Source organism: Pseudomonas hormoni (assembly GCF_018502625.1).
GTDB classification, from domain to species: Bacteria; Pseudomonadota; Gammaproteobacteria; order Pseudomonadales; family Pseudomonadaceae; genus Aquipseudomonas; species Aquipseudomonas hormoni.
The window spans coordinates 6,371,454-6,429,124 of the sequence record NZ_CP075566.1 but is presented as its reverse complement, the minus strand read 5'-3'; the positions used below and the strand labels follow the sequence as shown (position 1 = coordinate 6,429,124).

General features: G+C 60.3%; 50 protein-coding genes (2 of these 50 cut by a window edge). 40 read left to right on the top strand and 10 right to left on the bottom strand.

Annotated features, from left to right (window positions below; genetic code table 11):
- The 13 genes from KJF94_RS29760 to KJF94_RS29700 form a co-directional block, all read left to right on the top strand.
- Positions 1 to 1,020: the 3' portion of a methyl-accepting chemotaxis protein gene (locus KJF94_RS29760; protein ID WP_214380478.1), read on the top strand. Its footprint begins 927 nt before the window's first position; only the last 1,020 of its 1,947 coding nucleotides appear in the window; its start codon lies off the left edge, out of view; its stop codon occupies positions 1,018 to 1,020.
- 169 nt (positions 1,021 to 1,189) lie between these two features.
- Positions 1,190 to 2,929, top strand: a complete 1,740-nt coding sequence (locus tag KJF94_RS29755) for a protein-disulfide reductase DsbD (RefSeq protein WP_214380477.1) — start codon at positions 1,190 to 1,192, stop codon at positions 2,927 to 2,929.
- A 131-nt stretch (positions 2,930 to 3,060) separates the two neighbouring features.
- Positions 3,061 to 3,513, top strand: coding sequence for a type II 3-dehydroquinate dehydratase (aroQ, locus tag KJF94_RS29750; protein ID WP_033059577.1), 453 nt, complete (start codon positions 3,061 to 3,063; stop codon positions 3,511 to 3,513).
- Between the two features lie 46 nt (positions 3,514 to 3,559).
- Positions 3,560 to 4,024, top strand: coding sequence for an acetyl-CoA carboxylase biotin carboxyl carrier protein (accB, locus tag KJF94_RS29745; protein ID WP_214380476.1), 465 nt, complete (start codon positions 3,560 to 3,562; stop codon positions 4,022 to 4,024).
- Between the two features lie 17 nt (positions 4,025 to 4,041).
- Complete coding sequence (gene accC, locus KJF94_RS29740; protein ID WP_017336341.1) at positions 4,042 to 5,400, top strand: acetyl-CoA carboxylase biotin carboxylase subunit; 1,359 nt, start codon at positions 4,042 to 4,044, stop codon at positions 5,398 to 5,400.
- Between the two features lie 323 nt (positions 5,401 to 5,723).
- Entirely contained in the window at positions 5,724 to 6,602 is an 879-nt protein-coding gene (prmA, locus tag KJF94_RS29735; RefSeq protein WP_214380475.1) for a 50S ribosomal protein L11 methyltransferase, read from the top strand.
- Positions 6,603 to 6,632: 30 nt separating this feature from the next.
- Entirely contained in the window at positions 6,633 to 7,865 is a 1,233-nt protein-coding gene (locus KJF94_RS29730) for a DUF3426 domain-containing protein (protein WP_214380474.1), read from the top strand.
- A 185-nt stretch (positions 7,866 to 8,050) separates the two neighbouring features.
- Entirely contained in the window at positions 8,051 to 9,061 is a 1,011-nt protein-coding gene (gene dusB / locus KJF94_RS29725) for a tRNA dihydrouridine synthase DusB (RefSeq protein WP_017336338.1), read from the top strand.
- Positions 9,058 to 9,378, top strand: coding sequence for a DNA-binding transcriptional regulator Fis (gene fis / locus KJF94_RS29720; protein WP_007907419.1), 321 nt, complete (start codon positions 9,058 to 9,060; stop codon positions 9,376 to 9,378). The genes dusB and fis overlap by 4 nt, the downstream gene beginning before the upstream one ends.
- Positions 9,379 to 9,459: 81 nt before the next feature.
- A complete protein-coding gene (gene purH, locus KJF94_RS29715) occupies positions 9,460 to 11,067 on the top strand; it encodes a bifunctional phosphoribosylaminoimidazolecarboxamide formyltransferase/IMP cyclohydrolase (protein WP_214380473.1) in 1,608 nt (535 codons plus the stop codon).
- A gap of 189 nt (positions 11,068 to 11,256) precedes the next feature.
- Positions 11,257 to 12,552: a phosphoribosylamine--glycine ligase gene (gene purD / locus KJF94_RS29710; RefSeq protein WP_214380472.1), complete on the top strand. Its 1,296-nt coding sequence runs from the start codon at positions 11,257 to 11,259 to the stop codon at positions 12,550 to 12,552.
- Between the two features lie 99 nt (positions 12,553 to 12,651).
- Complete coding sequence (locus KJF94_RS29705) at positions 12,652 to 15,429, top strand: hybrid sensor histidine kinase/response regulator (protein ID WP_214380471.1); 2,778 nt, start codon at positions 12,652 to 12,654, stop codon at positions 15,427 to 15,429.
- Positions 15,430 to 15,493: 64 nt separating this feature from the next.
- The gene (locus KJF94_RS29700) at positions 15,494 to 16,090 is read left to right on the top strand and encodes a MarC family protein (protein ID WP_017336334.1); all 597 of its coding nucleotides are present in this window, start codon (positions 15,494 to 15,496) and stop codon (positions 16,088 to 16,090) included.
- A 53-nt stretch (positions 16,091 to 16,143) separates the two neighbouring features.
- On the opposite strand, the gene KJF94_RS29695 is transcribed toward KJF94_RS29700, so the two are convergent.
- The 6 genes from KJF94_RS29695 to KJF94_RS29670 form a co-directional block, all read right to left on the bottom strand.
- The gene (locus KJF94_RS29695; protein ID WP_214380470.1) at positions 16,144 to 16,941 is read right to left on the bottom strand and encodes a hypothetical protein; all 798 of its coding nucleotides are present in this window, start codon (positions 16,939 to 16,941) and stop codon (positions 16,144 to 16,146) included.
- Between the two features lie 337 nt (positions 16,942 to 17,278).
- Positions 17,279 to 18,982, bottom strand: coding sequence for a precorrin-3B C(17)-methyltransferase (cobJ, locus tag KJF94_RS29690; protein ID WP_214380469.1), 1,704 nt, complete (start codon positions 18,980 to 18,982; stop codon positions 17,279 to 17,281).
- Complete coding sequence (locus KJF94_RS29685; RefSeq protein ID WP_017336332.1) at positions 18,982 to 19,713, bottom strand: precorrin-2 C(20)-methyltransferase; 732 nt, start codon at positions 19,711 to 19,713, stop codon at positions 18,982 to 18,984. Before KJF94_RS29685 ends, cobJ begins: the two co-directional genes overlap by 1 nt.
- Positions 19,713 to 20,339 carry a precorrin-8X methylmutase gene (locus tag KJF94_RS29680; protein WP_008038718.1) on the bottom strand — a complete coding sequence of 209 codons (627 nt, stop codon included), beginning with the start codon at positions 20,337 to 20,339 and terminating at the stop codon, positions 19,713 to 19,715. The genes KJF94_RS29685 and KJF94_RS29680 overlap by 1 nt, the downstream gene beginning before the upstream one ends.
- Entirely contained in the window at positions 20,332 to 21,639 is a 1,308-nt protein-coding gene (cobG, locus tag KJF94_RS29675) for a precorrin-3B synthase (protein ID WP_214384983.1), read from the bottom strand. Before cobG ends, KJF94_RS29680 begins: the two co-directional genes overlap by 8 nt.
- 145 nt (positions 21,640 to 21,784) lie before the next feature.
- Positions 21,785 to 22,537 carry a hypothetical protein gene (locus tag KJF94_RS29670; RefSeq protein ID WP_214380468.1) on the bottom strand — a complete coding sequence of 251 codons (753 nt, stop codon included), beginning with the start codon at positions 22,535 to 22,537 and terminating at the stop codon, positions 21,785 to 21,787.
- Between the two features lie 167 nt (positions 22,538 to 22,704).
- On the opposite strand from KJF94_RS29670, the gene cbiE reads away from it, so the two are divergent.
- The 25 genes from cbiE to ureC all read left to right on the top strand — a co-directional run bounded on the left by cbiE (position 22,705) and on the right by ureC (position 47,757).
- Positions 22,705 to 23,916 carry a precorrin-6y C5,15-methyltransferase (decarboxylating) subunit CbiE gene (gene cbiE, locus KJF94_RS29665; protein WP_214380467.1) on the top strand — a complete coding sequence of 404 codons (1,212 nt, stop codon included), beginning with the start codon at positions 22,705 to 22,707 and terminating at the stop codon, positions 23,914 to 23,916.
- Positions 23,909 to 25,006, top strand: coding sequence for a cobalt-precorrin-5B (C(1))-methyltransferase (locus KJF94_RS29660; RefSeq protein ID WP_214380466.1), 1,098 nt, complete (start codon positions 23,909 to 23,911; stop codon positions 25,004 to 25,006). The genes cbiE and KJF94_RS29660 overlap by 8 nt, the downstream gene beginning before the upstream one ends.
- A complete protein-coding gene (locus KJF94_RS29655) occupies positions 25,003 to 25,731 on the top strand; it encodes a cobalt-precorrin-6A reductase (RefSeq protein ID WP_214380465.1) in 729 nt (242 codons plus the stop codon). Before KJF94_RS29660 ends, KJF94_RS29655 begins: the two co-directional genes overlap by 4 nt.
- Before the next feature lie 190 nt (positions 25,732 to 25,921).
- Positions 25,922 to 26,224, top strand: a complete 303-nt coding sequence (locus tag KJF94_RS29650) for a type II toxin-antitoxin system RelE/ParE family toxin (protein ID WP_214380464.1) — start codon at positions 25,922 to 25,924, stop codon at positions 26,222 to 26,224.
- A 3-nt stretch (positions 26,225 to 26,227) separates the two neighbouring features.
- The gene (locus KJF94_RS29645) at positions 26,228 to 26,518 is read left to right on the top strand and encodes an addiction module antidote protein (RefSeq protein WP_214380463.1); all 291 of its coding nucleotides are present in this window, start codon (positions 26,228 to 26,230) and stop codon (positions 26,516 to 26,518) included.
- A 99-nt stretch (positions 26,519 to 26,617) separates the two neighbouring features.
- Positions 26,618 to 27,016, top strand: coding sequence for a DUF2946 domain-containing protein (locus KJF94_RS29640; protein WP_214380462.1), 399 nt, complete (start codon positions 26,618 to 26,620; stop codon positions 27,014 to 27,016).
- 48 nt (positions 27,017 to 27,064) lie between these two features.
- Positions 27,065 to 27,544, top strand: coding sequence for a copper chaperone PCu(A)C (locus tag KJF94_RS29635; protein WP_214380461.1), 480 nt, complete (start codon positions 27,065 to 27,067; stop codon positions 27,542 to 27,544).
- 21 nt (positions 27,545 to 27,565) lie between these two features.
- Positions 27,566 to 28,024: a DUF2946 domain-containing protein gene (locus tag KJF94_RS29630; RefSeq protein WP_214380460.1), complete on the top strand. Its 459-nt coding sequence runs from the start codon at positions 27,566 to 27,568 to the stop codon at positions 28,022 to 28,024.
- 222 nt (positions 28,025 to 28,246) lie between these two features.
- On the top strand, positions 28,247 to 30,364 hold the full coding sequence (locus tag KJF94_RS29625; RefSeq protein WP_214380459.1) for a TonB-dependent copper receptor: 2,118 nt from the start codon (positions 28,247 to 28,249) through the stop codon (positions 30,362 to 30,364).
- Positions 30,365 to 30,492: 128 nt separating this feature from the next.
- Positions 30,493 to 31,872 (top strand): PepSY-associated TM helix domain-containing protein, encoded by a 1,380-nt coding sequence (locus KJF94_RS29620; protein ID WP_214380458.1) that lies wholly within the window; start codon positions 30,493 to 30,495, stop codon positions 31,870 to 31,872.
- Positions 31,873 to 32,021: 149 nt separating this feature from the next.
- Entirely contained in the window at positions 32,022 to 34,142 is a 2,121-nt protein-coding gene (locus KJF94_RS29615) for a TonB-dependent receptor (protein ID WP_214380457.1), read from the top strand.
- A gap of 186 nt (positions 34,143 to 34,328) precedes the next feature.
- Positions 34,329 to 35,117, top strand: coding sequence for an ABC transporter ATP-binding protein (locus KJF94_RS29610; RefSeq protein WP_214380456.1), 789 nt, complete (start codon positions 34,329 to 34,331; stop codon positions 35,115 to 35,117).
- Positions 35,114 to 36,064, top strand: a complete 951-nt coding sequence (locus KJF94_RS29605; protein ID WP_214380455.1) for an ABC transporter substrate-binding protein — start codon at positions 35,114 to 35,116, stop codon at positions 36,062 to 36,064. Before KJF94_RS29610 ends, KJF94_RS29605 begins: the two co-directional genes overlap by 4 nt.
- Positions 36,061 to 37,071 carry a FecCD family ABC transporter permease gene (locus KJF94_RS29600; RefSeq protein ID WP_214380454.1) on the top strand — a complete coding sequence of 337 codons (1,011 nt, stop codon included), beginning with the start codon at positions 36,061 to 36,063 and terminating at the stop codon, positions 37,069 to 37,071. Before KJF94_RS29605 ends, KJF94_RS29600 begins: the two co-directional genes overlap by 4 nt.
- A 341-nt stretch (positions 37,072 to 37,412) precedes the next feature.
- A complete protein-coding gene (gene urtA, locus KJF94_RS29595) occupies positions 37,413 to 38,678 on the top strand; it encodes an urea ABC transporter substrate-binding protein (protein WP_214380453.1) in 1,266 nt (421 codons plus the stop codon).
- Between the two features lie 210 nt (positions 38,679 to 38,888).
- Entirely contained in the window at positions 38,889 to 40,391 is a 1,503-nt protein-coding gene (gene urtB / locus KJF94_RS29590) for an urea ABC transporter permease subunit UrtB (RefSeq protein ID WP_214380452.1), read from the top strand.
- Positions 40,391 to 41,470 carry an urea ABC transporter permease subunit UrtC gene (urtC, locus tag KJF94_RS29585; protein ID WP_214380451.1) on the top strand — a complete coding sequence of 360 codons (1,080 nt, stop codon included), beginning with the start codon at positions 40,391 to 40,393 and terminating at the stop codon, positions 41,468 to 41,470. Before urtB ends, urtC begins: the two co-directional genes overlap by 1 nt.
- The gene (gene urtD, locus KJF94_RS29580) at positions 41,467 to 42,336 is read left to right on the top strand and encodes an urea ABC transporter ATP-binding protein UrtD (protein ID WP_214380450.1); all 870 of its coding nucleotides are present in this window, start codon (positions 41,467 to 41,469) and stop codon (positions 42,334 to 42,336) included. Before urtC ends, urtD begins: the two co-directional genes overlap by 4 nt.
- A gap of 139 nt (positions 42,337 to 42,475) precedes the next feature.
- A complete protein-coding gene (urtE, locus tag KJF94_RS29575; protein ID WP_007950600.1) occupies positions 42,476 to 43,174 on the top strand; it encodes an urea ABC transporter ATP-binding subunit UrtE in 699 nt (232 codons plus the stop codon).
- A 30-nt stretch (positions 43,175 to 43,204) separates the two neighbouring features.
- Positions 43,205 to 44,044: an urease accessory protein UreD gene (locus KJF94_RS29570; protein WP_214380449.1), complete on the top strand. Its 840-nt coding sequence runs from the start codon at positions 43,205 to 43,207 to the stop codon at positions 44,042 to 44,044.
- Between the two features lie 138 nt (positions 44,045 to 44,182).
- Positions 44,183 to 44,485 carry an urease subunit gamma gene (ureA, locus tag KJF94_RS29565; RefSeq protein ID WP_007907366.1) on the top strand — a complete coding sequence of 101 codons (303 nt, stop codon included), beginning with the start codon at positions 44,183 to 44,185 and terminating at the stop codon, positions 44,483 to 44,485.
- A gap of 9 nt (positions 44,486 to 44,494) precedes the next feature.
- Positions 44,495 to 45,028, top strand: coding sequence for a GNAT family N-acetyltransferase (locus tag KJF94_RS29560; RefSeq protein ID WP_214380448.1), 534 nt, complete (start codon positions 44,495 to 44,497; stop codon positions 45,026 to 45,028).
- A 6-nt stretch (positions 45,029 to 45,034) separates the two neighbouring features.
- Complete coding sequence (locus KJF94_RS29555) at positions 45,035 to 45,568, top strand: GNAT family N-acetyltransferase (protein WP_214380447.1); 534 nt, start codon at positions 45,035 to 45,037, stop codon at positions 45,566 to 45,568.
- Positions 45,568 to 45,876, top strand: a complete 309-nt coding sequence (locus KJF94_RS29550; protein WP_214380446.1) for an urease subunit beta — start codon at positions 45,568 to 45,570, stop codon at positions 45,874 to 45,876. Before KJF94_RS29555 ends, KJF94_RS29550 begins: the two co-directional genes overlap by 1 nt.
- 180 nt (positions 45,877 to 46,056) lie before the next feature.
- Positions 46,057 to 47,757: an urease subunit alpha gene (ureC, locus tag KJF94_RS29545; protein ID WP_214380445.1), complete on the top strand. Its 1,701-nt coding sequence runs from the start codon at positions 46,057 to 46,059 to the stop codon at positions 47,755 to 47,757.
- A gap of 54 nt (positions 47,758 to 47,811) precedes the next feature.
- Here ureC and KJF94_RS29540 read toward each other — a convergent pair whose 3' ends face one another.
- Positions 47,812 to 52,905 carry an NEL-type E3 ubiquitin ligase domain-containing protein gene (locus KJF94_RS29540; protein WP_250548203.1) on the bottom strand — a complete coding sequence of 1,698 codons (5,094 nt, stop codon included), beginning with the start codon at positions 52,903 to 52,905 and terminating at the stop codon, positions 47,812 to 47,814.
- Between the two features lie 252 nt (positions 52,906 to 53,157).
- Between KJF94_RS29540 and KJF94_RS29535 the strand changes: the two genes are divergently transcribed.
- Entirely contained in the window at positions 53,158 to 54,291 is a 1,134-nt protein-coding gene (locus KJF94_RS29535; protein ID WP_214380444.1) for a sensor histidine kinase, read from the top strand.
- A 135-nt stretch (positions 54,292 to 54,426) separates the two neighbouring features.
- Here the strand turns inward: KJF94_RS29535 and KJF94_RS29530 are convergent, their stop codons facing one another.
- The gene (locus KJF94_RS29530; protein ID WP_109627747.1) at positions 54,427 to 54,732 is read right to left on the bottom strand and encodes a chaperone modulator CbpM; all 306 of its coding nucleotides are present in this window, start codon (positions 54,730 to 54,732) and stop codon (positions 54,427 to 54,429) included.
- A gap of 23 nt (positions 54,733 to 54,755) precedes the next feature.
- The gene (locus KJF94_RS29525; RefSeq protein WP_214380443.1) at positions 54,756 to 55,703 is read right to left on the bottom strand and encodes a DnaJ C-terminal domain-containing protein; all 948 of its coding nucleotides are present in this window, start codon (positions 55,701 to 55,703) and stop codon (positions 54,756 to 54,758) included.
- 297 nt (positions 55,704 to 56,000) lie between these two features.
- Between KJF94_RS29525 and KJF94_RS29520 the strand changes: the two genes are divergently transcribed.
- Entirely contained in the window at positions 56,001 to 57,275 is a 1,275-nt protein-coding gene (locus tag KJF94_RS29520) for an Hsp70 family protein (protein WP_214380442.1), read from the top strand.
- Positions 57,276 to 57,419: 144 nt separating this feature from the next.
- Here the strand turns inward: KJF94_RS29520 and KJF94_RS29515 are convergent, their stop codons facing one another.
- Positions 57,420 to 57,671, bottom strand: the final stretch of a protein-coding gene (locus KJF94_RS29515; protein WP_017336301.1) for an AI-2E family transporter. Its footprint extends 762 nt past the window's final position; 252 of the gene's 1,014 nt are visible here — the last part of the coding sequence; its start codon lies off the right edge, out of view — the gene reads right to left on this strand; it ends in the stop codon at positions 57,420 to 57,422.

Sequence of the window (57,671 nt, the reverse complement as noted above, 5' to 3'; positions counted from 1 at the left end):
GCGTTACTCATCGACACCCTGCAACGACGCCTCGCCCGGACGCTGACCAACCTCGCGCCGGCGCTTTCGACCTGGGCCGAGGGCGACTTCAGCCGGGACATTGAATTGGGTAAGACCAATCGCGAGCTGCATGACATTCAAGCCTCGCTCAACCGCTTGCGCGCCTACCTCGTCGACCTGGTGGGGACCATTCGCCTTAACGCCGAACAGGTCGCCGGCAGCAGTCGCACCCTGGCCGAATTGAGCAACGACCTGCACAGCGGCGCCGAGCATCAGGCGGGTGACACGGCGCTCATCCGTGATTCTCTCGGCGAACTGGAAGCGACCATTCAACAAGTGGCCGGTGATGCCAGCCAGGCCGCCGAAGCCAGCCGCCACGCCGGGCTCGCGGTGGAACATGGGCAAAAAGTCATCGGCTTGAGCCTCACCGGGCTGCACGCACTGGTCGATGAAGTGCAAGGCAATGCACAGATGATCGAACACCTGGCCTCGGAATCGGCCACCATCGGCGGCGTGCTGACGGTGATTCGCTCGATTGCCGACCAGACCAACCTGCTAGCGCTGAACGCCGCCATTGAAGCGGCCCGCGCCGGGGAAATGGGTCGCGGTTTTGCCGTCGTAGCTGAAGAGGTTCGCTCACTGGCGCAACGCACCGCGGGCGCCACGGCCGAAATTCAGACCTTGATCGCCGGGTTGCAAACGGCGGCGCAGCAATCGGTGGAAGGTATGCGCGCGCAGGTCGAGCATGCTGAAGCAACAGCCAATCAGGCCCAGGCCGCTGACGGCGCGCTGGATAAAATCGTCGGGGCGATCCAGACCATTTCCGACACCGCCGTGCGCATCGCCGATGTCACGGCTCAGCAGAGCGGCGCTGTCAGCGAGATCCGTGATCACAGCGAGAGGATTCACCAGTTGGGTGGGGATAACCTGCTGCGCATCGGCGAGGGGCGTGAGCAAGGGGAGCATTTGTTGGTACTGGGTGGGCGGTTACACACAGCCGTTCAAGCCTTCCGCGTCTGACAGACCCCCACGCCCCTGTAGGAGCGAGGCTTGCCCGCGAACCATACGACGCGGTCTTTCAGGCAAACCGCGTAATCGTTCTTCGCGGGCAAGCCTCGCTCCAACAGGGGCGGGGCAATCCGTGCGACTGTCCGCTATCATGCCCTCACCTCCGATACGCGAGATTGTCATGCGCCGTTTGCTTTGCCTGCTGCTTTTTGCCCTCGCCCTGCCGGCCAACGCCGCCGGGTTGCTGGAGGGTCGGCCAAGCGCCACGCTGGGCTCGATCAACAACAGCGCCGACTTCCTGCCGGTGCGCGAGGCCTTTCAGCTCAGTCTGGTAGAAAGCACGCCGCAATCGATCAAACTGCGCTTTGTCGCCACCGAGGGTTACTACCTCTACCGCCATCGCTTTCAGTTTCGCGCCGATCCCGCCGATGTCGCGCTCGGCACGGCGCAATTGCCCAAGGGCGAACAAAAGCACGATGAATACTTTGGCAATGTCGAGGTTTACCACGCCATTCTCGATGTAGAACTGCCACGCACCGATCAACGCGCCTTTACGCTGGCCGTGACGTATCAGGGCTGTGCCGACAAAGGCCTGTGCTATCCGCCTGAAACCGAACGCCTGAGTATCGATGGCAGCAGCGGTGCAGCCATGAGTTGGAGCTGGCGGGAGCTGGCGCTGTTCTTCCTCGCCGGCCTGGGCCTGACGTTCACCCCTTGCGTGCTGCCCATGTTGCCTATCCTGTCCGGCGTGGTGTTGCGCGGCCAGGTCGGTGGCTTGCGCGGCTTCAATCTGTCTCTCGCTTATGTGCTGCCGATGGCCGCCTGCTTTGCGCTGCTCGGCGCGCTGATGGGGCTGTTCGGCGCACAGCTCAATCTTCAGGCGCGGCTGCAATCGGCGTGGGTGCTGGTGCCGTTTGCGATGTTTTTTGCCGTGTTTGCCCTGGCGATGTTTGGCGTCTTCGAACTCAAGTTGCCGCAGGCGATCAGCAGCCGACTGGACCGCATCGCGGGTCGCACCGAAGGCGGCTCGTTATGGGGTGCGGCGGTGCTGGGCGTGGTTTCCAGCCTGTTGGTTTCGCCCTGCGTCTCGGCACCGCTGGCCGGTGCGCTGCTGTACATCAGCGCCAGCGGCGATGCGCTGGGCGGCGGGCTGAAGCTGTTCATGCTCGGCCTCGGCATGGGCGCCCCGCTCTTATTGGTGGCCACGGGCGGTGCAGCCTGGCTGCCGAAAAGCGGGCCGTGGCTGGTCTACGTGAAAAACGCGATTGGCGTTTTGTTGCTGGGACTGGCGATCGGTCTGCTCAGTCGGGTTTTGCCGGGTCAGATCACCTTGCTGCTGATCGGCTTGCTCGCCGGTGGCGTTGGTTTGTTCATGGGTGCGCTGGAGTTCGTCTACAAACCTCCGCGAAAACGCGTCGGTCAGTTGCTCGGCATGTTCCTGCTGTTTTATGCGCTGGCGTGTTGGTACGGCGCCTTCAGTGGCCAGACCGATCCGCTCAATCCAATCGGCCAGCCGCGCATCGTCAGCGGCAACGAGCAGCCGCAACACACCAGCGACTGGCAAACCGTCACCACCCCGGCCGAACTGGATCGCGTCCTCGCCGAGGCCAGATCATCCAGCACCCCACTGCTGCTCGACTGGTACGCCGACTGGTGCATCAGCTGCAAAGTCATCGAGCATGAAGTGCTCAACAACACCCGCGTCGTCGAACACCTCAAGGGCTATCGGCTGATCCGCTTCGACATCACTGCCAGCAACGCAGAACAACGTGCGCTGCTCGACCGCTACAAACTGTTCGGCCCTCCGGCGCTGATGTTTTTTGGCAAGGACGGCGTCGAACGCGCCGATGTGCGAGTGATCGGCGAGATCAACGCCAGGGACTTCGCCGAACGTGTCGCCAAAGCAAATGACCGGATTTAATCAGCCGGTCACATATTTCGCGCAAACATCGGCCATCGTGCTGGCTATTGCATAGAACTGGACAGTCACAAAGGCTTTGCGGCATAGTCGCCGGGTTCTGACAAATGCACACGGATAACAAGGAACAGCAGATGGCGACCCTATTGGTTCTGCACGGCCCCAACCTGAACATGCTCGGCACCCGTGAACCGGGCACCTATGGCGCTACGACACTGGCGCAGATCAACCAGGACCTGGAACGCCGTGCTCGTGAAGCCGGCCATCATTTGCTGCACCTGCAAAGCAACGCCGAGTACGAATTGATCGACCGCATCCACGCTGCCCGCAGCGAAGGTGTGGACTTCATTCTGATCAACCCAGCAGCTTTTACGCACACAAGTGTCGCATTACGTGACGCGCTGCTGGCGGTGAGCATCCCATTCATCGAAGTGCATTTGTCTAACGTGCACAAACGCGAACCTTTCCGCCATCACTCTTACTTCTCCGACGTAGCGGTGGGAGTGATCTGCGGCCTTGGCGCCAGCGGTTATCGACTGGCCCTGGAGGCCGCCCTAGAGCAGCTTGAAAGACCGGCAACAGCTTGAACAACAAGCGTAACGCCCCTGACCGACCCTTGGGAGTTGATGATTCATGGATATCCGTAAAGTTAAGAAACTGATCGAATTGCTGGAAGAGTCCGGCATCGACGAGCTCGAGATCAAGGAAGGCGAAGAGTCCGTACGCATCAGCCGCCATAGCAAGACCCCGGCTCAGCAGTACTACGCACCGGCTCCAATGCACGCTCCGGCTCCAGCGCCTGCCGCTGCTGCTCCGGTTGCCGCCGCTGCCGCTCCAACTGCTCCGGCCGCACCTGTCCTGAACGGCACCGTTGCCCGTTCGCCGATGGTCGGCACCTTCTATCGTAAATCTTCGCCAAGCTCGCCGTCCTTCGTTGAAGTCGGCCAGACCGTGAAGAAAGGCGACACCCTGTGCATCGTCGAAGCCATGAAGATGATGAACCACATCGAAGCTGAAACCAGCGGTGTGATCGAATCCATCCTCGTCGAAGACGGCCAGCCGGTTGAGTACGACCAACCGCTGTTCACCATCGTTTGAACCGCGGAGAAACTTTGATGACTGCGAAGTTGGAAAAAGTTCTGATCGCCAACCGCGGTGAGATCGCACTGCGGATCCTGCGTGCCTGCAAAGAGATGGGCATCAAGACCGTCGCCGTTTATTCCAAGGCCGACAAAGAGCTGATGCACCTGGGCCTGGCAGACGAATCCGTCTGCATCGGTCCGGCCTCGGCCGCCCACTCTTACCTGCACATCCCGGCAATCATCGCCGCGGCTGAAGTGACCGGCGCTACCGCCATTCACCCAGGCTACGGTTTCCTTGCGGAAAACGCTGATTTCGCTGAGCAGGTCGAGAACTCCGGCTTCGCCTTCATTGGCCCGAAAGCCGACACCATTCGCCTGATGGGCGACAAGGTATCGGCCAAGCACGCCATGATCGCTGCCGGCGTTCCAACCGTTCCGGGTTCCGACGGCCCACTGCCGGAAGACGAAGAAACCGCTCTGCGCATTGGTCGCGAAGTCGGTTACCCAGTGATCATCAAAGCCGCTGGCGGCGGTGGTGGTCGCGGCATGCGCGTTGTGCATAAAGAAGAAGACCTGATCTCCTCGGCGAAACTGACCCGCTCCGAAGCCGGCGCGGCGTTCGGCAACCCGATGGTCTATCTGGAAAAATTCCTGACCAACCCACGTCACGTGGAAGTTCAGGTACTTTCCGACGGCCAGGGCCACGCCATCCATCTGGGCGATCGCGATTGCTCACTGCAACGTCGTCACCAGAAGGTTCTCGAAGAAGCGCCGGCACCGGGCATCGACGAGAAAGCACGGGCTGAAGTCCTCGCACGCTGCGTTAAAGCCTGCATCGACATCAACTACCGTGGCGCGGGCACTTTCGAGTTCCTGTATGAGAACGGCGCGTTCTATTTCATCGAAATGAACACCCGCGTTCAGGTTGAGCACCCGGTTTCGGAAATGGTCACCGGCATCGACATCGTCAAGGAGATGCTCAGCATCGCCGCTGGCAACAAACTGTCGTACACCCAGGAAGACGTGGTTATCCGCGGTCATGCACTGGAATGCCGGATCAACGCCGAAGACCCGAAAACCTTCATGCCGAGCCCAGGCACGGTCAAGCATTTCCACGCTCCAGGCGGCAACGGCGTTCGCGTCGATTCGCACCTGTACAGCGGTTATGCCGTACCGCCGAACTACGATTCGTTGATCGGCAAGCTGATCACCTACGGCGCAACCCGTGACGAAGCCCTGGCGCGCATGCGCAATGCGCTGGACGAAATCGTTGTCGACGGGATCAAGACCAACATCCCGCTGCACCGCGATCTGGTCCGCGACGAAGGCTTCTGCAAAGGTGGGATCAACATCCACTACCTGGAACACAAGCTGGCTGGCGACAAGCACTAAGCTTTAGCCCGATCAACAAAGCCGCCATCGGGCGGCTTTGTTGTTTCTGGAGATTGCTACGCAGCCCCTTGTGGCGAGGGAGCTTGTTCCCGCTCGGTTGCGCAGCAACCGCAAAACCATTCAACAAAGTAGCCTCAGACAGACCCGGCTCAGCCATTTTGGGACCGCTTCGCGTTCCAGCGGGAGCAAGCTCCCTCGCCACAGGTCATCCGTTTACACCTGGACCCAGCCTACCCGGTCGTCTTCTGCGTCGCGCTCGCGTAAACTTGCGCGCTTCTCGCAGCCCGCTAGGCTGCAATCAATATTTTTCAAAGGTGCCCGCCATGCCTTGGCTGCAAGTCCGTCTCGCCATCAGCCCAGAACAAGCCGAAACCTACGAAGACGCTTTCCTTGAAGTGGGCGCCGTGTCGGTGACCTTCATGGACGCCGAAGACCAGCCGATCTTCGAGCCGGAACTCAACACCACCCCGCTGTGGTCGCACACGCACCTGCTGGCTCTGTTCGAAGGTGGCACCGAAGCCGCCACCGTACTGGCCCACCTTGAATTGCTGACCGGCAGCCCGCTGCCCGAGCATCACAGCGAAGTCATCGAAGACCAGGACTGGGAACGCACCTGGATGGACGATTTCCAGCCAATGCGCTTCGGTCAACGCCTGTGGATCGTTCCAAGCTGGCACGCTGCGCCTGAACCCGACGCCGTGAACATTCTGCTGGACCCGGGCCTCGCATTCGGCACCGGCACGCATCCGACCACCGCGCTGTGCCTGGAATGGCTCGACGGTCAGGACCTGAAAGACTGCAACGTGCTGGACTTCGGTTGCGGTTCGGGGATCCTGGCGATTGCCGCCCTGCTGCTGGGCGCCAAACAAGCCGTCGGCACCGACATCGACGTGCAGGCGCTGGAAGCCTCTCGCGACAACGCCGGGCGCAACAACATCGCCGAAGAGCTGTTCCCGCTGTATCTACCCGAGGACCTGCCACAGGTTCAGGCCGACGTGCTGGTAGCCAACATTCTCGCCGGCCCGCTGGTGTCCCTGGCGCCGCAACTGTCCAGCCTGGTCAAGCCGGGTGGCCGTCTGGCACTGTCCGGCATCCTTGCCGAACAAGGCGAAGAGGTTGCCAACGCCTACGCCCAGGATTTCGATCTGGACCCGATCGCCAATCGCGATGGCTGGGTGCGCATCACTGGCCGTCGGCGCTAGAATGAGCGCCTGCATAATCCGGATCGCCGCATGACCGACAGCTTCGTCACTCAGTGCCCGCATTGCCAAACCAGCTTCCGCGTCAGCCATGCTCAATTGAGTGTGGCCCGTGGGGTGGTTCGTTGCGGCTCGTGCCTGCAGGTGTTCAACGCCGCCAAGCAGTTGCTTGAGCAGGCAGGCAAGGAAGCGGTCACGCCGGTTGCCCCGGCCATCATCGAGCCTGCGGAGCCGGAACAGCGGGCCATCAGCCAGAAGCAGTGGTCTGCCGCTGAACTCGACCTGGACAGCCTGGACCTGGACGAAGAACTCGCCCGGCTCGAACAGCGGGAAATCCAGCCGACTACCGAGTTCGGGCGCCACCGCGAAGACAGCCTGAGTGCCCGCCGGGATACCACGGAGCCCGACGAAGAGCCTTGGTCCGACAGCCTTTTCAGCGAATCGGCGGCCGATCGCGCCGAAGCGGCTGAAGCCACGATCGCGCCAGAACCGACCGTCGAGCAGAGCATGCCCTCGCGCACCGAGCCCTCGCTGTCCCTGGAACCGGTGGAACTGGACGACGAGACTCTGCCGCCGCAACTGCGCCTGAACGACCCACTCGACGCCCCGCTTCACCACGAACGCCTGTCAGCGAACGACGCCGTTGACGAACTCGACGACGACCTGCCTTCCATCGAACCCTTGCGCAAGCGTCGCGAACGCAGCGAGCCGGCGATGCGTGCCGAGGTTCTGCAGGACCTGACCGACGACCCGCTGCAGCTCGACTGGCAGAAACGCCGATCTCCCTGGGGTCGACGGTTTCTCTGGTTGCTGCTGATTCTGCTCGGTGCCGGCGCGCTCGTCGGCCAGTACATCGCCTACCACTTCGATGAACTGGCGCGCCAGGATCAGTACCGTCCGTGGTTCCAGCAGTTGTGCCCACAAATCGGCTGCACCGTACCGTCCAAAGTCGACATCGCGAAAATCAAGAGCAGCAACCTGGTGGTGCGCAGCCACCCGGATTTCAATGGTGCGCTGGTGGTCGACGCGATCATCTACAACCGCGCGCCGTTCTCCCAGCCGTTCCCGCTGCTGGAATTGCGTTTTGCCGACCTCAACGGTCACTTGATCGCCAGCCGTCGCTTCAAGTCCGGCGAGTACCTCAACGGCGATCTCGAAGGCATGGCGGAAATGCCCCCGCAAACGCCGATCCACATCGCCCTGGATATCCTCGACCCAGGCGCCAAAGCCGTGAACTACAGCCTGAGCTTCCACTCGCCCGAGTGAAACGGTTCAGTGCTACGGGTTTGACGGCACATTTCTGACAGAGACGGCTCAGACCAAACTGCTGGCGATAACCGAATAACTGTTCAGATTTTGTTCAATTCAGCCTTTATCCAGTCATCGAGAGCGGGTATCATGCCAACCCTTTTTCGAACTCTCATGATCCGGCCCCACAACTGGAAAGTCCTATGTCGGCGGTACGCATCGGTCCATACACATTGCACAACGGCTTGATTCTCGCCCCCATGGCGGGTGTCACCGACCAACCCTTTCGTCAGCTGTGCAAGCGACTGGGTGCAGGACTTGTAGTCTCGGAAATGGTCACCAGCGACATGAGTTTGTGGAACACCCGCAAATCGCGCATGCGCATGATCCACGAAGGCGATCCCGAGCCACGCTCGGTGCAGATCGCCGGTGGTGATGCGCAGATGCTGGCGGATGCGGCCCGGGCCAACGTCGAACTGGGCGCACAGATTATCGACATCAACATGGGCTGTCCGGCGAAGAAGGTCTGCAACAAGGCTGCCGGTTCCGCGCTGTTGAAGGATGAAGCATTGGTGACCGAGATCCTGCAGGCCGTGGTGGCTGCGGTTGATGTGCCGGTTACCCTGAAAATCCGTACCGGCTGGGACCGGGACAACAAGAACGGTCTGACGGTGGCGAAGATCGCCGAGCAGGCAGGCATCACGGCGTTGGCGGTTCATGGCCGCACCCGTGCCGATCTGTATACCGGTGAAGCCGAGTACGACACCATTGCCGCGATCAAGCAGGCAGTGTCGATCCCGGTCTTCGCCAATGGCGACATCGATTCACCGGAGAAGGCCCGGTACGTGCTCGACGCGACAGGTGCCGATGGATTGCTGGTTGGACGGGCTGCCCAGGGGCGGCCATGGATTTTTCGCGAGATCGACCATTTCCTGCGTACCGGCGAGAAACTCCCGGCGCTGGAACTGATCGAGGTGGAACGCATTCTGCTAGAGCATCTGGCTGCGCTGCACGTCTTCTATGGAGATGTCATGGGCGTACGCATTGCTCGAAAGCATGTGGGCTGGTATCTCGCAACCCTGCCGGGCGCCAGGGAGTTTCGCGCCCACTTCAATCGTTTGGAAGATACGGAAGCACAATGCGCCAACGTTCAGGGCTTCTTCGCCGAACGTTACAAGAGCCTGACAGGGGACGGAGAAGAGGTGGCCGCATGACGATGATGACCGAGACTTTAGTGAGTGGAACAACACCCGTGAGCGACAACGTGAATTTGAAACAGCACCTCAACACGCCGAGCGAAGAAGGTCAGACCCTTCGCGGGAGTGTCGAGAAGGCGCTGCACAATTATTTCGCCCACCTTGAGGGCGCTGCCGTCACGGATGTGTACAACCTGGTGCTCTCCGAAGTCGAGGCGCCCCTGCTCGAGTGCGTGATGAACTACGTCAAGGGTAACCAGACCAAGGCCAGCGAGCTGCTCGGACTGAACCGAGGCACCCTGCGCAAGAAACTCAAGCAGTACGATTTGCTGTAAGCATTCAATCAAACCAGAAAGGCGCCCGCGTAAAACCGGTCGCCTTTTTTGCTGACTCCTTTGCTTTTGATGGAAATTGAAATGACCGACCAGACTACCCGCCTGCCGATCCGCCGCGCCTTGATCAGCGTTTCCGACAAGACCGGGATCCTCGAATTCGCCAAAGAGCTTGAAGCCCTGGGCGTCGAGATCCTCTCCACCGGCGGAACGTTCAAGCTGCTGCGCGATAACGGTGTTGCCGCAGTGGAAGTCGCGGATTACACCGGTTTCGCAGAAATGATGGACGGTCGGGTGAAAACCCTGCACCCGAAAATCCACGGCGGGATCCTCGGTCGTCGCGGTATCGATGATGCCATCATGAACGAGCACGGCATCAAGCCGATCGATCTGGTCGCGGTCAACCTGTACCCGTTCGAAGCCACCATCAACAAGCCAGGCTGCGACCTGCCGACCGCGATCGAAAACATCGACATCGGCGGCCCGACCATGGTCCGTTCGGCAGCAAAAAACCATAAAGACGTGGCCATCGTGGTGAATGCCAGCGACTACGCCAGCGTCCTCGAAGGCCTGAAGGCCGGCGGCCTGACCTACGCTCAGCGTTTCGACCTGATGCTCAAGGCCTTCGAACACACCGCCGCTTACGACGGCATGATCGCCAACTACATGGGCACCGTGAACCAGGCCGCTGACACCCTCAGCACCGAAGGTCGCAGCGAGTTCCCGCGCACTTTCAACAGCCAGTTCGTCAAGGCTCAGGAAATGCGCTACGGCGAGAACCCGCACCAGAGCGCGGCGTTCTACGTGGAAGCCAAGCCAGCCGAAGTCGGCATCGCCACCGCGACCCAACTGCAAGGCAAAGAGCTGTCGTACAACAACGTGGCCGACACCGACGCCGCGCTGGAATGCGTGAAGAGCTTCGTCAAGCCAGCCTGCGTGATCGTCAAGCACGCCAACCCGTGCGGCGTTGCCGTGAGCCCGGACGCCGAAGGCGGCATCCGTCAGGCATACGAACTGGCCTACGCCACCGACACCGAATCCGCCTTCGGCGGCATCATCGCCTTCAACCGCGAACTGGATGCTGAAACCGCCAAGGCCATCGTCGAGCGTCAGTTCGTCGAAGTGATCATCGCCCCAAGCGTCAGCGAAGAAGCCCGCGCGATCGTCGCGGCAAAAGCCAACGTGCGCCTGCTGGCCTGCGGCGAGTGGTCGGCTGAACGCGCCGCTGCCTGGGACTACAAACGCGTCAACGGTGGCCTGCTGGTGCAGAGCCGCGACATCGGCATGATCGGCGCCGATGACCTGAAAGTCGTGACCAAGCGTGCACCGACCGAACAGGAAATCAACGACCTGATCTTCGCCTGGAAAGTCGCCAAGTACGTCAAGTCCAACGCCATCGTCTACGCCAAGAACCGTCAGACCATCGGTGTCGGCGCCGGCCAGATGAGCCGCGTGAACTCTGCGCGTATCGCTGCGATCAAGGCAGAGCACGCCGGTTTGCAGGTTGCCGGCTCGGTCATGGCTTCCGATGCATTCTTCCCGTTCCGCGACGGTCTGGACAATGCGGCCAAGGTCGGCATCACTGCGGTGATTCAGCCAGGCGGCTCGATGCGTGACAACGAAGTGATTGCTGCGGCTGACGAGGCCGGCATCGCCATGGTATTCACCGGCATGCGCCACTTCCGTCACTAACAAGACAACGGCCGCACTGAAGCCGGCATCTGCTGCGTTGGATCCGACCTCGATGATGCTCATTGCCTAGAGGCAACTCCGCTCATCGAGGTCGACTCCGCCTTGCATCTACCGGCTTCATTGCGACCTCCTACAGCGTAAAGCGCTTTAGGCTTTTAAACAGAATTAGCGTCATCCGAGGTTTTTGAAATGAATGTTTTGATCATTGGCAGCGGTGGCCGTGAACACGCCCTGGCCTGGAAAGTGGCTCAGGATCCGCGCGTGCAGAAGGTTTTCGTAGCGCCGGGCAACGCTGGCACCGCCATTGAAGCCAAGTGCGAAAACGTCGCTATCGATGTGCTCGCACTTGAACAACTCGCCGACTTCGCCGAGAAGAACGTTTCCCTGACCATCGTCGGCCCGGAAGTGCCACTGGTGGCTGGCGTCGTTGATCTGTTCCGCTCCCGTGGCCTGGATTGCTTCGGTCCGACCGCGGGCGCTGCCCAGCTCGAAGGCTCGAAAGCGTTCACCAAGGATTTCCTGGCACGTCACAAGATTCCGACTGCCGACTACCAGAACTTCACCGAGATCGAGCCAGCCCTGGCTTATCTGCGTGAAAAAGGCGCACCGATCGTGATCAAGGCCGATGGCCTGGCCGCCGGTAAAGGCGTGATCGTCGCCATGACACTGGCCGAAGCCGAAGACGCCGTGCGCGATATGCTCGCCGGCAACGCGTTCGGCGACGCCGGTTCGCGCGTGGTCATCGAAGAGTTCCTGGACGGCGAAGAAGCCAGCTTCATCGTCATGGTCGACGGCAAGAACGTACTGCCGATGGCCACCAGCCAGGACCACAAACGCGTCGGCGACGGCGACACCGGTCCGAACACCGGCGGCATGGGTGCTTACTCCCCGGCACCGGTAGTTACCAGCGAAGTGCACAAGCGCGTCATGGACCTGGTGATCTGGCCAACCGTGCGCGGCATGGCCGAGGAAGGCAACGTTTACACAGGCTTCCTCTATGCTGGCTTGATGATCGACAAGGCTGGTAACCCAAAAGTCATCGAATTCAACTGCCGTTTCGGCGACCCTGAGACCCAACCGGTTATGCTGCGTTTGCAGTCGAGCCTGGTGTTGCTGGTCGAAGCCGCCCTGGCGCAAGCGCTGGACAAGGTTGAAGCCCAGTGGGATCCACGTCCGAGCGTCGGCATTGTGCTGGCGGCAGGCGGCTATCCTGGCGACTACGCTAAAGGCGTGGCCATCAACGGTCTGGATGCAGCAGCCGCGCTGGAAGGCAAAGTCTTCCACGCCGGTACGGCACTGGAAGACGGTCAAGTGGTGACGGCCGGTGGTCGTGTGCTTTGCGCTACCGCCATGGGCGCCAGCGTCGATACTGCCCAGCAGCAGGCTTACAAGCTGGCGGCGAAGATTGACTGGGAAGGCTGTTTCTATCGCAAGGACATTGGCTACCGCGCCATTGCCCGCGAGCGTGGCGAAAATCAGGAATAATCGATCCATTCGGTCGGGCAAGGGTTTCAGCCCCTTGCCGGACTATTCCGGCGCCGCGCATAGTTATATTCTGGCATTAACCTACGAAGGGATTTCGCCGTGCGCTGGCTCAGGATTGCCATAGGTTTCACTGTCACCTTGCTGACTTTGCTCTGCATGCTCCCGGCCCAGGCCGCGCAAGGCAGTGGTTGGGCGGTATTGCTCGACGAACAGGGCGACCTGCAGCTGAGCGACATCCGTTCCGCTCGCTACACCAACCAATTCAGCCCCACCGAACTCGAACGCCTCACCGCGGCCGAGCCCGGCGGGGCGCTCTGGCTGCGCTTCAGGCTGTCACCTGGCAAGCACGAGCAATTACTGCGGGTGTTTGCGCCCGACCTGTCGCACCTCAATCTGTATGTGCTGGACGGCGACAAGCTGATCGATCAGTTGAACACCGGCACCGAACAGCCTCAGGGTGAACGGCCATTACCCAACAGCGACTTCATGTTGCCGTTGCCGCAAAGCGACAAACCCCTCGATGTTTACCTGCGCCTGGTTTCCGAACACCAGATGCGGCCCTACATCACCCTGCAATCAGCAATCATGACCGCGGCCAATCAGAGTCAGACGCTGATTTACGGCCTGCTGTTCGGCTGCATCGGCATGCTGGTCCTGCACAACCTGATTCGATACGCGTACACCCGGTCGCGCAGCAGCCTGTGGCTGGCGGGTTGCGAAGCGTTGTTGATGCTCAGCCTGGCGCTGCTGCTGAACCTCGCGGGACCGTGGTTACCGGACTGGCACGCGGTGCAGACACCGGGCGCCTACCTCGCCCTGCTGCTCACCGCACCGTGCGGGCTGATGCTTGCCTACCGCTTCTTCGCCCCGCTCGGCCCGCATCCGCTGAACAAACTGCTGCTTGGCGAAATCCTGCTCATCACTGTCTTCGGCCTGTTGCTGCTGTTCGTCAATACGCTGCCGCTGAACATCATCACCTACACGCTGGTCGCCCTGGCGGGCCTGACGATGTTGTTCGTCAGCGCCTGGCACTGGCAAAAAGGCTATCGCCCCGCACGGCTGTTCGTGGCAGCCATGGTGGTGTTCAACGTCGGCACGCTGATCATCCTGCCGGCTCTGCTGGGGCTGACGCTGATTGAACCGCAAGGCCTGATCATCGCCCTGCTGGTATTCATCTGCATCAGCGGCCTGTTGATGAGTATTGCCCTGAGTGAACGCCAGCGCAGCATCACCGAAGACCGTTTCAGTGTCAGCCGCGACCTCGCCGCCAGCAACGCAGAGATCAACGCCAAGGCCGAATTCCTGGCAAAAATCAGCCACGAAATCCGCACCCCGATGAATGGCGTGCTGGGCATGACCGAGCTGCTACTGGGCACACCGCTGTCGGTCAAGCAGCGCGACTACGTGCAAACCATCCACAGTGCCGGCAACGAACTGCTGACCCTGATCAACGAGATTCTCGACATCTCCAAACTCGAATCCGGGCAGATCGAGCTGGACGATGTGCAGTTCGATCTCAATGCGCTGATCGAAGATTGCCTGAGCATCTTCCGCGCCAAGGCCGAACAGCAGAACGTCGAACTGATCAGCTTTATCCAGCCGCAAGTGCCGCGGGTCATCAGCGGTGACCCGACGCGCCTGCGCCAGACCTTGCTGAGCCTGCTGGAAAACGCCCTGAAGAAAACCGACGAAGGCGAGATCCTGATCGTCGTCGCCCTCGACGAGCGCAGCGCCAAACCACGCCTGCGCATTGCCGTGCAGGACAGCGGCGAGCCGATGGACGCCGAAGAACGCGACGCGCTGATGCACGCCGAACTGCACAGCAAGAACTTCCTCTCGGCCACCCGACTGGGCGGCAACCTCGGGCTGGTGATTGCCCGCCAGCTGATTCGTTTGATGCAAGGCGAATTCGGCGTCAAGAGCGGCGCCAACCAGGGCAGCACCTTGTGGCTGACCTTGCCCCTGGACCCTGACCGCCTCGAACACCCGACCTCCGACCTCGATGGCCCGCTGCAGGGTGCGCGGGTGCTGGTGGTGGACGACAACGACACCTGCCGCAAAGTGCTGGTGCAACAGTGCAGCGCCTGGGGGCTGAATGTCAGCGCTGTCCCGTCCGGCAAGGAAGCGCTGGCACTCCTGCGTACCAAGGCGCACCTGCGCGATTACTTCGACGTGGTCCTGCTCGACCAGAACATGCCCGGCATGACCGGCATGCAACTGGCGGCCAAGATCAAGGAAGACCCGAGCCTCAACCACGACATCCTGCTGATCATGCTCACCGGCATCAGCAATGCGCCGAGCAAGATCATCGCGCGCAACTCCGGGATCAAGCGCATCCTCGCCAAACCGGTGGCCGGCTACACCCTCAAGACCACGCTGGCGGATGAACTGAACCAGCGCAACAAGGGCCTCGCCGTTTCGCCGCTCCTGCCCGCGGGCCAGACCCTGCCGGTCAAGGTGCCCAGCGATTTCCGCATTCTGGTCGCCGAAGACAACAGCATTTCGACCAAGGTGATTCGCGGCATGCTGGGCAAACTCAACCTGCAACCGGACACCGCCAGCAATGGCGAAGAAGCCTTGCAGGCGATGAAAGCCCAGCGTTACGACCTGGTATTGATGGACTGCGAAATGCCGATCCTCGACGGTTTCTCGGCCACCCAGCAACTGCGCGCCTGGGAAGTCGGCAACCAGCGGATTCGCACCCCTGTCGTGGCGTTGACTGCGCACATCCTCGCCGAGCATAAAGAGCGTGCGCGTCAGGCTGGCATGGACGGGCACATGGCCAAGCCGGTCGAGCTGTCACAGCTGCGCGAACTGATCGAGCATTGGGTAGCCCAGCGCGATCAACAGAACCGGGCGACGGCTCAAACGTCCTGAGCCGACAGACCCGGCGACGCCTGATAGACTCCCCCACGACTTCCCTCGCCAGTGAGCTTGCCCCATGCTCCATGTGTTGTTCAGCGTTTACCTGAAGATGCTGGTGCTCTACAGCCCGTTCTTCGTGTTGTCCTGTTTCATCAGCCTGACCCGCGGTTATTCACGCAAGGAACAACGTCGGCTGGCGTGGAAAGTGGCGACGGCCACGCTGGTGTCCAGCGTCTTGCTGTACCTGTTCGGGCGGGTGATTTTCAACGTGTTCGGCATCACCGTGGACGCGTTTCGCATCGGCGCCGGCAGCGTACTGTTCATCTCGGCGTTGGGCATGGCCCAAGGCAAGTCAGCGGTCCAGACCGACAACGTGCAGCAGGACGTCACCATCGTGCCACTGACCATCCCTCTGACCGTCGGCCCCGGCACCATCGGTGCGTTGCTGGTGATGGGTGTGAGCCAGCCGCACTGGGACGACAAACTCACCGCCATCCTCAGCATCGCCCTGGCCAGTTTCACGGTGGGTGTGGTGCTTTATCTGTCGAACCGCATCGAACGGATTCTTGGCGACCAGGGGCTGCAGATTGTCAGCCGGTTGATGGGGTTGTTTGTGTGTGCACTGGCGGCGCAGATCATTTTCACAGGGGTGAAGGGTTATCTGGTGCCCTGACGGCAGCGACGACCAGAAGCCAGAGGCATGAAGCCTCTGGCAAGCGACATGATTTAAACCGGCGAAAACTCCATGAAAACAGCCTCTCTGAGATCATCGAGGAACTTGATGGCCGCCGCTTCTTTCCTCAAGTCCTCTTCATGAATGGTAAAGAGTGCTTTACCTCGATAGATTTCGACATCAGAACTGTTCCAGTCGAAAAAAATAACTTTTGTATTGTTGGCCGATGTGTCGTAACGCACCGTGCCCACGGCCATCGTAACTTCAGCTTCATCGTCTTGCTTGCAAACGGAAACACCGAAGTTTGCGCCACTGGCTTCAATGGCATGACGTTCGAACAGCTTGACCGCATCGGGCTGTTTCTTTAGTGCCTCAATGGTTTTTTCCGCTACAACTTTCAACGCAGCCCCCGCGGGACCCGCCGCGCCACCGATAGCGGAGTAAACAATATCCAGCGCTACATTATCCATCGTCAACTTTGAGGTAGTGGACTTGTAGTAAGTAAATGCACTGTTGTATTCGGTCCAGCCCATGGCGAACATCAGTTTCTTGAAGGCTTCGTAACGGGCGACCTTATCAACTTTATTTGGAAACAACAGCCTCGAGGCAATATCTGCATAAGCGTATGTGTTTTTTACGATGCGCTTGTTACGCCGCGTCATTCCCTCCAGAAAGCCAACGATACCGCTGCCCATGATCGCGGCATTCAATTCATCCCGATCAATGGGTAACTGCACGGCCGCTGCCGAACGTGACTGAATCTTTGGACCGATCAGTTTTAGTTTAGCCTGGCACGCCTCAAGGCACTGATCGAAATAGGCACTCAATTCAACTTCATTCATTTTATTCATTTGAAAATCCATTTAATTTAAATATCAAGCGACCCGAACAAGGTCACTCCAAAAAACTTATATCACTCAACTATGCCTTTCAACTTCAGAAGTAATCCAAAATACTTCCCAAGCATGTAATCAGCGACAAAACTGCAACATCTATATTTAAAACAAGAAGTCGCCCCATATAAAAAACAAAAAACCCTACCCACAAATATAATTCCCAGGCAACGTTTCTCTCCTCAAGCAGGAATTAACCTACACACTCCGATTTATCTTTTTCATCGACCCAAAAAAGCCATGGCAACTCGAGAGCACACTCGGCTGCCATGGCTTTTCAACGAAGAGCAAATCTTCAGGAGGAGGGTTTTTCTCCGTACCAGCGTGGGGTGTATACCCAATCACCGCCACCTGCCCGCGAAAATACGCAGGTCGTGGAAGATCCCACCAGGACCATGGTGCGCATATCCACCTGGTCCGGGGTCAGCTGGCCGAGGGTTGTCACTCGCAACGTCTGGCCCGGGCGGCCGATGTCGCGCCCCAAAACGACTGGTGTCTGAGGCGTACGGTGTCGAGCGACGATTTCCAGCGCCCGGCCAAGCTGCCAGGGACGGGAGCGTGAGATCGGGTTGTAGAACGCCAGCGCCAGATCAGCCTGCGACGCCAGATCGAGACGCTTCTCGATAATGTCCCAAGGCTTGAGGTTGTCCGACAGCGACAACACACAGAAGTCATGCCCCAGTGGTGCACCCGCCTGCGCCGCTGTTGCCAACGATGCCGAGACACCCGGCAAAATCTCCAGATCGACGTTGTGCCATGCGGCATCGGTAGACTCGTGAAGCGCTTCCAGCACTGCAGCCGCCATGGCGAAAACGCCCGGATCGCCCGACGAAACCACCACTACCGAACGCCCCTGCGCCGCCAGCTCGAACGCATGACGAGCGCGCTGCATCTCTTCGCGGTTATCGGTGCAATGCAGCACTTGATCGGCGCGGAACGGGCCGGCCATGCGTACATAGGTTTCGTAGCCCAGCACATCGTTGGCGCGCGCCAGTTCAGCCTTGACCGCGGGCACCATCAGTTCGGCAGCGCCCGGGCCAAGGCCGATCACCGCCAGACGCCCTCGAGGACGGCCGATCGATGACGGGTCCAGAGGCTGCTCGGCCACCGCGATGGCAATGGCGTCATCGCCGAAGATCAAAACAGACGAGTCGATGGCGTTGCGCGCCAGCTCACTGACCGCACCCGCTGCCGAGGCAAAGCGCAATGGCACACCCAGTTCAAGCGCCGCTTCACGCAATGCAGCGCTCGACATTTCGCTGTCTGGAGCCAACAGACACGCCACTGACTGCACTGCGATTTTTGCCTGATGCAAAGCATCGCGAATGGCATCGGGCACATTGGCCACAGGGGCACTGACGGCCACCAAAACGTTGCGCGGATAAATCAAAAGTTCGTTCGCCGCCGGCGTACGCTCGGCATGCCCCACATGAACGGCCAGCCGCGCTTGCGGGTTTTCAGGCAGCTGCGCCTGCGCCAACCACGGTGCTTCGCCTTCGATACGCACTGTTTCACCGGCCAGCAAATCGGAAACAAAGCGCTTGCCCAGTTCCAGGTCGCCGAGGGCATAACCGTTGGGTGGATTAAGCAGGCACGTGCCGAATCGCAACTCACCACTGGTGGTGATCGCCGCCGACACGTTCAGCGCAGCCGCGATTTCCCGCGCCAGCACGTTCACGCCGCCCAGACCGCCCAGCAGCGGCACCACCGCGCTACCGTCTTCGGCAACGGCCAGCACCGGCGGCTCGGCGCCTTTTTCCAGCAGCAACGGCGCCAGTGTGCGGATCACGATACCGGCCGCGCACAGGGCAATGATCGGCGTGTCCTGCTGATAAAGTTCGCGCAGGGTTGCGCCGAATTCGTGATAGACACGGTCCGCGCCTTCAACCCGTTCGGCCAGACCATGGATCACGGCGTCGGGGTACAGCCGTTGAATGTTGCGCGCGGTTGCGAGGCTGCCATTGCCGAGGATGACAATCGCCGGAGCTGGACGAGTCATCAGCCTTGCCACCTTTCACCCGGAACGATGATCAGCGAGAAGTACGGCGAGGACATTGGCTCGACCTGATCCAGCGGCACGATTTTCTGATTGGCCATGGTTGCGCGTTCGACATACAGCGCGCGCTCCGCCAGACCGAGTTCTTCGAGCACCTGACGGACCTTGGGGAAGTTACGCCCCAGCTTCATGATCACCGCCGCGTCGGCATCGGCCAACCGGCGCTTGAGATCGTCGTGAGGCAATACGCCGGACAACACCGACAAGCTCTGATTGCGGTACACCAGTGGCGCGCCGAGTACCGAAGCGCCGCCGAGCATCGAGCAGACACCGGGCACGACTTCAGCCTCATAACGTTCTGCCAGACGATCGTGCAGGTACATGTAGGAGCCGTAGAAGAAGGGATCACCTTCGCAGATCACCGCAACGTCACGTCCGGCATCGAGATGAGCGGCGAGTTCTTCGCCGGCCGCATCGTAGAAATCGCTGATCACCTGTTCATAGGACAGCGGCGCCGGCAACGCTTCGGTCGTCACTGGATACACCAGCGGCAGCAAAGTTTGGGCATCCTGCAAATGCGCTTCGATGATGCCGAACGCATTGCCCTTTTTCCCTTTGGCGACGAAGTACGCCACCACCGGCGATTCGCGCAGCAGGCGCAGGGCCTTGACGGTAATCAGTTCCGGATCACCAGGGCCGACGCCAAGGCCGATCAAACGTCCAGGTTGCTGCATCATTCGATCTCCGTGGCGAGGGCATTGACGGCGGCGGCGGCCATGGCGCTACCGCCCAGCCGGCCTTGCATGATGACAAATGGCACGCCACGGCTGTCCGCCGCGAGCGCGGCCTTGGATTCGGCGGCGCCGACGAAGCCTACCGGGAAGCCGAGGATCAGCGCCGGTTTCGGGGCGCCGGCATCGAGCATTTCCAGCAGATAGAACAGCGCGGTCGGCGCGTTGCCGATCACCACTACGCTGCCTTCCAGGTGCGGGCGCCACAGTTCCAGTGCGGCGGCGGAACGAGTATTGCCCAACTCGCGCGCCAGCTCCGGAACGCTTTCATCGCGCAGGGTGCAGATCACTTCGTTGTTCGCCGGCAAGCGTGTGCGGGTCACGCCTTCTGACACCATCCGCGCATCACACAGAATCGGCGCACCGGCGGCCAGCGCATCGCGCCCGGCCTTGCCCGCACCTTCAGAGAACTGCAGACCGTCAATCGCATCGACCATGCCGCAGGCGTGAATCACCCGCACCGCGAGTTTTTCCAGATCCGCCGGGATTCGTTCGAGGTTGGCCTCGGCGCGAATGATCGCGAAGGAATTGCGATAGATCTCCTGACCGTCGCGGATGTAATCAAGCATCAAAGGGGCTCCGTGAGCGGGCGTCGAGCAAGGCTGCGACCGCTTCAATAGTAAGGTTGCGTGCGTGCAGGGCGCCGAAACCCGGCTGCCCCGCTTCGCGAAAATAGAGGTCGTAATGACCGGGGCTGATCGCCAATAAAGTGACCGGCGCGATATGCGCGGCGGCACAGGAACGCGAGCAGCCGGACAGATGCACGTTCAGCACCTGGCCATGACGCTGCAGCAGCGCGGCCAGTTGCAGGGCGTCGCCCTTGGTGTCGGCCAGGCCTTTGCCGCAGCCACTGGAGCCGGTGCAGGCGATCAACCGTGACAAGGGCTGATCGGCGTCGCACAGCAGGCCCAGCTGATTCAGGCGCCGGATGACTTCATCTGCATTTTCGTGGCAAATGTTCGGCAGCAGCAGGCTTTGCCACGGGGTGAAGCGCAGCGTTGCGTCGCCGTATTCCTGCGCCAACTGAGCGGCACCCCGGAGCATCGCGCAATCGAGCCGCCCCAGCGGCGGTACGGCGCCGACATAGACATGATCGGCTTGCGCCTGCGGATGGGCGCCAATGTGTAGAACGTTTGCGGTCAATGACCGCTGCCAGGCTGCAACGGACTTGAATGGCACCCGCTCGGCCAGCCGCGCGAGGAACCCGGAGGCCGTCATTTCGCTCAGCAAATGGCGCATTCGCGTTTGATCGGGCGCCGCCAGTTCCAGGAACAACTCAAGCACGGCGACCACCAGCGCATGGCCATCTTCCAGCGGAACCGAACCAGCTGGCCCGTCGGTGGGACACCCCGCCAAACCGAAAGCCAACCAACACTCGCCCTCTCGCTCGACAGCGGACAACCACAGATCATGGGGGTGTTCGAGCATCGCCAAGCCTTCCCCCCCATCAAGCTGCACGGCGAATTTGGCACTGAGGTTGTGGAAGGGTTCGTGCTCTTGCAGGGTCGCAAGGATCTGCTGGGCCAGGTCGCGGGTGTCGAACAGCATCTGCCAGTCGATGCCTGCGCTCGGGCTCAGCATCAGATTGCGTACATCGTCGCCCGCCGCATTTGAAGGGCCGAGGCCCGCGGCGAGCAGACTTTCAATGAGCGCGGTCTGCTCATGTTCGATGCCACGAATCTGCAGGTTGGCCCGGTTAGTCGCCTCGATCACTGAACTGCCGTAACGCTGCGCACCATCGGCAATGGCACAGGCCTGCGCAGCACTTACAACGCCACCGGCGAGTTTTATTCGGCAGATACCCCCATCCCTGGCCTGGACGATACGCAGCAGCCCCGGACAAGCCGAGGGGCGTAACGCGAGGGGCACAGAGTGTTTGTTCAAAGGGACGACCGGATCAAAAGTGGAAGCGCCTCCGGATGGAAGCGAGCGGTATTATGCCTGCTTTGCCGTACGGCATCCTAAGACCGCGTGTCGCAAACGCATCCTCCCTCAATCCATCATGCGGCGCCCCTCACAGACGCTCCGAATAAAACTCGAATATGGCGTCAGCGATAATGTCGAGTCGGTCATTTAACGTTTGACGGACCTCGGCAAACCTTTCTCTGTTCAGAGTGAATGGCACGGCACGATGCGTGAGCGTTACGCTGTTCTCGTTCCAGTTCCAGAACAGAAACTCTTCGCGCTGGACTCGCGCCCACAACGAGTAATCATTCAAACCCAATGACAATCGCCCCTGGCTGTCATATTGAGCGGGCGCAATCGCAAACTCCTTGCCACGCAGGCTTCCTTTGGACAATGACCAAAGGGCTGATGGATTAGCCGATAACGCATTAAACATATCTCTGGTAACTTTCGCCATGGGACTGTTAACAGCAGATATCGCATTCAAATAAGCCTGACTTAGTTGACCGGAGAAGCTTTTGTAATACTTCTCGACAACGCTTTCATCTTCGTACTCCCAGCCCATACTCAAAAGCGTGATGGCAAACAGGGAAAACCAACCCTGGGGATCGGTTTGACGATCGCGCTCCTGACTCGCAAACCACTGCGCATACCGCACGCTGGCGTTGACGTCTCGTTTGTCCTGACGAGATACGCCCCTTGCCGTGCTGATCAGATTGCCGCCCAACAACGATCCGGCAGCCCCAGGCGAATCCAGCGTTGCAATTCTCTGAACAGCCTTTGTCTTCTTTACCGGAAAGTCACGTTCGAACGCTTCCGAGTATGCCGTCAAGTCCAGGCACCCTGCTTTCTTAAACTTCATAGTTAATTCCTTTTAAACCATTAATCAGTCATGTGAGAAAGTTCAGGCTATACAACTTGGAAACCACCATCTACCGCTTGGAACACCTAACTTAAAACATTCCATTACTCGCATTCACTGCCGACGCGTATCATGTGCCGCTTTATACAGATGAACAGAGCACACACATGGCACGCTGGCTGACCGTGACAGGCATTGGTGAGGATGGCTTCAAAGGCCTGGGCAAGAATGCCCGGCATGCGCTGTTGGCCGCGTCGAAGATCTTCGGCAGCCAGCGACAACTGGATCTGCTCCCGGCGTGTATCCGTGGCGAACGCCGAGTGTGGCCGAGTCCATTCTCCCTCGATGCGTTGCTGGCCCTGCGTGGAGAACCGGTCTGCGTGCTCGCCAGCGGCGACCCGATGTTCTTCGGCGTCGGCGCCAGTCTCGCCCGGCAACTGCCCAGCGATGAAATGCTGATCCTGCCGGCGCCCTCCTCCTGCTCGCTGGCCGCCGCGCGAATGGGCTGGCCATCGCAGGAGGTGGTCACGCTGTCGGTCGTCGCCCGCCCGATTTCGGCGCTCAACGCGCAGTTATTCAGCGGCATTCGCCTGCTGGTGCTCAGCAACGACGGTCAAAGCCCGGCGGCGATTGCTGCGCTGTTGCGCGAGCGCGGATTCGGGCCGAGTCGCCTTACCGTGCTGGAACATGTGGGCGGTGAAGCCGAGCGGCGCATTGATGGCGTCGCCTGCGATTGGGCCGATCCGGTGATCGCCGATCTGAATCTGGTTGCCATCGAATGCATCGCCGAACCCGATGCGCCGCGCCTGTCGCGACTGGCCGGCCTCCCGGACTCGGCGTTCAAGCACGACGGCCAACTGACCAAACGCGATGTGCGCGCAATCACCCTCGCGCGCCTGGCCCCGGTCCCCGGTGAACTGTTGTGGGATGTCGGCGCCGGCAGCGGCTCGATCGGCATCGAATGGATGCGTGCCCACCCGAGTTGCCGGGCACTGGCCATCGAAGCCGATGAAGGACGGCAACTGTTGATCGAGCAAAACCGCGACGCGCTTGGCGTACCTGGCCTGCAACTGATACGCGGCAAGGCACCGCAGGCCCTCGCCGGGCTCGAGCGCCCGGATGCGATTTTCATTGGTGGCGGCGTCACTCGCGAGGGTGTGCTGGACACCTGCTGGGCTCAGTTAAAACCCGGTGGCCGGCTGATCGCCAACGCCGTCACGCTGCAAAGTGAAATGACCCTGATGGCCTGGCGCGAACGGCACGGCGGCGAGCTGACGCGCATCCACATCGCCCAGGCGCAGCCGCTGGGCGACTTCGACACCTGGCGCCAGGCGCTGCCGATAACCTTGCTGGACGTGGTCAAACCTTTCGATGCGTGACGAAACCGCCGAACAACCCGCATCGCTGCGCAGCGGCCTCACGACGGGCAGTTGCGCCACCGCGACCAGCCTTGCGGCCGCTCGCCTGCTACTCGGCGGCGAGCGCGCGGACGCCGTGGACATCGTCCTGCCCAAAGGCAAGCAGGTGCAGATGCGTCTGGAGTTCTGTCGGCTCCTGGATGACGGCGCCGAGGCCGGCACGATCAAGGATGCCGGCGACGATCCGGACGTGACCCACGGCGCACTGCTCTTTTCTCAAGTCCGATTGAACGCCGAACCGGGCATTCGTTTCAGTGCCGGCCGGGGTGTGGGCACGGTCACCCGCCCTGGACTGGTGTTGGGTGTCGGCGAACCGGCGATCAACCCGGTGCCGCGCAAGATGATCACCGACCACTTGACCTTGCTCGCTGAGGAACACGGTTATCACGGCGGTTTCGAGGTCACGGTGAACGTAGAGGGCGGCGAGGCGCTGGCATTGAAAACCATGAATCCACGGCTGGGCATTCTCGGTGGCTTGTCGATCCTGGGCACCAGCGGCATCGTCCGGCCGTTTTCCTGCGCTGCTTACATTGCCTCGATCCATCAGGGCATCGACGTGGCGAAAACCAATGGTTACCTGCACATCGCCGCGTGCACCGGCAACGCCAGCGAAGACACCATGCGCCGCGTCTACGACTTGCCTGAAATCGCCTTGATCGAAATGGGCGATTTCGTCGGCGCCGTACTCAAGCATCTGCGCAAAGTGCCTGTGGATAAACTCAGCCTGTGCGGCGGCTTCGGCAAGATCAGTAAACTGGCGGCCGGGCACATGGATCTGCACAGTCGGCATTCGAGCATCGACCTGCTGCAACTGGCCGAATGGGCCGCGGCGATCGGCGCGGATCAAGCGTTGCAGCAAGCGATCCGCGAAGCCAACACCAGTCAGCAAGCGTTGGCGATGGCCAGCGCGGCCGGCATCGCGCTTGGCGATGCGGTGTGCGGGCACGCGCTGGCGTTTGCGCGCAGTGTGGTGCCGGCGCAGGTTCAGGTTGAAGTGTTTGCCATCGATCGCCAGGGCGGGATCGTCGGCCATGCGGGAGCTTTTCAATGAAGCGCATCTTGCTGCTCGGCGGCGTGACGGAAGCACTGGCGATCGCCCGTACGCTTGGGCCGGAACACATCTACAGCCTGGCTGGCGTCGGTCGAGTACCGACCGATCTGAATTGCCAGATTCGCGTCGGCGGCTATGGCGGTGCTGAGGGACTGGCGCAGTTCATCCGCGACGAAGGAATTGATCTGCTGCTGGACGCGACGCATCCGTACGCGGCACAAATCAGCCAGAACGCAGCGACCGCCGCGCAGCTGACCGGCATTCCCTCCTGGGCACTCAGGCGTCCGGCCTGGCAACCACAAGCCGGGGATGACTGGCGCGAAGTCAGCGACTGGGCCGGGTTGATCGACGCACTGAAACCGTTCCGCCGACCGCTGTTCACCCTCGGCCGTGAACCCTTGCAACATCTGCATGAAATTCCGCCGGAGCAATTCTGGACGTTGCGCGCACTGGATGTTTATCCGGGCAACGAGCGCTGCGAAGTGATCGGCGCACGCGGACCGTTTCTGATCGACGATGAGCGTGAGCTGTTTGAACGTCGGCAGATTGATGTGCTGATCAGCAAGAACAGCGGCAGCACTGCCACCGAGCCGAAACTGGAAGTGGCGCGGGAACAGGGGGTGCCGGTGTTGGTGTTGAAGCGGCCGGTGTTGCCGGGGGTGGATCGGGAGTTTGGGAGCGTGGGTGACCTGCTAATTGCCTTATCTGTGTCGGACGTTTCCTGAGACCTGCAGTTCCTTGTGACTTTGCCCGCAACACTTCAGGAAAGAGCCGACTGTACCTGTAATAGCTCCAATCCTATATTCCCATTCCTTTGATCCTACCAAGCACAACAACTCGATTCTTGGGGAACGACCAACCACGACTCGAAAAAGGGTTGCTTGCCAATATGTATCCCAAGGAATACGATCCAGCATGATCGACTTCGAACGATCCAGCGCATTTGCCGATTGGCTCGACTCAATGAGAGACACCATTGGAAAAGCCCGGATCATCGCCAGACTCCGAGCTGCCGAACATGGAAATTTTGGTGATTGCGAACCTGTAGGCGAATCTGTCTATGAAATGCGTGTTCATCATGGTCCGGGCTACAGGATGTACTTCACTCGCCGAGGCGAAGTGGTTTACCTGCTTCTGGTGGGGGGCGACAAGTCGACTCAAAAACGCGATATCAAACGCGCTATTCAAATGGCGCAAAACATCGGTAATGAGGAGTAGATCATGGCCGAGCAATTCACCCGTTTCGATGCCGCCGAATTTCTCAAATCGCCAGAAGAAATGGCGGCTTATCTGGATGCATGCTTTGAAGAAGATGCCGGCGATGGAGTACTGATACGCGCGGCACTCAACGATATAGCCAGAGCACAGGGCATGACACAGGTTGCACGTGATGCCGGCCTTGGTCGTGAAAGCTTGTACAAAGCATTGAGCAGCACTGGCAATCCGGAATTCGCGACTATCATGAAGGTTATGAAAGCCTTGGGTCTGCGTCTGCACGCCACTGCGATCTGACCGCGCTGCGACACCAAACCGCACGCCGCGTTTTTACTTATCGGCACTGATCAGGCTAAATAGCCGCGCCTGATCGCCCACCCAACCGGATCTGTCCCCATGTCCCGACAACGGCTCGCAATTGCCTGGATAGCCTGCTTCGCAGTGCTGTTCAACATGCTCGCCATGCCGATGACCGGAGCGATGGCGCAGTCGGCGAAATCACCCGCCGAACAGGTGTTGTGGGGTAGTTTCTGTTCGTCCACCGGCACGAAGATGGTGGCGATTTCTCTGGGGACGCTTGAACAGCAAGCGCCACAGAACGACGATCATTCCAACATGCAGCATTGCTGGTGCTGCTCCGGCTCAGCGCCGCTGGTGGCGTTGCCCGGGCATGTGCCGCCGTTGTACTTCGCGCGTTTCGATGCCAATCGAAGCCTGCCCGCTGACGCTCTCGATACGCCCACACCACGCCAGCAATGGCCGAATCTCAACCCCCGCGCTTCCCCTCTGGTGTGATTCCTTCTCGCAATTGACCTGCGTCTTGAATCGCTCTGGAGAACTGCCATGTTGAACAAACTCATCGTTCTGGCTGCGTTGCTGCTGCCTGCCTGCTTTGCCAATGCCCATGAATACAAGGCTGGCGAACTGGAGATCGCTCATCCGTGGTCGCAGGAATTGCCACCGAATGCGCCGACCGTTGCGGCTTATTTCGTGATTCAAAACAACGGTACAACCGCGGACAAACTGCTCAGCGTCGACTCGCCGATTGCAGGCATTGCCCAATTGCATGAGCACGTGATGCAGAACGATTTGATGAAAATGCAGCAGGTGCCGAGCGTCGAGATTCCAGGCGGTGGCGACGTCACGTTTGCACCGATGGCGTATCACGTCATGCTGCTGGAACTGAAAGACCGCAGCCTGCTGAGCGACGGCAAGCGCTTCCCGCTGACGATGCATTTCGAGAAATCCGGTGATGTGACCGTCGAGGTCACGGTGCAGAAAAAAGCGCCGGACGGCGTGCAAGTGCATGCGCACAACCCGTAATCGCCAGAGCTGAATACGCCCATGCGCCCGCTTAGCGCCAGGTCATCCGCCTCCCGCCGTCAGCCCTTGAGCCTGACCCGCGGCAGCTGGATCAGCCTGTTCGCCATGTTGATGATCTTCATCGGCCCGCTGATTTCTCAGTCGATGCCGATGGATCAGCGCGCCTCCGCTCTGATGGAAGCATCCATGAACATGTCGATGGACATGCCCATGGACATGCCGGCAATGGAGCACGGCGACCACGGCGCGCAAGCCGCCGCCGTGCACTGCCCACCCAAGACACCTCATCACGCCATCTGGGAAAAGTGCGGCTATTGCAGCCTGCTGTTCAATTGCCCGGCACTGACGGGTGGCCAGTCCTTCATTGCATTCGATACGCCAACTGCCACTACCTTCACCACACCTGCCACTCGCCTGGGCCACGCCCGGCAAACCTTCTTCCCCGGCGCCCGCACCCGCGCACCGCCCATCGTCGCGTAAACACCTACCCGATCTCACACGGTTCTGAAGATAGCCAGAGCAACCTGTGGGAGCGAGCCAGTGTGGCGAGCGAGTTCGCTCGCGCTTGAGTGCGCAGCACTCACAAAAGGGGCCGCTACGCAGCCCAGCGGGAGCAAGCTCGCTCGCCACACAGGCTCACTCCCACAAGGAGTTGCGTCGGCTGCCGGCCGTGTCGTTTACGACTGTTCGATGGAAATTGTCATGTCCAGGTTTTCTGCTGACACCCGCTTGAGCGCTGCCCAAGCCACTTTTGCCCTGAACGAAACGCGCGCTCGTTTCAGGCACGCCACAGCCGTAATTTGCGGCGCACTGCTGACCCCTATGGCGCTGGCCGACGAGCACGCCGGCCACCATGAAGAACTGAGCCCGACGGTGATCACCGCCATCGCGCCGAGTTCGCCGCTGACCATCGTCACCAACCCCAAGGACCCGCGCCAACCGGTGCCGGCCAGCGACGGCGGCGACTATCTGAAGACCATTCCCGGCTTCGCCCTGGTACGCAACGGCGGCACCAACGGTGACCCGGTGCTGCGCGGGATGTTCGGCTCACGGCTGAACATCCTCACCAATGGCGGCCAGTTGCTCGGCGCTTGCCCCGGCCGGATGGACGCGCCGACCTCCTACATTTCCCCGGAAACCTACGACAAACTCACCGTCATCAAAGGCCCGCAAACCGTACTGTGGGGGCCGGGCGCGTCGGCCGGCACCATCCTGTTCGACCGTGAGCCGGAAAGCTTCGGTGAACTCGGCACCCGAGTGAATGCCAGCGTATTGGCCGGTTCCAACGGCCGCTTCGATAAAGTGGTGGATGCTGCCGCTGGCGGCCCGTTGGGTTACGTGCGAGTGATCGGCAACACCGCGCATTCCGACGATTACCGGGACGGCAACAACGACACCGTGGCATCGCGCTACGACAAGTGGAACGGTGACGTCGCCGTTGGCTGGACCCCGGACGCCGACACGCTTCTGGAACTCACCGCCGGCAAGGGCGATGGCGAAGCCCGTTACGCCGGACGCGGTATGGACGGTGCGCAGTTCAAACGTGAAAGCCTCGGCCTGCGTTTCGAGAAGTCGAACATCGGTGATGTGCTGGATAAAGTCGAAGCGCAGATCTACTTCAACTACGCCGACCACGTGATGGACAACTACACCCTGCGCACGCCGTCCGGCACCGGGATGATGGCTGGGCCGATGGCCTCCAGTGTCGATCGTCGAACCCTCGGTGCGCGGATCAAAGGCACCTGGCGCTGGGCCGATGTGCAATTGATCAGCGGCATCGACGCGCAGACCAACGAACACCGCAAGCGCAGTGCCATGGGCATCGATACCTACAAGGATCTGCCTCGCAACAAGGATGCCGACTTCCACAACTACGGCGTGTTCAGCGAATTGACTTGGTACGCCGCCGACCGTGACCGGCTGATTACCGGCGCACGACTGGACCGCGCTTCGGCCAGGGATTTTCGCCAGACCACAGGCTCCGGGATGATGACCCGGCCCAACCCGACCGCCGACGACACCCGCGCCGACACCCTGCCAAGCGGCTTCGTCCGTTACGAGCATGATCTGGCCGACACCCCGACCACGCTGTATGCCGGCCTCGGTCACACCCAGCGTTTCCCGGATTACTGGGAGCTGTTTTCACCCAACTCCGGCCCCGCCGGCTCGGTGAATGCCTTCGATTCGATCAAGCCCGAGAAAACCACCCAGCTCGACTTCGGCCTGCAATACAAGACCGAAGATCTCGAAGCCTGGGCCTCGGGTTATGTCGGGCAGGTGCGCGATTACATCCTGTTCAACTACACGCCGGGAATGATGGGCATGACCTCGCAAGCCGAGAACATCGACGCGCGGATCATGGGTGGTGAACTCGGTGCGGCTTACAAGCTGACGTCGAACTGGAAGGCCGATGCGACCCTCGCCTACGCCTGGGGCAAGAACAGCAGCGACGGCAACGCGTTACCGCAAATGCCACCGCTGGACGCACGTTTCGGCCTGACCTACAGCGAAGACAACTGGAGCGCTGGCGCCTTGTGGCGAGTGGTCGCGGCGCAAAACCGCATTGACCAGAACAAGGGCAACGTGGTCGGCAAGGACTTCGACAAGACCTCGGGATTCGGCGTGTTTTCGCTCAACGGTGCGTACCGGATCAACAAGAACTGGAAGGTCAGCAGCGGCGTCGACAACCTGTTCGGCAAGGCGTACGCCGAGCATTTGAACCTGGCCGGCAACGCCGGTTTTGGCTATCCGGCCAATGACCCGCAGGCCATTAAAGAACCGGGGCGCACGCTCTGGACCAAGGTGGACATGAGTTTCTAAAAACTTCGCGGGCAAGCCTCGCTCCTACAAGAAACACACCGAACCCGTAGGAGCGAGCCTGCTCGCGAATGACTGCGCAGCAGTCACCAGACAACAACAAAAGACCCAAGCCCAGCGGAGCACAACCGATGAAACAGCCCAAACCGAATTTCTACAACCTGGCCTGGCGCTGGCATTTCTATGCCGGTCTGTTCGTCGCGCCATTCATGGTGATGCTGGCCCTGACCGGCGTCATTTACCTGTTCAAACCGCAACTCGATCCGTTGATGTACGGCAGCCTGATGAACGTCCCGGCCGGTCATCACAGCGTTCCGGCCGACGACTTGCTCAAGCGGGTAAAAGAGGCTTATCCACAAGCAACGATCAAGCAGTACCTGCCGCCGATCAACGCCGAACGCAGCGCGCAGTTTGTCGTGCTCAATGGCGGCAATGAGTTGAATGTTTTTGTCGATCCGTATCACGGCGACATTCTCGGCGAGCAAGACGCGAAGAAGAATCTGCAAGCCGTTGCCCGTGCGATCCACGGTGAATTGATGATCGGCACGGTCGGTGATCGACTGGTCGAACTCGCCGCTGGTTGGGGTGTGGTGCTGGTGGTATCGGGAGTTTTCCTCTGGTGGCCACGCGGTCAGGCAGCGGGAATCCTTTGGCCGCGCCTGAGCTATCGCGGTCGCGCGCTGTGGCGCGACCTGCATGCCGTCACCGGTTTCTGGGGCGCCGCGCTGCTGTTGGTGATGCTGCTCAGCGGCATGACCTGGACCGGGTTCTGGGGCCAGAAATATGCGCAAGTATGGAACGTGTTTCCGGCCGCGATGTGGGACAACGTGCCCAAGTCCGACGTCGAGGCCCGCAGCCTCAATACCGCCACCCGCCAGACCGTGCCATGGGCGATGGAAAACACGCCGATGCCGATGTCCGGTGACCACGCCGAACACATGGCCCACGGCAGCGCGCAAGCCGGCCCTGCGGCGCCGACCATCAGCCTGCAAGATGTGCAGAACATCGCCGTGCAACGCAAGGTCGAGCCGGGTTACAGCATCACCTTCCCGAAAACCGCCACCGGCGTGTTCACCATCGCGGTATTCGCTGACGACCCGCGCAACGACGCTACGCTGCACGTCGATCAATACACCGGCAACGTCCTCGCCGATGTGCGCTTCGAGCAATACGGCACCGTCGCCCGCGCCACGGAAATCGGCGTGATGCTGCACGAAGGCAAGATGTTCGGCGTGTTCAACCAGATCATCGTGCTGCTGATCTGCCTGATGATTCTGCTCAGCGCTGTCAGCGGCGTGGTGATCTGGTGGAAGCGTCGGCCACAAGGCAAGTTCGGTGTTCCACCGCTGCGTCACGATCTGCCGAAATGGAAAACCGGCGTGGCGATCATGCTGGTGCTGGCAGTGGCGTTTCCGTTGGTGGGCGCTTCGTTGGTGATGGTCTGGCTGTTGGATCGCGTGCTGTTTTCGCGCTTCAACCGACAAACTGAATCAGCCTCATCTTCATCATGAAACAGGCGAGATGCGCGATTTAGAGGGATCTGTAGACTTCGGGCGCTTATCGCACGGTCATTTTTAGTGTTACTGTATAACGCAAATGCACCGCCCAACCCGCAGCCATGGCTGCGGGTTTTCTTTTGAAGAAGTGATTCACCGTCCCGATGAACAAGTACCTCTTGTCCAGCCTCTGCCTGCTCGCCCTGAACAACAGTGCCCACGCGCAGCCGTTGACGTTGCCCACCGGCACCATCACCGCCGACGCCAACGACGACCAAACCGTCAGCCTGAACAGCTCGACCACCGCCGGCTCACGCCTGAACCTCACGGCATTGGAAACCCCTGCCAGTGTGGAAAGCCTGAGCGGCGAACAGGTTCGCGCGCGCGGTGATCGCAGCGTTCAGGACGCCGTGGCACGCAGCACCGGGATCAGCCGCACCGGCACGCCGGGCGATGGCGGCACGTCGTTGTCCGCCCGAGGATTTACCGGACAAAGTTCGGTGATGCAGCTGTATGACGGCAACCGGATGTACACCGGCATGGGCACCGTCACCTTCCCGGTCGACACCTGGTCGGTGGAGCGTATTGATGTGCTGCGCGGGCCGGCATCGGTGTTGTATGGCGAAGGCGCGACGGGCGCGGTGATCAACGTGATCCCGAAGAAGCCGTTCGAAGGCGAGATCGAAAACCACGTCCGTCTCGGCTACGGCTCCTACGACACTCAGCAACAAGCCTTCGACAGCGGCGGTTCCCTGAGCGACACCCTGAGCTATCGCTTGAACCTCAATCGCCTGCGCAGCAACGGCTGGGTCGACCGTGGCGATTCCTCCAGCGACTTCATCAGCGCCGCCCTGCGCTGGCAGGCTACGGACGATCTGGCGTTTACCCTCGCCCACGATTACGGCGACCAGAACCCGATGAACTATTTCGGCACGCCGCTGATCAATGGCCGCTTCAAGGAAAGCCTGCGGGACAAGAACTACAACGTCAGCAACGACAAGCAACACTACAACGATCAGTGGACGCGCCTGACCAGCGACTGGAAAATCTCCGACACCGTCAGCGCCAGTAACGAGCTGTATTACCTCAAGGCCCAACGCCGCTGGCAGAACGCCGAGAACTACAACTTCGACCGCGACACCCAGCAACTCAGTCGCAGCGGTTACTACGGCATCGGCCACCAGCAGGAACAGGTCGGTGACCGTCAGACCTTCACCTTCAAGCACTCGCTGTTCGGCCTCGACAGCCAGACCGTGACCGGCGTCGATTACAACCGCATCCGCTTTCAGCTCGACAGTAACTCGCCGTTCAATGACGTGCTGCCCGATGGCCAGCCGATTGATCTGTATCACCCGCAACGTGGCAGTTTTGAAAGCGCCAATCCGTACCGCGACCAGTTCCAGTCCACCACCAAACAGATGTCAGCCTTCGCCGAAAACCGTACACAACTGAGCGAGCGCTGGTCGTTGGTGACCGGCGTGCGCCGCGATTACGTGCACGTTGATTACGACAATCAGGTCGATGGCCGCCAAAGCGACAAGACCCTGACCGGCAACAACTGGAAGGCCGGCTTGGTGTTTGCCGTGACCCCGGACACCTCGTTCTACGGCCAGTACGCCACCAGCACCGACGGTGTCGGCGGCCTCATTTCCCTGAGCCCGAGCCAGCAGCAATACGACCTGGCCACCGCGAAGCAAACCGAAATCGGCGTGAAGCAGATGTTTTGGGACCAGCGTGGCGAGTGGACGCTGGCGGCTTATCGCATCGTCAAAAAGAAACTGCTGACCGACGATCCGGGCAACCCGACGCTCAAGCAGCAGGTCGGCCAGCAATCGTCCAACGGCCTGGAAGCCAGCCTCGATCTGCAACTGCCGTACGCCTGGCAGCTGCAGGCCAACGCCGCCATCGTCAAGGCGAAGTACGACGACTTTGAAGAAGTGGTCGGTGGTGTGCCGGTGTCGCGCAATGGCAATCGTCCGGTGGACGTGCCTCGGCGCACGGCGAATCTGTGGCTGAGCAAAGCGATCAGCGAGGACCTGAAGGCGGGCGCTGGCGTGCGTTATGTCGATGCCCGTTATGCCGACATGGCCAACCGGAACGAGCTGCCGAGCTACACCGTGGTCGATGCCACGCTGTCCTGGCAAGCACTGCGCAATACAACACTGGGGTTGCAGGTGAAGAATCTGTTTGACCGGCAGTATGCGCAAAGCCAATACAATGAGGGGCAGCAGTGGATTCTGGGGGAGCCGCGGTCGTTTTTCGTCACGGCTGATTACACCTTCTAGAAGTTCGGAAGCTTTTGTGGCGAGGGAGCTTGCTCCCGCTGGGTTGCGAAGCGACCCCAAGCCAGGCGATGCGATGCCCTATGACTTATCGCGCTGCCTGGTTTTGCGACCGCTGCGCAGTCGAGCGGGAGCAAGCTCCCTCGCCACAGGTGGTGTGCAAATTTAAAACGATCAATCAGGAATGCAATGACCTCGCTGAACCTCACAAACCTCGCCTGGACACCCCTGGGCCACGGCCACTGTCATCACCAGTTCCAGTTGCGTGATGCCTCATTGCACGTGGCCGCCGGTGAGTTCGTCGGGTTGATCGGCCCCAACGGCAGCGGCAAGACCAGCCTGTTGCGGTGCGCTTATCGCTTCAGCAAACCGGAGAGCGGTGAGGTCCGGCTCGATCATCACAACGTCTGGAAGCAATCCTCCCGTTGGTGCGCGCAACGCATTGCCGTGGTGTTGCAGGAATTCCCCGACGCCTTCGGCCTGACCGTCGATGAAGTGGTCGCCATGGGGCGTACACCGCACAAAGGCCTGTTCGACGGTGACACCATCGAAGACCGCAACCTCGCGATCCAGTCCCTCGAATCGGTCGGACTCAAAGGCTTCGAGGATCATGCCTTCGCCACCCTCTCCGGCGGTGAAAAACAGCGGGTGATCCTCGCCCGCGCCCTGGCCCAACAGCCGCAAGTGTTGATCCTCGATGAGCCGACCAATCATCTCGACCCACGCTATCAGCTTGAACTGTTGCAACTGGTCAAGCGCCTGAAGATCGGCACACTCGCCAGCATCCACGACCTCAATCTTGCCGCCGCTTTCTGCGACCGGCTGTACGTGATCAATCACGGCCGCATCGTCGCCAGCGGCACACCGAAAGAAGTCCTGACCGCCCCGCTGCTGCGTGATGTGTTCGGCGTCGAAGCGCTGATCGATGAACACCCTCTGCACGGCTACCCACGAATCACCTGGATCACCCAACCATGACTACTTTGCGTTCCCTGCTGTGCGTTGCTCTGATGCTGTGCAGTGCCCAAGCGTTTGCCGAGGCGACGAAATATCCGCTGACGGTCCAGAGCTGCAACCGCGAGGTGACCTTCACTCAAGCGCCGAAACACGCGGTCAGCCACGACATCAACATGACGCAGATGATGCTCGCCCTCGGCCTCAAGCCGAGCATGGCCGGCTACAGCGGCGTCACCGGCTGGAAATCGGTCACGCCCGAGATGCAGACCATCCTCGACGGCCTGCCGGAGCTGGCAGCGAAGTACCCGTCGGTGGAAACCCTGCTCAACGCCAACGTCGATTTCTTCTTTGCCGGTTGGGACTACGGCATGCGTGTCGGCGGTGATCTCACGCCGCAAACGTTGCAGCCGCTGGGCATCAATGTCTACGAGCTGACCGAGTCTTGCGCCTTCGTAATGAAGCGCCCGGCGGCGACTCTGGAAGACACCTACAACGACCTGCGCAACCTCGGCAAAATCTTCGACGTGCAGGATCGTGCCAATGCCTTGATCGCCCAAATGCAGGCGCAAGTTGCGGACGTGCGCAAGGATCTGCCGGCCAACAAACCGCGCGTGTTCCTCTATGACAGTGGCGAAGACCGCGCCATGACCTCCGGCCGCCTTGGCATGCCGCAAGCGCTGATCGACGCTGCTGGCGGACGCAACATTCTGGATGACACCGAAGCGAGCTGGACCCGCGTGAATTGGGAAAACGTGGTCGAGCGCAATCCGCAGGTGATCGTGATCGTCGACTACGGCGAGGTCACCGCCGAACAGAAGGAGCAATTCCTGCGCAGCAACAAGGCGCTGCAATCGGTGGACGCGATCAAGCACCAGCGCTTCATTGTGATCCCGTATGTGCAGGCCACGCCGGGCATCGATAACGTGCTGGCGGTCGAAACCCTGGCCAAGGGTTTCCACGGCGAATGATCAATCGTCGCTACGCTTTGTTGCTGATCGTCCTCGGCGCGTTGTTGCTGGTGTCGTGCGTGGTATCGCTGGGCTTTGGCCCGGCGCGGGTGCCGGTGGATGTGGTGTGGAAGATAGTGCTGCACAAGGCGTTCGGTTTCGGTGAGGTGAACTGGACGGCTGGGCAGGAACATATCGTGTGGTTGATCCGCGTGCCGCGCATGTTGCTCGGCGCGTTGGTGGGCGCGGGCCTGGCGTTGATCGGCGCGGTGCTGCAAGCGGTGACACGCAATCCGTTGGCCGATCCGCATTTGCTCGGGGTGACGTCCGGCGCGACGCTTGGCGCTGTGATCGTGGTGCTGCATGTCGGTGAAATTGTCGGCCTGCTGACCTTGCCCATCGCCGCCTTTATCGGTGCGCTGGTGAGCATGCTGATCGTGCTGATGATCGCCAACCGCAATGGTCGGCTGGACAGTGATCGGCTGCTGTTGTGCGGCGTGGCGGTGTCGTTCGTGATGATGGCGATCGCTAATCTGTTGCTGTTTCTCGGCGATCACCGTGCCAGTTCAGCGGTGATGTTCTGGATGCTAGGCGGGCTCGGACTGGCGCGCTGGGAATTGCTCGCGGTGCCGGCGGCGAGCGTGTTGCTTGGGTTGGTTTTATTGCTGGGCATGGCGCGACCGTTGAATGCGTTGATGGCGGGTGAACAGACTGCAGTGACCCTCGGGCTCAACGCCCGCACCGTGCGCTTGCGGGTGTTTTTGATTGCCTCGTTGATGACGGGGGTGCTGGTGTCGATCAGCGGGTCCATCGGGTTTGTCGGATTGATGGTGCCGCACATTGCACGCCGATTGGTCGGGGCAGAGCATCGACGATTGTTGCCGGTGTGCGTGTTGCTCGGCAGCATTTTTCTCGTTTGGGTTGATGTCGCCGCTCGCACGCTCATTGCTCCCGAAGACCTGCCTATCGGTGTCGCCACCGCTGCCATCGGTGGCTTGTTCTTCATAGGCCTCATGCGCCGCCGCTGATCCATTGTAGGAGCTGAGCTTGCTCGCGATGGCGGTGGCACATTCAACATCACGATGACTGACCCACCGCCATCGCGAGCAAGCTCAGCTCCTACAGGTTTGTCGTCGGTCACGGATTTCGCGTACTACATACATCTACTCATTTTATCGCCCCAATGTGGCGCACCCCTTCGCACCAACGCGCCAGACGCGATCCTTCATGGTGCGCCACCCCAACCGCGCACCCGCTCTAACACGACATTTCCCTGCCTTTTTCCGACTGGGCACAGCCCTTGCAAAACAGCCTTCAGTAGTCCGCATCTGCCAACCAAGAAAATTCATAAGTTCATGGAGATCGCACAATGAAGCGTCGCAGCTTGATCAAGGCTTTCACACTTTCGGCAAGCATTGCCGCGATGGGCTTGACCTGGACCGTCCAGGCCGCCGAGACCATCAAGGTCGGTATTCTGCATTCGTTGTCCGGCACCATGGCAATCTCCGAAACGTCTTTGAAAGACATGGCGTTGATGACCATCGACGAGATCAACGCCAAGGGCGGCGTGAATGGCAAGATGCTGGAACCGGTGGTCGTGGACCCGGCGTCGAACTGGCCGCTGTTCGCGGAAAAGGGCCGGCAGTTGCTGACTCAGGACAAGGTTGCCGTAGTATTCGGCTGCTGGACTTCCGTGTCGCGTAAATCGGTATTGCCGGTATTCGAAGAACTTAACGGCTTGCTGTTCTACCCGGTGCAATACGAAGGCGAAGAGATGTCGCCAAACGTGTTCTACACCGGCGCCGCGCCGAACCAGCAGGCTATCCCGGCCGTGGAATACCTGATGAGCGAAGAAGGCGGCAGCGCCAAGCGCTACTTCCTGCTCGGCACCGACTACGTCTACCCGCGCACCACCAACAAGATCCTGCGTTCGTTCCTGCACTCCAAAGGCGTGGCCGACAAGGACATCGAAGAGGTCTACACCCCGTTCGGCCACAGCGACTATCAAACCATCGTGGCCAACATCAAAAAATTCTCGGCCGGTGGCAAGACCGCCGTCATCTCGACGGTCAACGGCGACTCCAACGTGCCGTTCTATAAAGAGCTGGCCAACCAGGGCCTGAAAGCCACCGACGTTCCGGTCGTGGCGTTCTCGGTCGGTGAAGAAGAATTGCGCGGCATCGACACCAAACCGCTGGTGGGCAACCTCGCGGCGTGGAACTACTTCGAGTCGGTGGAGAACCCGGCGAACAAGAAATTCGTCGCCGACTGGAAAGCCTACGCGAAGAAACACAACCTGCCGGGCGCCGACAAAGCGGTGACCAACGACCCGATGGAAGCTACTTACGTCGGCATCCACATGTGGGCGCAAGCGGCGGAAAAAGCCAAGTCGACCGACGTCGACAAAGTCCGCGAAGCCCTCGCCGGCCAGACATTTGCCGCGCCGTCCGGCTACACCCTGACCATGGACAAGACCAACCACCACTTGCACAAGCCGGTGATGATCGGCGAGATCCAGGCGGACGGTCAGTTCAACGTAGTGTGGCAGACCGAAGGGCCGATCCGTGCCCAGCCATGGAGCCCGTTCATTCCGGGTAACGACAAGAAGCCGGAGTATGCGGTGAAGAGCAACTAAGCCATTGGATATCGGGCTTGAGCACACAGTTCAGGTCCGACACAACTCCTGTGGGCGGAGCTTTTGTGGCGAGGGAGCTTGCTCCCGCTGGGCCGCGAAGCGGCCCCCTTACTGACCTGAAAAGAAGGGGACTGCTGCGCAGTCCAGCGGGAGCAAGCTCCCTCGCCACATAAGTTTGCTCCCACAATTAGTCCGCGTAAGGCCAATGACATGCCCACTGCCCTTTACCGTCTATTCCTCGCCATCGCTTTTTTGCTGCCGATGGCCGCGCATTCGGGTGACGCCGAAGACTTCGTCGCCGCCAATCCCGTGCAGCAAGCCAAGCTCCTCGAATCCTGGGCCGCGCAGCCTGATCCGGCGCGTATCGAACTGATCAATGCCCTGCAACAAGGCGAGTTGACGGTCGACGGCCAACCCAAAAACCTGCGCCTGAACAATCGCCTGCGGGGTCTGATCGACACCGCGCTGGCCAGCCACCAACTGCTCGCCGCCGACGCCAAAACCCGTCTGGCTGCCGCGCAGCAATTGCAGAAAAGCGCCAAACCCGCGCAACTGAAATTCCTCGATCAGCAACTGGCGGGCGAACAGGACGAAAGCGTTCATGCAGCCCTGAGCCTGGCCCTGGCCAATCTGCAACTGGTGGACACCGACCCGGCCGTGCGCCTCGCCGCGGTGCGCCTGCTCGGTGAAACCGGCGACCCACTGGCCCGCACCCGCCTCGAAAGCCTGCTGCAACCGGGTGTCGAAGCGGACGCCGCCGTGCGCACCGCCGCCGAAACCAGCCTGGCCCAGGTCAAACGCAAACTGCTGATCGGCGAAATGCTCGGCCAGGCGTTCAGTGGCATGTCCCTCGGTTCGATCCTGCTGCTCGCGGCCCTGGGGCTAGCGATCACTTTCGGCCTGCTCGGTGTGATCAACATGGCCCACGGCGAGATGCTGATGCTCGGCGCCTACTCGACGTACGTGGTGCAACTGATGTTCCAGCGCTTCGCCCCGCAGGCCATCGAGTTCTATCCGCTGATCGCGTTGCCGGTGGCGTTTTTCGTCACCGCCGCAATCGGCATGGCCCTGGAACGCACGGTGATTCGTCACCTCTACGGTCGCCCGCTGGAAACCCTGCTCGCGACGTGGGGCATCAGCCTGATGCTGATTCAGCTGGTGCGATTGGTGTTCGGCGCGCAGAACGTTGAAGTGGCTAACCCCGCGTGGTTATCCGGCGGGATTCAGGTGCTGCCGAATCTGGTGCTGCCGTACAACCGCATTGTGATCATCGCGTTCGCGCTGTTTGTGGTGGTGCTGACCTGGTTGCTGCTGAACAAGACGCGCCTGGGTCTGAACGTGCGCGCCGTCACTCAGAATCGCAACATGGCAGCCTGCTGCGGCGTGCCCACCGGACGTGTCGACATGCTTGCCTTCGGCCTCGGCTCGGGTATTGCCGGCCTCGGTGGCGTAGCGCTCAGCCAGATCGGCAACGTCGGCCCGGACCTCGGCCAGAGTTACATCATCGACTCGTTCCTGGTGGTGGTGCTCGGCGGTGTTGGTCAGTTGGCCGGTAGCGTGCTCGCCGCGTTCGGCCTCGGCATTGCCAACAAGATTCTCGAACCGCAGATCGGCGCCGTGCTCGGCAAGATTCTGATCCTCGCGCTGATCATTCTGTTCATCCAGAAACGTCCGCAAGGTCTCTTCGCACTGAAAGGACGGGTGATCGACTGATGAACCAGCCCCTCATGCTCACGGCCACGCAAAAGGCCGGTCCCAAAGTCACGATCGCCGTCGGTGCGGTGATCCTTGTTCTGCTGCTGGCGTTGCCGCTGCTGTCGTTGTTGTCGTCGGACAGCACGTTTCATGTCTCGGCCTACACGCTGACGCTGGTGGGCAAGATTCTTTGCTATGCCATTGTCGCCCTGGCGCTGGATCTGGTCTGGGGATACGCCGGCCTGCTGTCCCTCGGGCACGGATTGTTCTTCGCCCTGGGCGGTTATGCGATGGGCATGTACCTGATGCGCCAGGCCTCGGGCGATGGTTTGCCGGCGTTCATGACGTTCCTGTCGTGGACCGAATTGCCGTGGTACTGGACCGGCACCAGCAGCTTCCTCTGGTCGATGTGCCTGGTGGTATTGGCGCCGGGTTTGCTGGCGCTGGTGTTCGGGTTCTTCGCCTTCCGTTCGCGGATCAAAGGCGTGTATTTCTCGATCATGACCCAGGCCCTGACCTTCGCCGGGATGCTGTTGTTCTTCCGCAACGAAACCGGCTTCGGCGGCAACAACGGCTTCACCAATTTCCGCACCATTCTCGGCTTTGGCATCACGGAACCGGGGACGCGCGCGGTGCTGTTTTTCGCCACGGTGCTATTGCTCGTGGTAAGTCTGTTCATCGGTTGGCGCCTGGCGCAAAGCAAGTTTGGTCGGGTGCTGACCGCGTTGCGCGATGCGGAAAACCGCCTGATGTTCTGCGGCTACGATCCGCGCGGTTTCAAGCTGTTTGTCTGGGTGTTGAGCGCGGTGTTGTGCGGTTTGGCTGGCGCGCTCTATGTGCCGCAAGTAGGCATCATCAACCCGAGCGAAATGTCGCCGACCAACTCCATTGAGGCCGCGGTGTGGGTCGCCCTCGGTGGTCGCGGTACGCTCATCGGGCCGTTGCTCGGCGCTGGCGTGGTCAACGGCATGAAGAGCTGGTTCACCGTGGCGTTCCCGGAATACTGGCTGTTCTTCCTCGGCGCATTGTTTATCGTCGTGACCTTGTACCTGCCCAAAGGTGTGATCGGCCTGCTGAAGAAAAGGGGTGAATCATGAGAGTGACTGCGACGGCTGAATTCATGCTCGAACCGGCGTTTTATCCACCAAATCCGAACAAGGACGCCGGCAGCAGCCGCGACGCCATCGGCCTCGGCCAACGCGTCGGCCCCGGGCTGGATACCCGCCACGGCACCATCCTGACGCTGGAAGACATCAGTGTCAGCTTCGATGGTTTCAAGGCGCTGAACGCGCTGAACCTGTACATCGGTGTCGGGGAATTGCGCTGCATCATCGGCCCCAACGGCGCGGGCAAAACCACATTGATGGACGTGATCACCGGCAAGACTCGCCCCAGTCACGGCAAAGCCTGGTTCGGTGAAACCCTCGACCTGACGCAAATGAGCGAAGTGCAGATTGCCCAGGCCGGCATCGGCCGCAAGTTCCAGAAGCCGACGGTGTTCGAAGCCCTGAGCGTGTTCGAGAACCTGGAGCTGGCGCAGAAAACCGACAAGTCAGTGTGGGCCAGCTTGCGGGCTCGCTTGAGTGGCGAACAGAAGGATCGCATCAGCGAAGTGCTGGAGACCATCCGCCTGACCACCTCGGTCAATCGCCCGGCGGGCTTGTTGTCCCACGGTCAGAAGCAGTTTCTGGAGATCGGCATGTTGCTGATGCAAGACCCGCAATTGCTGCTGCTCGACGAACCGGTGGCGGGCATGACCGACGCCGAAACCGAGTTCACCGCCGAGCTGTTCAAAAGCCTGGCGGGCAAGCATTCGTTGATGGTGGTGGAGCATGACATGGGCTTTGTGGGCTCCATCGCCGACCACGTCACCGTGTTGCATCAGGGCAGCGTGCTGGCCGAAGGGTCGCTGGAACAGGTGCAGGAAAATGAGCGGGTGATCGAGGTTTATCTCGGTCGCTAGATCTGCGAACACAGAACCTGTGGGAGCTGGCTTGCCAGCGATAGCGGTGGGTCAGTCAACATCATTTTCGGATGTGCCGGCCTCATCGCTGGCAAGCCAGCTCCCACAGGGTTCGGTGTGAACCACAAGGAATTTGAGAATGCTGCAAGTCGACAAGCTGCATCAGTACTACGGCGGTAGCCACATCCTGCGCGGCCTGTCGTTCGACGTGAAGGTCGGTGAAGTCACCTGCCTGCTCGGGCGCAACGGTGTGGGCAAGACCACCCTGCTCAAATGCCTGATGGGCTTGCTGCCGGCCAAGGAAGGCGCGGTGAACTGGGAAGGCAAGCCGATCACCACGTTCAAGCCGCACCAGCGGGTGCACGCCGGGATCGCTTACGTGCCTCAGGGCCGGGAGATCTTCGGCCGATTGACCGTGGAAGAAAACCTGCTGATGGGCCTGTCGCGGTTTCCTGGCAGTGAAGCGAAGGAAGTCCCGGCATTCATCTACGAGCTGTTCCCGGTACTGCTGCAAATGAAACAACGGCGCGGCGGTGACTTGTCCGGTGGCCAACAGCAGCAGTTGGCGATTGGCCGCGCATTGGCCAGCCGACCACGGCTGCTGATCCTCGACGAGCCGACCGAAGGCATTCAACCATCGGTGATCAAGGAGATCGGCGCGGTGATCAAGAAGCTCGCGGCGCGCGGTGACATGGCGATTCTGCTGGTGGAGCAGTTCTACGACTTCGCCGCCGAACTGGCCGATCAATACCTGGTGATGTCACGCGGCGAGATCGTGCAGCAGGGTCGCGGAGAAAATATGGAAGCCGAGGGTGTACGCGGTCTGGTTACGATTTAATCTGCAGCGTCCTGACGATAACTGAAAACCATGAATTTACCTGCCCACACAACGCTGTTCACGCCTAGCTGGCATGCCGAGCTCGAACTGGGCTATGCCCGATTCGGCGACAGCACGCGCCCGGTTCAGCGCCGGCACAAAGGTCCGTTGCGGGTGCAGAAGCATCTGTATGCCGAAGGGCCCGAAGTGTGCCAGCACATCATCGTGCATCCGCCCGGCGGGATTGCCGGCGGCGACCGGCTCGACATCAGCGCCAGCGTCGGCCGCGGGGCGTGGGCGCAGATCACCAGCCCCGGCGCTGCCAAGTGGTATCGCGCGGCCGGACCGGCCTATCAGAAACTTGATCTGAAAGTAGCCAGCGGCGCGACACTGGAGTGGCTGCCGCAAGAGACGATTATCTTCAGCGCCGCCCAGGCAGAGCTCAGCACGTCCATTGACCTGGAAGGCGATGCGCGGTTGTTCTACTGGGACGTCGTGGCGCTGGGCCGCCCGGCCAGTGGCGAGCGTTTTGACCTCGGGCATTTTCAGGCGCAGCTGGACATCCGCCGCGACGGCCGGTTGCTCTGGCATGAACGCCAGCGCATTGTCGGGGATGACGGCTTGCTCGATTCGCCGATCGGGCTGGACGGGCAACCGGTGTTTGCGACGTTGCTGGTGACGGGGGAGGTTGAGAGTGAGTTGCTGGAGAAGTGCCGCTCGCTGCCCAACGATGTGCGCGGGGATTTGACGCAGTTGCCGGGGCTGATCGTTGCCCGGTGCCTGGCCAGTGAGGCGCTGTTGGCGCGAGGATGGATGATCGATTTGTGGCGGTTGCTCCGGCCGGCGTTGTTAGGCCGAGAAGCAGCCCCACCCAGAATATGGAGCACCTGAACACAAATCCCCCTGTAGGAGCGAGGCTTGCCCGCGAAGAGGACCTTGAAGCCGCCAAAAGCTTCGCGGGCAAGCCTCGCTCCTACAGGGAATGTGTTTACAGATCCGAATTTTTATCTGCCCAGATGGATTCCAACGATGGACCTGACCCCACGCGAAAAAGACAAGCTGCTGATTTTCACCGCCGGCCTCGTGGCCGAGCGGCGTTTGGCGCGCGGCGTGAAACTCAATTACCCGGAAGCCATGGCCTACATTTCCGCGGCGCTGCTCGAGGGTGCCCGTGACGGCCAGACCGTGGCCGAGCTGATGCACTTCGGCACCACCCTGCTCAGCCGCGAACAAGTGATGGAAGGCATTCCGGAAATGATCCCGGAGATCCAGGTCGAAGCCACCTTCCCCGACGGCACCAAACTGGTCACCGTCCACCAACCCATCGCCTAAGGCCGCGCCATGACTTATCACATCCGCGATGCGGTGCACGCCGACCTGCCGGCGATCCGCGACATCTACAACGACGCCGTGCGGAGCACCACGGCGATCTGGAACGAACAGGCCGTCGACCTCGGCAACCGTCAAGCCTGGTTCAGCGCCCGGCAAGCCCAGGGCTATCCGATCCTGGTGATCGTCGACGGCGATAACAGCGTACTCGGCTACGCTTCATTTGGTGACTGGCGACCGTTCGATGGTTTCCGCCACACCGTCGAGCACTCGGTCTATGTGCGCAGCGACCAGCGCGGCAATGGTCTCGGCCCGCAATTGATGGACGTGCTGATCGAACGCGCCAAAGGCTGTGACAAGCATGTGATGGTCGCTGCCATCGAAAGCGGCAATGCCGCTTCCATCCGCCTGCATGAACGCGTCGGTTTCGTGACCACCGGGCAAATGCCTCAGGTGGGCACCAAGTTCGGGCGCTGGCTGGACCTGACCTTCATGCAACTGACCCTCAACCCTGGCGCCGAACCGCCGCCCGCCAGCAAGGAGTAACGCCCGATGAACGCCGCCCAATTGCGCCGCGTCAATGTTGAAAGCTTTGCGCACTATCGCCAGGGTTTGATTGATCTGCTGCTCGACGCCGTGGGCTATGGCGCCAGTGTCGGTTTCATGGCCGATCTGGATGCCACTCAGGCCCGCGCCTATTTCGATGAAGTCCAGGACAACCTCAACAAGGGCAACGTGCTGCTGTGGGTGGTGGTCAAGGACGAACAGGTGCAGGCCAGCGTGCAACTGACCCTGTGCCAGAAAGCCAACGGGTTGAACCGCGCCGAAGTGCAGAAACTGCTGGTGCGTGAACACGCGCGCCGCCGAGGATTGGGCCAACAGTTGATGAGTGCCCTGGAACAGGCCGCGCTCCAGCACAAGCGCGGCATGCTGTACCTCGACACCGAAGCCGGCTCCCCCGCCGAGGACTTCTACAAGGCGCTGGGTTACAACCGCGCCGGCGAAATCCCCGACTACGCCTGCGACCCGAGCGGTCGGTACAAACCGACGGCCCTTTACTACAAAATCCTTCAGGGAGCCCATTGATGATTCCCGGTGAATTCAAGATCCAGCCCGGCGACATCGAGCTCAACGTCGGACGTCGCACCGTCAGCCTGAAAGTGGCCAACAGCGGCGACCGGCCGATCCAGGTTGGCTCGCACTACCACTTTTTCGAAACCAACGACGCCCTGACCTTCGACCGCGCCGCCAGCCGCGGCATGCGCCTGAACATCCCCGCCGGCACCGCCGTGCGCTTCGAACCGGGGCAGAGCCGCGAGGTCGAGCTGGTTGACCTGGCCGGGCATCGTCGGGTGTTCGGGTTTGCCGGCAGGATCATGGGTGACCTGGATTAACACCGCCCCTGTGGCGAGGGAGCTTGCTCCCGCTCGAGCGCGAAGCGCTCGCAATACAGCTAATGCGATTTATCTGAATAAACCGAGACGGCAGATTTTTACGACTGCTGCGCAGCCGAGCGGGAGCAAGCTCCCTCGCCACAATGGACAGCGGACTGCCGCACTTTCCAAGGCAAACATATGAAGATTTCGAGACAAGCCTACGCCGACATGTTCGGCCCCACCGTCGGTGACAAGGTCCGCCTGGCCGACACCGAGCTGTGGATAGAAGTAGAAAAAGACTTCACCACCTATGGCGAAGAAGTGAAATTCGGCGGCGGCAAAGTCATCCGCGACGGCCAGGGTCAGAGCCAGTTACTGGCCGCAGAGGTCGTCGATACCGTGATCACCAACGCACTGATCATCGACCACTGGGGCATCATCAAGGCTGACGTCGGCCTCAAGGATGGACGCATCGCCGGTATCGGCAAGGCCGGCAATCCGGATGTGCAGCCCAACGTCACCATCGCCATCGGCGCCAGCACCGAAGTGATCGCCGGCGAAGGCATGATCCTCACCGCCGGCGGCATCGACACGCACATCCACTTCATCTGCCCGCAGCAGATCGAAGAAGCCTTGATGAGCGGTGTCACCACCATGATCGGCGGTGGCACCGGACCTGCCACTGGCACCAACGCCACCACCTGCACTTCCGGGCCATGGCACCTGGCGCGGATGCTCCAGGCCGCGGACGCGTTCCCGATGAACATCGGCCTCACCGGCAAGGGCAACGCCAGCCTGCCCGAGCCACTGATCGAACAGGTCAAGGCCGGCGCCATCGGCCTCAAGCTGCATGAAGACTGGGGCACCACGCCGGCGAGCATCGACAACTGCCTCAGCGTCGCCGATCAGTACGACGTGCAGGTGGCAATCCACACCGACACCCTCAACGAGTCCGGTTTCGTCGAAACCACCCTCGCCGCGTTCAAGGGCCGCACCATCCACACCTATCACACCGAAGGCGCGGGCGGCGGTCATGCTCCGGACATCATCAAGGCTTGCGGCTTTGCCAACGTGCTGCCGAGTTCCACCAACCCGACCCGGCCCTTCACCCGCAACACCATCGACGAACACCTCGACATGCTGATGGTCTGCCACCACCTCGACCCGAGCATCGCCGAAGACGTGGCCTTCGCCGAAAGCCGCATCCGTCGCGAGACGATTGCCGCCGAAGACATCCTCCACGACCTCGGCGCATTCTCGATGATCAGCTCCGACAGCCAGGCCATGGGCCGCGTCGGGGAAGTCATCACGCGCACCTGGCAGACCGCCGACAAGATGAAAAAACAGCGCGGCCCGCTACCCGGTGATGGTGCAGGCAACGACAACTTCCGCGCCAAACGCTACATCGCCAAGTACACCATCAACCCGGCGATCACTCATGGCATCAGCCATGAAGTGGGCTCGGTGGAAGTGGGAAAATGGGCCGATCTGGTGCTGTGGCGCCCGGCGTTTTTTGGCGTGAAACCGACGCTGATTCTCAAGGGCGGCGCCATCGCGGCCAGCCTGATGGGCGACGCCAACGCCTCGATCCCGACGCCGCAACCGGTGCACTACCGCCCGATGTTCGCCAGTTACGGCGGTTCGCTGCACGCCACCAGCCTGACCTTCATCAGCCAGGCCGCGCAGGAGGCCGGGCTTCCTGAAGCCCTGGGTTTGAAGAAGAAAATCGCAGTGGTCAAAGGTTGCCGCGACGTGCAGAAAACCGACCTGATTCACAACGACTACCTGCCGGACATCGACGTCGATCCTCAGACTTACCAGGTCAAGGCCGACGGGGTGCTGCTGTGGTGCGAACCGGCCGATGTGTTGCCGATGGCGCAACGGTATTTTCTGTTCTGAACCACGGCATATTAAAAAGGCCGGCGGGCGATTGCGCACCTGTCGGCCTTCGTTTCAATCCTCGACGGTTAACGGAATTTCGACCCTTTGCAGTTTTGCCCGATCGATGGCTTGTTGAGTCAACGTTCTGGCCAACTCCTGCATGGCATTGAATTGCGTGACCTCATCGCCATCCTTGAGGCCGCTCAATACATCGTCGAACTCCTTTCGGTAGGTTTCCTCGAGGTAGCTTTTCCAGAAGGGCTGCTCAAGAATCCGCGGCGCGAGCAGTTCGCCCTCTTCCAGCGCAAGGACCCGCTTATAGGCGTTTTCGATCATCGCCTGGGTCACACCGGCTATTTTCCGGAACAACATCCCGCGAGACTGCCAGGGCAGGTCCAGACTCAGTGCCAGATCCGTCATGTAGGCCAGGTGAACCTCCACTTCATCAATGGTGCCAGTGACGACGCCACCCTCCTGGCGACGGAATTTTTCACCGGCCGCCAACCGCTCCGCCACTCGACTACGGGCAACGGCCCCGAGCTCATCGAGCCTCGACTTGCCGCGGGCCAGCGCCACCAACTCAGCCTCGACAAGATCAGTACTGATCAGTGAATACGCTTCATGGACCAGCACCTCCACGCCCATGGCGTTGAAAAACTGAACGCCGGCATCAGCGCACGTTGTAGAGACGACAGCCTCGCTGAGAATTTTCTCGCGCAATACCGTGTTTTCTTCCATTGCGCTGAGCATGCGCCAGACCTTGGCCGTGAGGTCAGCCTTGTAGCCCGCAGTAGAATTCCTGAAATCGGCCGACTCGGTGAGCTTTCTCAGTTCGTTGAAAAAAGGTTCGGAGCCGAACTCGTCTTCTACCGCATCCCAGATGGGCTGGCGGGCATTCCAGTCGTCCTGTGTCAGCCCTTCATCCCAATACGAAGAGTCCACGGTCCCCCGTGGCGGATAAGGGCGATCAGGGTCAAGGCCGACCGACTCGATATACAGTTTGAGCCGCTCCAGGTTCGCGGCGGACAGCCAACGAGGTTCACGACTCACATTTGTACGAGCGATCAGCTCGGCACTCATCGAGCCGGGGGCTACCGTCGGCAACTCACGGATAGGGTTGTAGCGCAGGTCCAGGAACAGGTTGCGTGGTCGTGGTTTTGCGAAGAGCCCGATCGGCCATCGATCAATCCCGGTGCTGTCCAGGGTCAGTATCAACAGGTCCGGCATCTGGCTGATGTCCGGCACCCTTGTGAGTAGATTGCGATCGAGCTTCAACGCTCTCAGTCGGCGCATCGTCCGTAGCCTTGCGACGCTCTCTGGCGTCAACACGATCCGGTTGTCCGTGAGCAGAAGATTGCGCAGAAACCGCATGTCGCTGATCACCTTGGGTAACGTGGTCAGCTGGTTTGAGACCAGATTCAAGCCACGCAACTGACGGAACGGTGCCAGGAAATGCTGCTGACTGGTTTGCAACTTTGCTCCGCGCAGGTTCAATTCCGTGACATGGTCAAAATTGGCGGTCAGCACGGGCATGCCGGCAAGGTGTTGATCGAGGGGCAAGCCCTCCAGCACCAGCGCCTGGGGCTGGATAATCCCTGGAGCATCGACACCCCGGGGCCCGGTCCGCTGCCAACATTTTCGAAGCGCTTTGTACACCTCGTTTCGGGAGTTCCACTCCGCGACGCCCGCCGGGCTGAAACGAAAGGCTTTCGTCGACGAATTCATCCAGCGCTGAAACGAATGATTGAACTCGTCGAACTCGTTTTCGAGCGCCTGCACGCGCTGCTCGGCGAGGCTGTCACCAAATCCGTTGAGCATCGACTCAACCTCCTCCTCGGTGAAAGCGGGATACAACGAACGGAGTCGTCCCTGAAGAGCGCGCCAGCCGGGCGGGTGCATGGCATAGCCTTGCATACCGCCGCGCAAACGCATCGTCTGCGGATCATAGGCCGGCTTGCGTACCGGATGGTCCAGCAAAACCTGCTCGAATTGTTCGCGACCGAGCGGCGAACGCTGTATCGCGCCCCTGAGTTTGTCGCCCTGAAAGATCTCGTAGCCCAATGCCTGACGTTCCGAGTCGGGCAGGGCGTACAGCAATGAGTTGTAAAAATCGTCTGCGCCATGCAGATGCTGCCCGTGTTGATCACGAGCGTTGTAGCGACCGTCTTCATCTAGGATCAACACCTTGCGAACCGCTGCATCTTCAGCACCGACGCTGGCCTGCAACTTGCCATTGAACGACAGCTCACGAATTTCAATGCGCAGGTTCGACGACCAGCCCGGCAGCGTCTGAACCGAACCCAGTTCGAGCCGACGGGTATCGACAGTGCTCAGTTGTTCCAGATAGAGACCTTCGTAGGCGCGAGCCAGACGCACCTTGTTACTCGCGGCCTGGAGCTGCTGACGCAATCCCAACGGGATCCGTTTTTTTTCTTTGAGGAAACGCAGGTCTTCAGCATCGGCATCCGCCAACAGCTGTTCGGCCATACCAACCGGCAGATCGGGATAGTCGCCTTGAAGCCTGCCCACGCGGGCATCGGTCGAGTACTCCGCACATTTATATCGCGCCTCGAAAATGTGCCGCGTGCGTTTGTCGGCCTGTATCGCCAATTGATCGCGCATCGCTTGAACACGTACTGCTTTGTCGGTGGAGATCGCTTTGCCGAGCAAGCCCTCTGTTTCAGGTTCGTCCAGAAACGCCAGCAGCCGAGTCTCAAGCTGACCGGCCTGTAGCTCGGCCAAACCCACCATCAGTGTGTCGGCAGATGTCGCACCCACGTTGCCATAGGTCATGGGCTCGCTGCCGACCGGGAACGGATCGGTGAGGGTGATGGCTTTGGATTCCGGCCATCGCGGCAGTTCAGTCATCAATTCGGGCAGGTGTCCGGCCAGTTCTTCGCTGATCACCCCGTTACGAATCTGTTCGCCGAGCCGGCCTGCCCTGGCGTAGAGATCAAAGCGCTTGAGCGTATCGATCAACAGGGGCGGCGGCAGTTCGTGCTCGACATGGAGGCGACGCAGGACCTTTTCGTCAACACCGCTGACGCTGAGAACCTGCTCCAGTGTCGTATCGCTGACGGTGCTGGCCAGTGGGTTGAGACGACGCAGAACCCGAGCTTTTTCCCATTCGATGGGGCGCTCGAGTTCGGTTCTCCAGGCGCCGGCCCCATTGTGCTCAACCTGCGGCGCATAGGCCGCGGACCGGGTCGGATGCTGCAGGCGATGGTCACCGGTTTGCAGGTCCTTCGTGACCACGTAATGCTTGTCGTCCAACTGAAGCACGTCGCTCCCGTTGTGCTGATGCAAACCCAGTTCGTCGGGGCTCGAGGTCTCGGGCAGCGTGATCCTGTGCTCGTAAGGGGCAAGGTCGGGGTTCCACAGGCGTGTGGAACCGTCGGGCATAGAAACGGGCTTGAGGTTATCTACAAATGGCGATGGCTTGATCAGCGCCGCACCGGTGGGCAATACGTGGCCTGCGCCCATCAGCGCCAGTTGGGCAAAGTTGATGATGACGCTGTTGATATGGGCAGAGGCTTCATCCTTGTCACCCTGGCTCCAGTCCTCGACCCCTTCGGCGAACTCAGCCATCAGTTGGGCGACCATCACGCCCAGCACCACCTCGCCCATGCCGGGCACCAGCATCGCCGCGAAATTCAAGATGTTCCAGCCGATATCCAGATAGCTGATCAGCCTGTTCCAGCGGGTTTTGGCATCTTCGTCCCCCGTGGGCACCGCAATGAGCCGTGCATCGGCAATCGCCTTGTCGCGCTTCTCGCGATACAGATACTCCCAAAGGTTATCCGCGATCGGCACGGTGATCGGATCGGCGTTGGGGTTTTCGACCGGGGTCTCCCGCCACCATGGGCCCATGTTGAGCGGTTCACGTTGATGCCAGGTGATTTCCTTCAGCCGCTCGTTGACCCGTTTGAAAAACTTCGGTTTATCCTTTTGAGCAACAAACCGGCTGAAGAACTGCTGATACTGTGTATCTTGCAGCTGAGTGACCAGCTCTTTCATGAACGCTGTCAGTGACGGATATTCTTTCAAAGGATGTATGGGGTCGTCAGGCACGTAAGCAATCAATGGGCCTGTCAAACGACTCTGGTCGTAGAAATCCGACCGGCGTGTATATTCTTCCGTCAATGCACCAGGACCGTTGGCAAAAACATCGGAGATCGACTTGTATTTTTCATAAACACTGTCATTGAGACCTGGTATTCGCTTGGACCAGTCGTATAAAAAATGTGTGTCTTCCGGAATAAGACTCAGCAGGCTTTGCTCTATGTCGCTTTTTTTCGCAATCGCACTAAAAAGCACAACACCGGACAACTTGAAGCCCATCATTCTCAATCGATGAACTTGCAAATTTTTGTCATGATATTTTCCATCGAGTTTGCCGCTCACTAGATCCTTGATGACCCGCAAGCCATTGAGCCCGACATCCGACGTCATGAGCGCAGTCTTTGCAGCAACTTTCAATGCCGATTTCTCGACGGCAACCGATTGATCCCTCAACCTCTTCCGCTCCTCGGAATCGGCAGGCGTCAGCAGCGATTGAATGTGTTTCTGGTACTGCGCACCGATATCCAGCGTCCGGCAGAGGGCAGCAAATTGCTCGGTGGTAATGGCATGCAGCTTCGGCGCCCCCGTGTCGTCAAGCGTATAGACGCCCGACCCGTTGCGAAAAAATCCTTCCCCGGTCTCGGGCTCTTCGAAGTTATGCAACGCGGCATCCAGCAATGAAGCATGCCTGGAGCGAGTAGCACCACGGTCGATGCCGAATATGATTTTGTCGGGCACGTAAAGTTTGAGGATTGTTGTTTCAACGTCCAGATCAAGGTTGAATTTCTTTTTGATAGCATTCGTCAACAGCGGCTTGGCAAACGCCTGGATATTCTGCTGGAGGGACTTCAATGTCGAATCTACGTCAGCCTGCAAACGCCAATGCAACTGCAAAAGCTCTTTCAGATCCTGTCGCTTTACAGAGGACAGTAATCGATAACTTTCCGGAACGGCCACGTTCTCTTTCAAGGACTTCAACCTGTGGTCCGGCGCATTTTTTATCGCGTCAGGGATGAGCGATTTGATCTTTTCATAATGCACGCCTTTATTTTCACTTAAAGACCGGCCTAAATCCGGAGTTGATATTGCAATAGACATGTCCATGACTACCTGACCTTAATAATTAGACCTTTAGATTACTGATCAGGATTAAAAACAAAAAATCAAATACTTGCTCATAACAGGACAAAAAACACAACAACCACCCAACTATTGAAGAGACAAAAACAATTATATACCGCACGTACTTGCGCACTTCATGCGTGCCTCCTTACCGACGGTGTTCAACACGCCTGTCAAAAGGTACAAAGATGCACCACACTTGCGGGTTATCAATACCCAGCAAGGTGTCCGTTCATGCGCTTATCTGAATTCATCGTGCGCCATGTGGATCGTATCGTTGATGAATGGGAAAAATTCGCCAAAGACATCAGCGCCGAGCAGTCACTGGACCGCGCAACGTTGCGCGATCATGCGAAGTCGATCCTGCTGGCCTCGGCATCTGATATGTGCAAGGCGCAAAGCGCCAGCGAGCAAATGGCCAAGGCCAAGGGAGAATGCCTGGAAAAAACGCCAAGCCTGAATACTGCCGCCGCCAGCCATGGTGAACTGCGCCACACCGTCGGTTTCGATCTGGTGCAGATGACGTCCGAGTTCCGTCACTTGCGCGCCTGCGTGATTCGCCTGTGGGTCGACGCCCTTGAGTCGCCGGATCTCCAGTACTTTCAGGACATGATCCGCTTCAACGAGGCCATCGACGAAGCCCTGGCCGAGTCGACGGCGGCCTATGCCGAGCAGGTCAACCGCTCGCGGGACATTTTCCTCGCCATCCTCGGCCATGACCTGCGCGCACCGCTGCAAGCGGTGAGCATGTCCACCGAAATGCTGCTGCGCAAAGCGCCCCTCGAAGGCGATGCATTGACGTGCGCGAACAATATCAAGCGCGGCGCGCGAAATATGGCGGTGATGGTCAGCGATTTGTTGGAGTTGGTGCGCAGTCGCCTGGGCAAGAGCCTGCCCATCGAGCCCGCGCCCATGGACATGGCTGACGCGATGCACGCCGCGATCGCCGAAGCCCGCGCGGGTAACCCGGAGTGCGATCCGAGGGTGAACGTAACAGGAAACACCCGCGGTGTCTGGGATGCCGGGCGGCTGGCCCAGCTGTTGCAGAACCTGATCGGCAATGCGTTGCAGCATGGTTCGAACAAACGGGATGTTACAGTCACCCTCAGCGGCGAACCCGATGCGGTTCGCCTCACGGTGCATAACTACGGCATACCGATTCCCGAGGACGCGATTGGCACGATCTTCGATCCGCTGGTGCGCACCGCCGACGAGGAACTCGGCGCCCCCTCCACCAGCCTTGGCCTGGGATTGTTTATCGTCAAGGAGGTGGTGAATGCCCACGGCGGGACCATCGAGGTCAGCTCGAACGAAACCGACGGGACGCTGTTTACGGTGGTGTTGCCCAGAAACATCCTGGGTTGTTGAAGGGAAAAGGCTTTTGTGGCGAGGGAGCTTGCTCCCGCTGGGCTGCGAAGCGGCCCCACTTATCCCTGAAAAGAAGGGGACTGCTACGCAGTCCAGCGGGAGCAAGCTCCCTCGCCACAGGTTCAGTGCTCAACGCTATTCAACCACCAACCGCCCCAACCGCTGCTTGAGCATCCGATTCTCCGCCCGCAGTTGCTGGACCTCTTCCAACAGGTCCAGCGCCAGCGCGACGCCTTCCCACTCCAGTTCCAGATCGCGCCGCAGCTTGGCGGCGCGCTTGGCCAGCGCCAACTCATAATCGTTGAAACGCCAATCCTTGGGCTGCTTGCCCTGAGGTTCGAGGATGCCGTGCTCGACGATTTCGATCACGTAGACGTCCGACAGGTCGGTCGCCTCACAGAATTCTGCCATGTCCAGTTGAACGATCAGGGGGTTGCTCATGATGGGCTACTCCGTCTCTTGGATCAGAAGTTTTCTCTCGGGTCGAACGCGGCTTTTTTAGCCAGCTCCTGCCACAACGCCTTGACCTCATCGCTTGAGGCTTTCGGCATGACTGCCTTGAGCTGCACGAACAGATAACCGCGTTGCCCGGCCTTGTTCAGCAAACCGTGGCCCTTGGCGCGCATGCGCTGGCCGTTCTGGCTGCCGGCCGGCACCTTGAGGTTGATCTTGCCTGTCAGTGTAGGCACAGCCACTTCGGTACCCAACGCCAATTCCCATGGCGCCAGCGGCAAGGTGATGATCAGGTTCTCCCCTTCGACATCGAATTTCGGGTGCGGCGCAAACCGGATGGTCAGGTACAGGTCGCCATTGGCCCCGCCACCGATGCCCGGTGCGCCCTGGCCCTTGAGGCGGATGCGCTCGCCGTCGGTGACGCCGGCCGGGATCTTCACGTTCAGGCTTTTGCTGGTGTTACTGACGTGCTGGCCGGCCGCGTTGTACTGCGGCACCTGGAAGGTGACCTTTTTCGATTCGTTCGAGAGGGTTTCTTCCAGAAAAATCCCAAGTTCCATTTCCACGTCTTGCCCTCGACGTCCGGCACTGCGACGCGACTCTCCACCACCAAAACCAGGGCCACGGTTACCGAAGATCGAACTGAAGAAGTCCGAGAAGTCGCCCGAGTCCTGACCGCCACCGAAACCACCCGCACCACGCCCCTGCCAACCCGGCGGGCCCTGGAATGGTTGGCCGTGCTGGCCGTATTTGCGCAAGTCGTCGTATTCGGCGCGCTTGTCGGCGCTTTTTAGCGCTTCATAGGCTTCCGACGCGTCCTTGAACTTGGACTCGGCGTCCTTTTCCTTGCTGACATCGGGGTGGTATTTGCGCGCCAGCTTGCGATAAGCCGCCTTGATCGTCTTATCGTCCGCGGTCGGTTCCACACCGAGAATCTTGTAATAGTCTTTGAAGTCCATCGTGGGAATCACCATCCATTATCAAAATCGCGCCACCTGCCACAGCATGCTCTTTTTTGCCGCACGAGGTTTGACCGATCTCAAGTGTTGACCGGGCAGCGCATCAGAAGTTTATCGGCAGCAGAAGGCGGTTCTTGCGACCGTCCGATGGCTGCCAGGCTCAATGCAGACAAGTTTGGGGCATCCCGCCAGCTTATCAAGGCGCTATTGCCCGAGATTTAGCGGATAGTCGGCCTTCGAATCTGCGCCGCACTGACATACACTGCGCGGCCGTTTTTTAACCGGAACCTGAAAGACATGAAAAACGCATCTCCAGCCCGTGCCTGTGGTATCGACTTCGGCACGTCCAACTCCACCGTCGGCTGGCTGCGCCCCGGCATGGAAACGCTGATCGCGCTGGAGGACGACAAGATCACCCTGCCGTCGGTGGTGTTCTTCAACATGGAAGAACGCCGCCCGGTGTACGGCCGGCTGGCGCTGCACGAGTACCTGGAAGGTTACGAAGGCCGGTTGATGCGCTCGCTCAAGAGCCTGCTGGGCTCCAAGCTGATCAAGCACGACACCAGCGTGCTCGGCACGGCGATGCCGTTCAAGGACCTGCTCGGTTTGTTTATCGGTCAGCTGAAGAAGCGCGCCGAAACAGCCGCCGGTCGCGAGTTCGACGAAGTGGTGCTGGGGCGCCCGGTATTCTTCGTCGATGACGACGAAATGGCCGACCAGGAAGCGGAAAACACCTTGGTGGACGTGGCCCGCGCCATCGGCTTCAAGGATGTGTCGTTCCAGTACGAGCCGATTGCGGCGGCGTTCGACTATGAGTCGACCATCGAAAAGGAAGAGTTGGTACTGATCGTCGACATCGGCGGTGGTACGTCGGACTTCTCGCTGGTGCGCCTGTCGCCCGAGCGCCGCAACCACGACAACCGTCACGATGACATCCTCGCCACCGGCGGCGTGCATATCGGCGGGACCGATTTCGACAAGCAACTGAGCCTGCAAGGCCTGATGCCGCTGTTCGGCTATGGCAGCCGGATGAAGAGCGGCGCGTACATGCCGACCAGTCACCACATGAACCTGGCGACCTGGCACACGATCAACTCGGTGTACTCGCAGAAGTCGACCCTGGCCCTGGGCAGCATGCGTTACGACATCGAAGACACCGGCGGCATCGACCGTCTGTTCAAGCTGATCGAGCAACGCGCCGGGCACTGGTTGGCGATGGAAGTGGAAGAAACCAAGATCCAGCTGACCCACGCCGACAGCCGCCATGTGCCGCTGGACCGCATCGAACCGGGCCTGAGCGTCGAGCTGAGCCGGGCGCTGTTCGAATCGGCCATCGACAACCTGCTGGAACGCGTGCGCAACAGCGTGACCCAGTTGCTCAACGACGCCAACGTGCGGGTCGATCAGGTGGATACGGTATTCTTCACCGGCGGTTCGAGCGGGATTCCGGCGTTGCGCAACAGTGTGTCGGCGATGTTGCCGAAGGCGCGGCATGTGGAAGGGAACATCTTTGGCAGTATCGGCAGCGGCCTGGCGATCGAAGCGGCCAAGCGTTACGGCCCGATGGACTGACCTGACACCTTGTGGCGAGGGAGCTTGCTCCCGCTGGGCCGCGAAGCGGCCCCGCTTATCCCTGAAAAGCAGGGGACTGCTACGCCCGAGCGCGGACCGGTCCGCGGGAGCAAGCGCCCTCGCCACAGGTCGAACAACATCCGATCAAACCATCCCCACCTGCTTCAACTCACTCTTCAGATACGCGTAATAAATCGGCCCCGCCACCACCCCAGGCAGGCCGAACGCGGCCTCGAACACCAGCATTGCCAGTAGCAACTCCCACGACTTGGCACTGATCTGCCCGCCGACAATGCGCGCGTTGAGGAAGTATTCGAGCTTGTGGATAACAATCAGATAACCCAACGCCGCCACCGCGACCCAGATCGACAGCGACAAACCGACGATGGTGATCAG

Coding starts and splice junctions, on each gene's coding strand:
- KJF94_RS29755 (WP_214380477.1), top strand. CDS start 1,190: ATGCGCCGTTTGCTTTGCCTGCTGCTTTTTGCCCTCGCCCTGCCGGCC.
- aroQ (WP_033059577.1), top strand. CDS start 3,061: ATGGCGACCCTATTGGTTCTGCACGGCCCCAACCTGAACATGCTCGGC.
- accB (WP_214380476.1), top strand. CDS start 3,560: ATGGATATCCGTAAAGTTAAGAAACTGATCGAATTGCTGGAAGAGTCC.
- accC (WP_017336341.1), top strand. CDS start 4,042: ATGACTGCGAAGTTGGAAAAAGTTCTGATCGCCAACCGCGGTGAGATC.
- prmA (WP_214380475.1), top strand. CDS start 5,724: ATGCCTTGGCTGCAAGTCCGTCTCGCCATCAGCCCAGAACAAGCCGAA.
- KJF94_RS29730 (WP_214380474.1), top strand. CDS start 6,633: ATGACCGACAGCTTCGTCACTCAGTGCCCGCATTGCCAAACCAGCTTC.
- dusB (WP_017336338.1), top strand. CDS start 8,051: ATGTCGGCGGTACGCATCGGTCCATACACATTGCACAACGGCTTGATT.
- fis (WP_007907419.1), top strand. CDS start 9,058: ATGACGATGATGACCGAGACTTTAGTGAGTGGAACAACACCCGTGAGC.
- purH (WP_214380473.1), top strand. CDS start 9,460: ATGACCGACCAGACTACCCGCCTGCCGATCCGCCGCGCCTTGATCAGC.
- purD (WP_214380472.1), top strand. CDS start 11,257: ATGAATGTTTTGATCATTGGCAGCGGTGGCCGTGAACACGCCCTGGCC.
- KJF94_RS29700 (WP_017336334.1), top strand. CDS start 15,494: ATGCTCCATGTGTTGTTCAGCGTTTACCTGAAGATGCTGGTGCTCTAC.
- KJF94_RS29695 (WP_214380470.1), bottom strand. CDS start 16,941: ATGAATAAAATGAATGAAGTTGAATTGAGTGCCTATTTCGATCAGTGC.
- cobJ (WP_214380469.1), bottom strand. CDS start 18,982: ATGACTCGTCCAGCTCCGGCGATTGTCATCCTCGGCAATGGCAGCCTC.
- KJF94_RS29685 (WP_017336332.1), bottom strand. CDS start 19,713: ATGCAGCAACCTGGACGTTTGATCGGCCTTGGCGTCGGCCCTGGTGAT.
- KJF94_RS29680 (WP_008038718.1), bottom strand. CDS start 20,339: ATGCTTGATTACATCCGCGACGGTCAGGAGATCTATCGCAATTCCTTC.
- KJF94_RS29670 (WP_214380468.1), bottom strand. CDS start 22,537: ATGAAGTTTAAGAAAGCAGGGTGCCTGGACTTGACGGCATACTCGGAA.
- cbiE (WP_214380467.1), top strand. CDS start 22,705: ATGGCACGCTGGCTGACCGTGACAGGCATTGGTGAGGATGGCTTCAAA.
- KJF94_RS29660 (WP_214380466.1), top strand. CDS start 23,909: ATGCGTGACGAAACCGCCGAACAACCCGCATCGCTGCGCAGCGGCCTC.
- KJF94_RS29655 (WP_214380465.1), top strand. CDS start 25,003: ATGAAGCGCATCTTGCTGCTCGGCGGCGTGACGGAAGCACTGGCGATC.
- KJF94_RS29650 (WP_214380464.1), top strand. CDS start 25,922: ATGATCGACTTCGAACGATCCAGCGCATTTGCCGATTGGCTCGACTCA.
- KJF94_RS29645 (WP_214380463.1), top strand. CDS start 26,228: ATGGCCGAGCAATTCACCCGTTTCGATGCCGCCGAATTTCTCAAATCG.
- KJF94_RS29640 (WP_214380462.1), top strand. CDS start 26,618: ATGTCCCGACAACGGCTCGCAATTGCCTGGATAGCCTGCTTCGCAGTG.
- KJF94_RS29635 (WP_214380461.1), top strand. CDS start 27,065: ATGTTGAACAAACTCATCGTTCTGGCTGCGTTGCTGCTGCCTGCCTGC.
- KJF94_RS29630 (WP_214380460.1), top strand. CDS start 27,566: ATGCGCCCGCTTAGCGCCAGGTCATCCGCCTCCCGCCGTCAGCCCTTG.
- KJF94_RS29625 (WP_214380459.1), top strand. CDS start 28,247: ATGTCCAGGTTTTCTGCTGACACCCGCTTGAGCGCTGCCCAAGCCACT.
- KJF94_RS29620 (WP_214380458.1), top strand. CDS start 30,493: ATGAAACAGCCCAAACCGAATTTCTACAACCTGGCCTGGCGCTGGCAT.
- KJF94_RS29615 (WP_214380457.1), top strand. CDS start 32,022: ATGAACAAGTACCTCTTGTCCAGCCTCTGCCTGCTCGCCCTGAACAAC.
- KJF94_RS29610 (WP_214380456.1), top strand. CDS start 34,329: ATGACCTCGCTGAACCTCACAAACCTCGCCTGGACACCCCTGGGCCAC.
- KJF94_RS29605 (WP_214380455.1), top strand. CDS start 35,114: ATGACTACTTTGCGTTCCCTGCTGTGCGTTGCTCTGATGCTGTGCAGT.
- KJF94_RS29600 (WP_214380454.1), top strand. CDS start 36,061: ATGATCAATCGTCGCTACGCTTTGTTGCTGATCGTCCTCGGCGCGTTG.
- urtA (WP_214380453.1), top strand. CDS start 37,413: ATGAAGCGTCGCAGCTTGATCAAGGCTTTCACACTTTCGGCAAGCATT.
- urtB (WP_214380452.1), top strand. CDS start 38,889: ATGCCCACTGCCCTTTACCGTCTATTCCTCGCCATCGCTTTTTTGCTG.
- urtC (WP_214380451.1), top strand. CDS start 40,391: ATGAACCAGCCCCTCATGCTCACGGCCACGCAAAAGGCCGGTCCCAAA.
- urtD (WP_214380450.1), top strand. CDS start 41,467: ATGAGAGTGACTGCGACGGCTGAATTCATGCTCGAACCGGCGTTTTAT.
- urtE (WP_007950600.1), top strand. CDS start 42,476: ATGCTGCAAGTCGACAAGCTGCATCAGTACTACGGCGGTAGCCACATC.
- KJF94_RS29570 (WP_214380449.1), top strand. CDS start 43,205: ATGAATTTACCTGCCCACACAACGCTGTTCACGCCTAGCTGGCATGCC.
- ureA (WP_007907366.1), top strand. CDS start 44,183: ATGGACCTGACCCCACGCGAAAAAGACAAGCTGCTGATTTTCACCGCC.
- KJF94_RS29560 (WP_214380448.1), top strand. CDS start 44,495: ATGACTTATCACATCCGCGATGCGGTGCACGCCGACCTGCCGGCGATC.
- KJF94_RS29555 (WP_214380447.1), top strand. CDS start 45,035: ATGAACGCCGCCCAATTGCGCCGCGTCAATGTTGAAAGCTTTGCGCAC.
- KJF94_RS29550 (WP_214380446.1), top strand. CDS start 45,568: ATGATTCCCGGTGAATTCAAGATCCAGCCCGGCGACATCGAGCTCAAC.
- ureC (WP_214380445.1), top strand. CDS start 46,057: ATGAAGATTTCGAGACAAGCCTACGCCGACATGTTCGGCCCCACCGTC.
- KJF94_RS29540 (WP_250548203.1), bottom strand. CDS start 52,905: ATGGACATGTCTATTGCAATATCAACTCCGGATTTAGGCCGGTCTTTA.
- KJF94_RS29535 (WP_214380444.1), top strand. CDS start 53,158: ATGCGCTTATCTGAATTCATCGTGCGCCATGTGGATCGTATCGTTGAT.
- KJF94_RS29530 (WP_109627747.1), bottom strand. CDS start 54,732: ATGAGCAACCCCCTGATCGTTCAACTGGACATGGCAGAATTCTGTGAG.
- KJF94_RS29525 (WP_214380443.1), bottom strand. CDS start 55,703: ATGGACTTCAAAGACTATTACAAGATTCTCGGTGTGGAACCGACCGCG.
- KJF94_RS29520 (WP_214380442.1), top strand. CDS start 56,001: ATGAAAAACGCATCTCCAGCCCGTGCCTGTGGTATCGACTTCGGCACG.